Origin of the sequence: Caballeronia sp. INDeC2, from assembly GCF_023631325.1 — a bacterium.
Taxonomy (GTDB): Bacteria; Pseudomonadota; Gammaproteobacteria; order Burkholderiales; family Burkholderiaceae; genus Caballeronia.
In genome coordinates this window covers 1-57,310 of the sequence record NZ_JALQDG010000009.1, presented here as the reverse complement: position 1 = coordinate 57,310, position 57,310 = coordinate 1, and the positions used below count along the sequence as shown (strand labels likewise).

At 64.0% G+C, this 57,310-nt stretch carries 52 protein-coding genes (1 of these 52 cut by a window edge); 30 read left to right on the top strand and 22 right to left on the bottom strand.

What is annotated here, in order from left to right; all coding sequences use genetic code 11:
- Positions 1-915, bottom strand: partial view of a LysR family transcriptional regulator gene (locus NCS28_RS07590; RefSeq protein WP_250513249.1) — the 5' portion only. Its footprint begins 42 nt before the window's first position; 915 of the gene's 957 nt are visible here — the first part of the coding sequence; it begins with the start codon at positions 913-915; its stop codon lies beyond the left edge, outside the window.
- Positions 916-1,014: 99 nt separating this feature from the next.
- On the opposite strand from NCS28_RS07590, the gene NCS28_RS07585 reads away from it, so the two are divergent.
- From NCS28_RS07585 to NCS28_RS07535, 11 genes are all read left to right on the top strand, one after another.
- Entirely contained in the window at positions 1,015-2,031 is a 1,017-nt protein-coding gene (locus NCS28_RS07585) for a zinc-binding alcohol dehydrogenase family protein (RefSeq protein WP_250513248.1), read from the top strand.
- Positions 2,032-2,180: 149 nt separating this feature from the next.
- Complete coding sequence (locus NCS28_RS07580; protein ID WP_250513247.1) at positions 2,181-2,732, top strand: DUF6013 family protein; 552 nt, start codon at positions 2,181-2,183, stop codon at positions 2,730-2,732.
- A gap of 269 nt (positions 2,733-3,001) precedes the next feature.
- On the top strand, positions 3,002-3,922 hold the full coding sequence (gene ku, locus NCS28_RS07575; RefSeq protein WP_250513246.1) for a non-homologous end joining protein Ku: 921 nt from the start codon (positions 3,002-3,004) through the stop codon (positions 3,920-3,922).
- Positions 3,923-3,949: 27 nt separating this feature from the next.
- Positions 3,950-6,652, top strand: coding sequence for a DNA ligase D (gene ligD / locus NCS28_RS07570; protein ID WP_250513245.1), 2,703 nt, complete (start codon positions 3,950-3,952; stop codon positions 6,650-6,652).
- 34 nt (positions 6,653-6,686) lie between these two features.
- Entirely contained in the window at positions 6,687-6,986 is a 300-nt protein-coding gene (locus NCS28_RS07565; protein WP_502801163.1) for a hypothetical protein, read from the top strand.
- 202 nt (positions 6,987-7,188) lie between these two features.
- Complete coding sequence (locus NCS28_RS07560; RefSeq protein WP_250513244.1) at positions 7,189-7,815, top strand: biliverdin-producing heme oxygenase; 627 nt, start codon at positions 7,189-7,191, stop codon at positions 7,813-7,815.
- The gene (locus NCS28_RS07555) at positions 7,815-10,199 is read left to right on the top strand and encodes an ATP-binding protein (protein WP_250513243.1); all 2,385 of its coding nucleotides are present in this window, start codon (positions 7,815-7,817) and stop codon (positions 10,197-10,199) included. Before NCS28_RS07560 ends, NCS28_RS07555 begins: the two co-directional genes overlap by 1 nt.
- Positions 10,192-10,656: a response regulator gene (locus tag NCS28_RS07550; protein ID WP_250513242.1), complete on the top strand. Its 465-nt coding sequence runs from the start codon at positions 10,192-10,194 to the stop codon at positions 10,654-10,656. Before NCS28_RS07555 ends, NCS28_RS07550 begins: the two co-directional genes overlap by 8 nt.
- A gap of 74 nt (positions 10,657-10,730) precedes the next feature.
- The gene (locus tag NCS28_RS07545; protein ID WP_250513241.1) at positions 10,731-12,668 is read left to right on the top strand and encodes a hybrid sensor histidine kinase/response regulator; all 1,938 of its coding nucleotides are present in this window, start codon (positions 10,731-10,733) and stop codon (positions 12,666-12,668) included.
- Positions 12,669-12,811: 143 nt separating this feature from the next.
- A complete protein-coding gene (locus NCS28_RS07540; protein WP_250513240.1) occupies positions 12,812-13,282 on the top strand; it encodes a VOC family protein in 471 nt (156 codons plus the stop codon).
- 29 nt (positions 13,283-13,311) lie between these two features.
- Positions 13,312-13,788 carry a VOC family protein gene (locus tag NCS28_RS07535; protein ID WP_250513239.1) on the top strand — a complete coding sequence of 159 codons (477 nt, stop codon included), beginning with the start codon at positions 13,312-13,314 and terminating at the stop codon, positions 13,786-13,788.
- A 1-nt stretch (position 13,789) separates the two neighbouring features.
- Here the strand turns inward: NCS28_RS07535 and NCS28_RS07530 are convergent, their stop codons facing one another.
- Both NCS28_RS07530 and NCS28_RS07525 read right to left on the bottom strand, forming a co-directional pair.
- Positions 13,790-14,605, bottom strand: coding sequence for an ABC transporter permease (locus NCS28_RS07530; RefSeq protein WP_250513238.1), 816 nt, complete (start codon positions 14,603-14,605; stop codon positions 13,790-13,792).
- On the bottom strand, positions 14,602-15,291 hold the full coding sequence (locus tag NCS28_RS07525) for an ABC transporter ATP-binding protein (protein ID WP_250513237.1): 690 nt from the start codon (positions 15,289-15,291) through the stop codon (positions 14,602-14,604). The genes NCS28_RS07530 and NCS28_RS07525 overlap by 4 nt, the downstream gene beginning before the upstream one ends.
- A gap of 144 nt (positions 15,292-15,435) precedes the next feature.
- Between NCS28_RS07525 and NCS28_RS07520 the strand changes: the two genes are divergently transcribed.
- Entirely contained in the window at positions 15,436-17,808 is a 2,373-nt protein-coding gene (locus tag NCS28_RS07520) for an AsmA family protein (RefSeq protein WP_250513236.1), read from the top strand.
- An 11-nt stretch (positions 17,809-17,819) separates the two neighbouring features.
- Here the strand turns inward: NCS28_RS07520 and NCS28_RS07515 are convergent, their stop codons facing one another.
- The 7 genes from NCS28_RS07515 to NCS28_RS07485 all read right to left on the bottom strand — a co-directional run bounded on the left by NCS28_RS07515 (position 17,820) and on the right by NCS28_RS07485 (position 25,232).
- Positions 17,820-19,928 (bottom strand): TonB-dependent receptor family protein, encoded by a 2,109-nt coding sequence (locus NCS28_RS07515; RefSeq protein ID WP_250513235.1) that lies wholly within the window; start codon positions 19,926-19,928, stop codon positions 17,820-17,822.
- Positions 19,929-20,120: 192 nt separating this feature from the next.
- On the bottom strand, positions 20,121-20,510 hold the full coding sequence (locus NCS28_RS07510) for a DUF2946 domain-containing protein (RefSeq protein WP_284504791.1): 390 nt from the start codon (positions 20,508-20,510) through the stop codon (positions 20,121-20,123).
- 500 nt (positions 20,511-21,010) lie between these two features.
- Positions 21,011-21,253, bottom strand: coding sequence for a DUF2795 domain-containing protein (locus NCS28_RS07505; protein WP_250513233.1), 243 nt, complete (start codon positions 21,251-21,253; stop codon positions 21,011-21,013).
- Between the two features lie 40 nt (positions 21,254-21,293).
- Positions 21,294-21,560: a hypothetical protein gene (locus NCS28_RS07500; RefSeq protein WP_250513232.1), complete on the bottom strand. Its 267-nt coding sequence runs from the start codon at positions 21,558-21,560 to the stop codon at positions 21,294-21,296.
- A gap of 228 nt (positions 21,561-21,788) precedes the next feature.
- Positions 21,789-23,525, bottom strand: a complete 1,737-nt coding sequence (locus NCS28_RS07495) for a ClcB-like voltage-gated chloride channel protein (RefSeq protein WP_250513231.1) — start codon at positions 23,523-23,525, stop codon at positions 21,789-21,791.
- A 143-nt stretch (positions 23,526-23,668) separates the two neighbouring features.
- Positions 23,669-24,472 (bottom strand): aldo/keto reductase, encoded by an 804-nt coding sequence (locus tag NCS28_RS07490; protein WP_250513230.1) that lies wholly within the window; start codon positions 24,470-24,472, stop codon positions 23,669-23,671.
- Positions 24,473-24,497: 25 nt separating this feature from the next.
- A complete protein-coding gene (locus NCS28_RS07485; RefSeq protein WP_250513229.1) occupies positions 24,498-25,232 on the bottom strand; it encodes a glutathione S-transferase in 735 nt (244 codons plus the stop codon).
- A gap of 191 nt (positions 25,233-25,423) precedes the next feature.
- Here NCS28_RS07485 and NCS28_RS07480 point away from each other — a divergent pair, with 191 nt between their 5' ends.
- Positions 25,424-26,665 carry a cystathionine gamma-synthase family protein gene (locus NCS28_RS07480; RefSeq protein ID WP_250513228.1) on the top strand — a complete coding sequence of 414 codons (1,242 nt, stop codon included), beginning with the start codon at positions 25,424-25,426 and terminating at the stop codon, positions 26,663-26,665.
- Between the two features lie 13 nt (positions 26,666-26,678).
- Here NCS28_RS07480 and NCS28_RS07475 read toward each other — a convergent pair whose 3' ends face one another.
- The 4 genes from NCS28_RS07475 to NCS28_RS07460 form a co-directional block, all read right to left on the bottom strand.
- Entirely contained in the window at positions 26,679-27,617 is a 939-nt protein-coding gene (locus tag NCS28_RS07475; protein ID WP_250513227.1) for a dimethyl sulfoxide reductase anchor subunit family protein, read from the bottom strand.
- Between the two features lie 18 nt (positions 27,618-27,635).
- Entirely contained in the window at positions 27,636-28,355 is a 720-nt protein-coding gene (locus NCS28_RS07470; RefSeq protein WP_250513226.1) for a 4Fe-4S dicluster domain-containing protein, read from the bottom strand.
- An 11-nt stretch (positions 28,356-28,366) separates the two neighbouring features.
- A complete protein-coding gene (locus NCS28_RS07465; protein WP_250513225.1) occupies positions 28,367-31,297 on the bottom strand; it encodes a molybdopterin oxidoreductase family protein in 2,931 nt (976 codons plus the stop codon).
- Positions 31,298-31,374: 77 nt separating this feature from the next.
- Positions 31,375-32,448: a YeiH family protein gene (locus NCS28_RS07460; RefSeq protein ID WP_250513224.1), complete on the bottom strand. Its 1,074-nt coding sequence runs from the start codon at positions 32,446-32,448 to the stop codon at positions 31,375-31,377.
- 114 nt (positions 32,449-32,562) lie between these two features.
- Between NCS28_RS07460 and NCS28_RS07455 the strand changes: the two genes are divergently transcribed.
- The 8 genes from NCS28_RS07455 (at position 32,563) to NCS28_RS07420 (ending at position 40,841) form a co-directional block, all read left to right on the top strand.
- On the top strand, positions 32,563-33,453 hold the full coding sequence (locus NCS28_RS07455) for a LysR family transcriptional regulator (protein ID WP_250513223.1): 891 nt from the start codon (positions 32,563-32,565) through the stop codon (positions 33,451-33,453).
- A gap of 130 nt (positions 33,454-33,583) precedes the next feature.
- Positions 33,584-34,399 (top strand): sugar phosphate isomerase/epimerase family protein, encoded by an 816-nt coding sequence (locus tag NCS28_RS07450; RefSeq protein ID WP_502801164.1) that lies wholly within the window; start codon positions 33,584-33,586, stop codon positions 34,397-34,399.
- Positions 34,400-34,456: 57 nt separating this feature from the next.
- Complete coding sequence (locus tag NCS28_RS07445) at positions 34,457-35,458, top strand: sugar kinase (RefSeq protein ID WP_250513221.1); 1,002 nt, start codon at positions 34,457-34,459, stop codon at positions 35,456-35,458.
- 44 nt (positions 35,459-35,502) lie between these two features.
- Positions 35,503-36,783 carry an MFS transporter gene (locus tag NCS28_RS07440; RefSeq protein ID WP_250513220.1) on the top strand — a complete coding sequence of 427 codons (1,281 nt, stop codon included), beginning with the start codon at positions 35,503-35,505 and terminating at the stop codon, positions 36,781-36,783.
- Positions 36,784-37,490: 707 nt separating this feature from the next.
- Complete coding sequence (locus tag NCS28_RS07435) at positions 37,491-38,459, top strand: 2-hydroxyacid dehydrogenase (protein WP_250513219.1); 969 nt, start codon at positions 37,491-37,493, stop codon at positions 38,457-38,459.
- A gap of 104 nt (positions 38,460-38,563) precedes the next feature.
- Positions 38,564-39,643, top strand: coding sequence for a LacI family DNA-binding transcriptional regulator (locus tag NCS28_RS07430; RefSeq protein WP_250513218.1), 1,080 nt, complete (start codon positions 38,564-38,566; stop codon positions 39,641-39,643).
- Positions 39,644-40,435 carry a YhfC family intramembrane metalloprotease gene (locus NCS28_RS07425; protein WP_250513217.1) on the top strand — a complete coding sequence of 264 codons (792 nt, stop codon included), beginning with the start codon at positions 39,644-39,646 and terminating at the stop codon, positions 40,433-40,435.
- A 40-nt stretch (positions 40,436-40,475) separates the two neighbouring features.
- Positions 40,476-40,841 carry a DUF3022 domain-containing protein gene (locus NCS28_RS07420; protein ID WP_250513216.1) on the top strand — a complete coding sequence of 122 codons (366 nt, stop codon included), beginning with the start codon at positions 40,476-40,478 and terminating at the stop codon, positions 40,839-40,841.
- On the opposite strand, the gene NCS28_RS07415 is transcribed toward NCS28_RS07420, so the two are convergent.
- Positions 40,838-41,266 carry a PGDYG domain-containing protein gene (locus tag NCS28_RS07415; protein ID WP_250513215.1) on the bottom strand — a complete coding sequence of 143 codons (429 nt, stop codon included), beginning with the start codon at positions 41,264-41,266 and terminating at the stop codon, positions 40,838-40,840. The genes NCS28_RS07420 and NCS28_RS07415 overlap by 4 nt on opposite strands.
- A 113-nt stretch (positions 41,267-41,379) precedes the next feature.
- Positions 41,380-41,898, bottom strand: coding sequence for a Spy/CpxP family protein refolding chaperone (locus NCS28_RS07410; protein WP_250513214.1), 519 nt, complete (start codon positions 41,896-41,898; stop codon positions 41,380-41,382).
- A 162-nt stretch (positions 41,899-42,060) separates the two neighbouring features.
- Between NCS28_RS07410 and NCS28_RS07405 the strand changes: the two genes are divergently transcribed.
- The 3 genes from NCS28_RS07405 to NCS28_RS07395 all read left to right on the top strand — a co-directional run bounded on the left by NCS28_RS07405 (position 42,061) and on the right by NCS28_RS07395 (position 44,796).
- Entirely contained in the window at positions 42,061-42,951 is an 891-nt protein-coding gene (locus tag NCS28_RS07405; RefSeq protein WP_250513213.1) for a LysR family transcriptional regulator, read from the top strand.
- A gap of 121 nt (positions 42,952-43,072) precedes the next feature.
- Complete coding sequence (locus tag NCS28_RS07400) at positions 43,073-43,528, top strand: Lrp/AsnC family transcriptional regulator (RefSeq protein WP_053568293.1); 456 nt, start codon at positions 43,073-43,075, stop codon at positions 43,526-43,528.
- A 158-nt stretch (positions 43,529-43,686) separates the two neighbouring features.
- Positions 43,687-44,796 carry a saccharopine dehydrogenase family protein gene (locus NCS28_RS07395; RefSeq protein WP_250513212.1) on the top strand — a complete coding sequence of 370 codons (1,110 nt, stop codon included), beginning with the start codon at positions 43,687-43,689 and terminating at the stop codon, positions 44,794-44,796.
- A 6-nt stretch (positions 44,797-44,802) separates the two neighbouring features.
- On the opposite strand, the gene NCS28_RS07390 is transcribed toward NCS28_RS07395, so the two are convergent.
- Complete coding sequence (locus tag NCS28_RS07390) at positions 44,803-45,384, bottom strand: P-loop nucleotide/nucleoside kinase family protein (protein WP_250513211.1); 582 nt, start codon at positions 45,382-45,384, stop codon at positions 44,803-44,805.
- Positions 45,385-45,416: 32 nt separating this feature from the next.
- Positions 45,417-46,730 carry a cation:proton antiporter gene (locus NCS28_RS07385; RefSeq protein WP_250513210.1) on the bottom strand — a complete coding sequence of 438 codons (1,314 nt, stop codon included), beginning with the start codon at positions 46,728-46,730 and terminating at the stop codon, positions 45,417-45,419.
- 205 nt (positions 46,731-46,935) lie between these two features.
- Between NCS28_RS07385 and NCS28_RS07380 the strand changes: the two genes are divergently transcribed.
- Positions 46,936-48,318, top strand: a complete 1,383-nt coding sequence (locus NCS28_RS07380) for an FAD-containing oxidoreductase (RefSeq protein WP_250513209.1) — start codon at positions 46,936-46,938, stop codon at positions 48,316-48,318.
- Positions 48,319-48,360: 42 nt separating this feature from the next.
- Here the strand turns inward: NCS28_RS07380 and NCS28_RS07375 are convergent, their stop codons facing one another.
- The 3 genes from NCS28_RS07375 to NCS28_RS07365 all read right to left on the bottom strand — a co-directional run bounded on the left by NCS28_RS07375 (position 48,361) and on the right by NCS28_RS07365 (position 51,505).
- Entirely contained in the window at positions 48,361-49,602 is a 1,242-nt protein-coding gene (locus NCS28_RS07375) for an MFS transporter (RefSeq protein WP_250513208.1), read from the bottom strand.
- Between the two features lie 31 nt (positions 49,603-49,633).
- Positions 49,634-50,815: a hypothetical protein gene (locus NCS28_RS07370; RefSeq protein ID WP_250513207.1), complete on the bottom strand. Its 1,182-nt coding sequence runs from the start codon at positions 50,813-50,815 to the stop codon at positions 49,634-49,636.
- A gap of 123 nt (positions 50,816-50,938) precedes the next feature.
- Positions 50,939-51,505 carry an ankyrin repeat domain-containing protein gene (locus tag NCS28_RS07365; protein WP_250513206.1) on the bottom strand — a complete coding sequence of 189 codons (567 nt, stop codon included), beginning with the start codon at positions 51,503-51,505 and terminating at the stop codon, positions 50,939-50,941.
- A gap of 356 nt (positions 51,506-51,861) precedes the next feature.
- Between NCS28_RS07365 and NCS28_RS07360 the strand changes: the two genes are divergently transcribed.
- Entirely contained in the window at positions 51,862-52,509 is a 648-nt protein-coding gene (locus tag NCS28_RS07360) for a DUF938 domain-containing protein (protein WP_250513205.1), read from the top strand.
- A 12-nt stretch (positions 52,510-52,521) separates the two neighbouring features.
- On the opposite strand, the gene NCS28_RS07355 is transcribed toward NCS28_RS07360, so the two are convergent.
- Entirely contained in the window at positions 52,522-53,451 is a 930-nt protein-coding gene (locus NCS28_RS07355) for a DMT family transporter (RefSeq protein ID WP_250513204.1), read from the bottom strand.
- Positions 53,452-53,547: 96 nt separating this feature from the next.
- On the opposite strand from NCS28_RS07355, the gene NCS28_RS07350 reads away from it, so the two are divergent.
- From NCS28_RS07350 to NCS28_RS07335, 4 genes are all read left to right on the top strand, one after another.
- Positions 53,548-54,468, top strand: coding sequence for a LysR family transcriptional regulator (locus NCS28_RS07350; RefSeq protein WP_250513203.1), 921 nt, complete (start codon positions 53,548-53,550; stop codon positions 54,466-54,468).
- Positions 54,469-54,599: 131 nt separating this feature from the next.
- Complete coding sequence (locus NCS28_RS07345) at positions 54,600-55,757, top strand: Rieske 2Fe-2S domain-containing protein (RefSeq protein WP_250513202.1); 1,158 nt, start codon at positions 54,600-54,602, stop codon at positions 55,755-55,757.
- An 82-nt stretch (positions 55,758-55,839) separates the two neighbouring features.
- Positions 55,840-56,115, top strand: coding sequence for a hypothetical protein (locus NCS28_RS07340; protein ID WP_250513201.1), 276 nt, complete (start codon positions 55,840-55,842; stop codon positions 56,113-56,115).
- A 551-nt stretch (positions 56,116-56,666) separates the two neighbouring features.
- Positions 56,667-57,310: porin (locus NCS28_RS07335; RefSeq protein WP_250513200.1), on the top strand; the 644-nt coding region annotated here is incomplete at its 3' end.

Below are 57,310 nucleotides of genomic sequence, written 5' to 3'. Positions count from 1 at the left end.
CTCGCCGAACTGCGCCGCCAGGAAGTCGATGAACGCGAGTGTTTTCGGCGGCACGAACGCGCGGCTCGGATACACGGCCCAGATCGCGACGGTCTGCGCGAGCGGGTAGTCGTCGAGCACGGTGACGAGTTCGCCGCTCGCGAGCAGCGGCGCCACGCTCCACGTCGATTTCAGCCCGATGCCGATGCCCGCCGCGAGCGCATCGCGGATCACTTCGCCGTTGTCCGTCACGAGCCGCCCCGACACGCGCACGTCGATCACGCCGGTCGGCGTCACGAAACTCCAGTCGCGCTGATCGGCGAGGATCACGCATTCGTGCGCGGCAAGATCGGCCGGATGACGCGGCGTGCCGTGCGCGGCGAGATACGCGGGCGACGCGCACAGCACGCGCCGGTTGCTCGCGAGCTTCCTTGCGACGAGCGTCGAATCCTTCAGCGCGCCGATACGGATCGCGAGGTCGATGCCTTCATCGACGAGATCGACGATCTGATCGGTCATACGCAGATCGACCGTCACGCCGGGATACGCGCGCAGAAACGCGGGCATCAGCGGCGAGATGTGCTGGCGGCCGAGCGACGAGGGCATCGTCACGCGCAGGCGTCCGTGCGGATGCTCGCGTGCACGCCCGACCGACGCGCGCGCGGCCTCGGCGGCGTCGAGCAATTCGCGCGCGTGCGCCGCAAAGATCTCGCCTTCCTGCGTGACGGAGACGCGCCGCGTCGTTCGATGCAAGAGCCGCGCGCCGAGCATGCGCTCCAGCCCCGCGATGCGCGCGCTCGCCACCGCCGGCGACAGCCCGAACTCCCGCGCTGCCGACGATAGATTCGCCAGCGCCGCCGCACGCATGAACAGGCCGACGTCTAGCAGATCGAGTCGTTCTCGGGTTGCGCCGTCCGTCAGTGGATCGCTAACCATTTGATGGATTTCCCGAAAAATGTTTCAGCGATTATGACCGTTTTCGAGATGGCGATCGCGCACTATGATCGATGCAAATCCACTCGACGGAGCACAAGCATGAAAGCTATCGGCCTTACGCGTTACCTTCCGATTTCCGATCCCGAATCGCTCATCGACATCGAGCTCGACAAGCCCACGCCGACGGGCCGCGACCTGCTCGTGAGAATCGAAGCGATCGCCGTCAATCCCGTCGACACGAAAGTGCGCGCGCCGAAGGACAAGGTCGAGGACACACCGCGCGTGCTCGGCTGGGACGCGGCGGGCGTCGTGGAAGCGGTCGGTCCCGAGGTCACCCTGTTCAAGCCGGGCGACGCGGTCTACTACGCAGGCGACATCACGCGGCAGGGCGCGAACAGCGAGTTCCATCTGATCGACGAACGCATTGTCGGCGCGAAGCCGAAGTCGCTCGATTTCACCTGCGCCGCCGCGCTGCCGCTCACGACCATCACTGCGTGGGAAGCGCTCTTCGAACGGCTGGGCGTGTCGGCGGAAGGCAAGGACGCAGGCAAGTCGGTGCTGATCATCGGCGGGGCGGGCGGCGTCGGCTCGATCGGCATTCAGCTCGCCAAGCGCATCGCGAAGCTTCAGGTGATCGCAACGGCATCGCGGCCCGAATCGGCGCAATGGGCGGAGGATCTCGGCGCGGATCACATCGTCAATCACTTCGAAGACATCCCCAAGCAAATGAAGGACTTGGGGTTTGCGCAAGTCGATTACGTGCTGATCTTCAACGACACCGACAAACACTTTCCCGCGGCCGCCGAAGTCATCAAGCCGCAGGGCGCAACCGCGACGATCGTCGAGAACGCGAAGCCGCTGCCGGTCGAATTGCTGAAATCGAAGAGCGCGGCGTTTCACTGGGAGTTCATGTTCACGCGCGCGATGTTCAAGACGCCTGACATGATCGAGCAGCACAAGCTGCTTTCCGAAGTGGCGCGGCTGATCGACGCAGGCACGATCCGCACGACGCTTGGGAAGGATCTCGGCAAGATCGATGCGGCGAATCTGCGCGAGGCGCATCGGCTGCTGGAAGAAGGGCGCACGGTCGGCAAGCTCGTGCTGACCGGCTTCTGAGCGCGCCTTGACGAACGTCATCGACCGTGCCGCGCACGCGGGTTTTCCACTAGGATGAGCCCGCAGCCGGGGCGCTAGACTGAACCAGCCTACAGCACGCTGGCGCCTCGCGCCGGCTTTCCCCCAGCGCTCGATACGGAGGTGGCGGCATGAATCGTCGTTTGATCGTTCGTCGCATCGTTTCCGTCGCCGCGCTCGCACTGTTCGCGGCGACCGCCCACGCGACGCCAGGCATCAAGGTTCTGTCCGAAGCGCCCAACGACGGTCCCATCAAGTACACGGTGAAGATGGCGTCGAAGAGTTTCGGCAACGAGCAGGAAACGCGCACCATCCGTTCCGGCCAAACCGACGACTTTACTTGGCAGGGCACCGCGCCAGGCGGCGCGCAGGCCGTGCCGGACGGTTGCCCGCAAGCGGCGTCGGTGCCGAAGAGCGCGGACGGGCAGGCGGTGCGGCAGGTGCAGATCCGCTTCGCGCCGGTCGTCGCCGACAATGGTTCCGCGAATGTGCAGATCAGCTTTCGCGCCTACGCGCCGAAGGGCACGAGCAAGGTGACCGTGGGCGGCAAGAGCCTGCAATGTCCGGTCGACAATCGCTTCAGCCAGATCGTGCGTTTCTCGATGCCGACATCCACGGGCTCGAAGAAAACGGTTACGCTCGACGATGGCACGCAGTTGACCGTTACGGCGAGCCGCAAGTAAGCGTCGATGTCCGAAGCGCCGATTCGGGTCGGCGCTTTTGCGCCATATTGTCCGCAACTAACGGTCTTTATTTTCGTTCACCAGGAAGCGCCAGACGCACGGATATACGCGGTAAGGCTTACAGATCCGAAGGGCGAGTAAACGCAATGGACCCGACGCCGCGCGCGTCGGCGCTCGCGCGCCGGTTGGCACGCTTCGTGCGAATCCATTCGATACCGCGCCGATTGCCGGCGTATCCATCGACTCGATCCGACAGCGAAGGTGCCGCGATGCCGCACATGATCTGGAAAGGCGCGATCAGCTTCGGGCTGGTCCACGTCCCCGTGCAACTCTATCCGGCGACGCAGTCGGAGAAGGTCGGCTTCAATCTGCTCGACAAGCGCTCGATGGATCCGATCGGCTACAAGCAGATCAACAAGAACACGGGCAAGGAAGTCACGCGCGACAACATCGTGCGCGGCTTCGAATACGAGAAGGGCAAGTATGTCGTGATGACCGACGCCGAAATCCGCGCGGCCAATCCAGAATCGACGCAGACGGTCGATATCCTCGCCTTCGTCGATGCCCCGGAAATTTCCTTCCTTTCGCTCGATACGCCTTACTATCTCGCGCCCGATCGCAAGGGCGAAAAGGTCTATGCGCTCTTGCGCGACGCGTTGAAGGATACCGGCAAGGTCGGCATTGCGAGCGTCGTGCTGCATAACAAGCAGCATCTGGCGGCGCTGATTCCGGTCGGTCCCGCGCTCGCGCTCAACACGCTGCGCTGGGGCGAGGAGGTCCGCGACTTCAGCCAGTTCAAGTTCCCCGATGAAGACACGAAGAAGGCCGGCGTCACGCCGAAGGAACTGGAGATGGCGAAGCGTCTCATCGACGACATGAGCGACTCGTGGGATCCGACGAAGTATCACGACACCTTCAAGGACGACATCATGGCGCTCGTCGACAAGAAGGTGAGGGAAGGCAAGGTCGCCGAAGTGATGAAGATCGAGGAGGGCGGCGAGGAAAAAGCGTCCGCCGAGATTCTCGATTTGTCGGAATTGCTCAAGCGCAGTCTGAAGAAAGGCGGCGCGACGAAACGCGGCGCGAAGGCCGCGCCATCCGACGACGATACCGGCGACGAATCCGGCGAGGAGTCTGGCGAAGAAAAAGCGCGCCCGGCACGCAAGACGACGCGTCGCAAACGCGCGTGAGTCACGCAGAGACGACGATAGACGACGATGGCTGACAAACTCGAAACCTATCAGCGCAAGCGCAGCTTCGACAAGACGCCGGAGCCCTCCGGCGCCGCTAAAGGCAGTGCGCGCGCGAAGCAATCCGCGAAGCAGGCGCTGTCCTTCGTGATCCAGGAACACGACGCGCGCCGTCTGCATTACGACTTTCGGCTGGAACTCGATGGCACGCTCAAATCGTGGGCGGTGCCCAAAGGGCCGAGCCTCGATCCATCGGTGAAGCGGCTTGCGGTGCATGTCGAAGATCATCCGCTCGATTACGGCTCGTTCGAGGGCGACATTCCCGAGGGCAATTACGGCGCGGGCAGCGTCATCGTGTGGGATCGCGGGACGTGGGCGCCGCAGTCGGGCAGCATCGAGGAAGCCGCGCGCGAGTACGAGAAAGGCAAGCTAAAGTTCGTGCTCGACGGCGAAAAGCTGCACGGCGGCTGGACGCTCGTGAAGAGTCACATGCGCGGCAGCGGCGACAAGGAGCAGTGGCTGCTCATCAAGGAACGCGACGACGAAGCGCGTCCCGAAGCCGAATACGACATCCTGCTGAAAAAGCCGGGCAGCGTCATGTCGGCATCGCTCGGCGCGCGCGACAAGAACGGCGCCATACTCGAGCGTACCGAACGCAAGGCCGTCGCGAAGAAGACGCCGGCACGGAAAACGGTGGCCAAGGAAGCGAACGGACACGCGCATCCGGATATCGTCGCGAATCGCAGCGCCGAATCGTTGCGCACGTTGTCGCACGAACCGGCGATCGAAGGCGCGCTCAAGGCGAAGTTGCCCGCGACCTTCAAGCCGCAGCTCGCGACGCTCGTCGATGCCGCGCCGCCCGGAGATGATTGGGCATACGAAATAAAATTCGATGGCTACCGCATACTCGTGCGCATCGAAACGATCAAGGGCAAGCGCGAGATCCAGATCTTTACGCGCAACGGCAACGACTGGACCGCGAAGTTTTCGAAACAGGTGAAGGCGCTCGACAGGCTCGATATCGAAAGCGGCTGGCTCGACGGCGAAGCCGTGGTGCTCGACGATCGCGGCCTGCCCGATTTTCAGGCGCTGCAAAACGCGTTCGACGTGGGACGCCCGCAGGACATCGTCGTGTATTTCTTCGACGTGCCGTATCTGAACGGCTACGACCTGCGCAACGTGCCGATCGTGCAGCGCCGCGCGATCCTGAAGGCGCTCGTCGAGCCGATCGACGATCCCGTGCTGCATTTTTCGCAGGACTTCGCCTTTCACGCCGACGATCTGCTCAAGAGCGCCTGCGACATGGCGCTCGAAGGAATCATCGGCAAGCGCATCGACAGCACGTATGTGTCGGGGCGCAGCGCCTCGTGGATCAAGCTCAAGTGCCGCCGGCGTCAGGAGTTTGTGATCGGCGGCTATTCGGAGCCGTCGGGCAGCCGCGGGCAGTTCGGCGCGCTGCTGCTCGGCGTGTACGACGCGCACGGCAAGTTGCAGTACGCCGGACGCGTGGGCAGCGGCTTCGATCACGCGACGCTCGTCGCGGTGAAGAAGGAGCTCGACAAGCGCGAAGTCAAGCGCATGCCGTTTGCGAGCGAGCCGCAGGAACGCAGCCGTACGCCCGTGCATTGGGTGAAGCCCGAACTCGTGGCCGAATGCAATTTCGCGGAATGGACCAAGGAGCGTATCGTGCGACAAGCCTCGTTCGTCAGTCTGCGCGACGATAAACCCGCGCGTGAGATCGTGAAGGAAGAGCCGGCATCGGCGAAGAAAGTGGCGTCGAAGAAAACGCCTGCAGCAAAGAAAACGCCCACGAAGGCCAAAGCAAGTTCGGCCGAAATCGAAGGCGTGAAGATCAGCCATCCGGATCGCGTGATCGACAAATCGAGCGGCTTGCGCAAGATCGATGTCGTCGAGTATTACGCATCGGTCGCCGGCTGGATGCTGCCGCATCTGAAGGACCGGCCGGTGTCGCTCGTGCGCGCGCCGGAAGATATCGGCGGCGAGTTGTTCTTTCAGAAGCACAGCGCGCGGCTCGCGATTCCGCATATCACGCAGCATCCGGATATCGATCCGGGGCATCCGCCGCTGCTCACGATCGAATCGCCGCAGGCGCTCGTCGGCACGGCGCAAATGGGCACGATCGAACTGCATACGTGGAACGCGGTGGCATCGAACATCGAAAAGCCGGATCGCATGGTGTTCGATCTCGATCCGGGCGAAGGCGTCGGCTGGGAACGCATGGTCGAGGCCGCGAAGCTGACGCGGGAACTGCTCATCGAGCTCGGTCTCACGTCGTTCTGCAAGACGAGCGGCGGCAAGGGCTTCCATGTGGTCGTGCCGCTCGCGAAACAGGCGGGCTGGGACGAGATGAAGGACTTCTCGCAAGCCGTCGCGCAGCATATGGCGAGCACGCTGCCCAAGCTCTTTTCCGCGAAGATGGGCATGCAGAATCGCAAGGGCAAGATTTTCATCGACTATCTGCGCAACAACCGCGGGTCGAGCACCGTGGCGGCGTTTTCGCTGCGCGCGCGGCCGGGGCTCGGCGCATCGATGCCGCTTTCGTGGGATGAACTCGATGACGTCACGAGCGGCGATCAATGGAACATCGGCAACGTGCGCGAGCGGCTCGATGCATTAAACAGCGATCCGTGGGCGGGCTACGAAAAGGCGCGTCAACGACTGACGGCCGAGATGAAGAAGCGGCTGGGCATGAACGGTTCACGCAAGTGAGCACGCAAGTGAGCGTTCACACAGGGAGAAGATCATGAAGCAGACGAACACGCCTGCAAGCGCGTCCGAACGCGGACGCGAGATGGCGAGCAAGGACGGCGAGACTCAAGGGCACGACGATGCGTCGAACGCGCCACTGCCTCACGAGCGGGATCAGAACGTCGAATCGCAGCATGAGGACGATGCCCGCGAGGTCGGCGAGCAGGCGCATGAAGACATCGAACGCGGTCTTGTCGATACGGACCGTCGCGGCGGTGGCGACTATCAGCGCGAGACGCAACGCGACGAACACGTGAACGAAAACAGCGACGAAGCGCGCTCGCCCAAGCGGTGAACCGAACGGTGAAAAGCCGCCTCGAATGGCACCTCGCGGTCCGCTTGCGTAGAATGAATCGTTGATCATGAGCGGGTTTGGATGGCAACGTTTGCAGCGTTTTTTCTACCGATGCGCGCAATGCGTGAACGCACGAACCGGTAAGCCCTTCCGATGCCTGCTTTCTTTGCCCGCTTTTCGGACCGAAGCCATATAACGGAACATGCCACTCGACCTTCTGTCCCGTCTGAAGAACGAAACCGCCGCGTGTCATGCGCGGCTCGAGCATGCGCTCGACCTCATGCGCGACGATCTGCAGCGCGACGAATACATCGCGCTGCTCGAACGATTCTATGGCTATGTCGCGCCGTGGGAAGATGCGGCGGCCGCCTGCATGCCGGCATCGCTCGCAGATTTTTTCGATGCACGCCGCAAGACCGCGCTCCTCGCCGCCGACCTCGCCGCGCTGACTGGCGAGACGCAGCTCGGCGCTTGTCTGCCGCAAGCCGATTCGCGCGATGACTTGCCGCGCATGCAAAACATCGGCGATGTATTCGGCTCGATGTATGTAATGGAAGGCAGCACGCTCGGCGGGCGCTTCATCGCGCCACATGTCGCGGCGCGTCTGGATCTCGCGCCGGGACTCGGCAATGCCTATTTCGACGGCTACGGCCCGCGCACGGGCAGCATGTGGAACGCGTTTCGCGAGACTGCGGTGGCGAGCGTGCCCGAACATCGATACGACGATGCGGTGAAGGCCGCCATCGCGACGTTCGAAAGCCTGCGCGCGTGGCTATGTCCCGAAGCCGCCGATGCCGAATGTTTGCAGCCGGCGCCGGGAGCCGTCTGATGAGCGAGTCCGCAAGCGAGCCGCCCATCGGCGCGAGGGCGTCGCACGATACGTCGCATGAAGCATCGCAAGGACCGCCCGATGCCGAAGCGCGCCGGCGCACGCTCAGTTCGGGCATCGCGAGCAAGGATTGCGATGCCGAGCCGATCCACATCCCCGGCGGCATCCAGCCGCACGGTGTGCTGCTCGTGCTCGACGAGGACCTGCGCATCGTGCAGGCGAGCGAGAACCTTGCGTCGCTGACAGGCGCCAACGTCGACGCATCGCTCGGCGCGCCGCTCGATGCGGTGCTCGGCGCGGCGGCTGCGCAACGCGTCGCGCAGGCGGCTGCGACATCCGCGCTCGAAGACGCGCCGCTTTACATCGGTCCGATCGACGTGACGGCTTCATCTTCCGACAGCCCGATGCGTTTCGATGTCACGCTGCATCGTCATGAAGGCGCCCTCATCGTCGAGCTGGAAACCGCCGCGGCAACCGGCGACGCGTTTGCATCGATGTATCCGCTCGTGCGTACCTTCGCGCGCGGACTTCAGGGCGCGGCGACCGTGCAGGCGCTCGCCGAGCTCGCGGTGCGCGAAGTGCGCGGGATCACGGGCTTCGGCCGCGTGATGCTCTACAGCTTCGACGAGGAAGGCCGCAGCCACGTCCTCGCGGAAGACCGCGACGATGTTTATCCTTCTTTCCTGCACCAGTTTTTTCCGGCATCGGACATTCCTCGGCAGGCGCGCGCGTTGTATCTGAAGAACCGCATCCGCCTCGTCGCCGACGTGAACTACACGCCCGCGCGGCTCGTGCCGGGCATGAACCCGATCACGGGCCGTCCCACCGATCTCACGTACGCGACGCTGCGCAGTTTCTCGCCGGTGCATCTGGAGTACATGCGCAACATGGGTACGCATGCATCGATGTCGGTGTCGATCGTCGTACGCGGGCAGTTGTGGGGACTCATCTCCTGTCACGATCAGCATGCGCGTATCGTGCCGTTCAATACGCGCGTCGCGGTCGAGCATCTCGGGCACATGTTGTCGTTGCAGATCGAAGCGAAGGAAGAGCGCGCCGAAGGCGAGTATCTGGCCGCGCTGCGCCGCACGATGGGCCGCCTGATCTCCGCGATGGGCGAGCACGAGAACTTCGTCGCGGGGTTGCAGGCGGTGCCGGACGACGTCTTGAGCTTCGCGCGCTCGGCGGGCGCGGCGATCGTCTTCGACGATCAGATCACGCTGCTCGGCGCGACGCCCGGCGAGGACACCGTGCGCGCGCTCACGAACTGGCTCGCGGAGCACACGTCCGGCGTATGGGCGACGGACTCGCTCGCGCGCGAATGGCCGCCGGCCAAGGCGCACGAGGACAGCGCGTGCGGCGTGCTCGCGGTGCCTGTCTCGCAGATCTTTCGCAACTATCTGCTTTGGTTCAGGCCCGAAGTGATGCAGACCATCGAGTGGGCGGGCGAGCCGGTCAAGATAGAAGGCGCCGATGGCGCGAGTACGCCGCGCACGAACTTTTCGCCGTGGCTCGAAACGGTGCGCGGACATTCGGCGATGTGGCGTCAGGGCGAACTCGAACTCGCTGGCGAACTGCGCGGCGCGCTGCTGAACATCGTCCTGCGCCGCGCGGAAGAGCGCGCCGAGCTCGCCACCGAACTCGCGCGCGCGAACAAGGAGCTGGAAGCGTTTTCGTATTCGGTGTCACACGACTTGCGCGCGCCGCTGCGTCATATCGCGGGGTACGGCGATCTGCTGCGCGAGCAGGAAGGCGAGCGCATGTCGGACAAGAGCCGGCGCTTTCTGAACAACATGCTGGATTCGGCGCGTTTCGCGGGGACGCTCGTGGACGATCTGCTGACGTTCTCGCAGATGGGCCGCGCGGCGCTGAGGCCCGCGCCCGTCGATCTCGGGCAACTCGTGCGCGGCGTCGTCCAGGAGTTCGAGGCGGAAGGCGCGGGAAGGCGCATCGAATGGATCATCGGCGAGCTGCCGCGCGTCACCGGCGACGCCGCTTTCCTGCAGCTTGCCGTGCGCAACCTGATTTCGAACGCGGTGAAATATACGCGGACGCGGGAATCGGCGAAAATCGAGATATTCGCGACCCGAAACGGCGATGAATACGTGGTAGGCGTGCGCGATAACGGCGTCGGCTTCGACATGAAGTACGGCGCGAAACTGTTTGGCGTGTTCCAGCGGCTGCATCGCGCGGAAGAGTTCGAGGGCACGGGCATCGGACTCGCCAACGTGCGGCGTATCGTCGAGCGCCACGAAGGGCGCACATGGGCCGACGGGCGGCTGGAAGAGGGCGCGGTATTCTATTTCTCCCTGCCGGTCGTATTCCGCCATGCGAATGGAACGCAGGGCGCGCCAGGTACAAAGTCAAGAAAAGACCATGCTTAAACCGATTTTGCTCGTCGAAGACAACCCGAACGACCTCGAACTCACGCTCGTCGCGCTCGACAAGAGCCAGCTCGCGAACGAAGTGATCATTGCGCGCGACGGCCAGGAAGCCATCGACTATCTCACGTGCGAAGGCGAATGGAAGGAGCGCGCGCCCGGCAATCCGGCGGTGATCCTGCTCGACCTGAAGCTGCCGAAGATCGACGGCCTCGAAGTGCTCGACATGATCCGCTCGAATGCTTCGCTGAAGAGCGTCCCGGTGGTCATGCTGACGTCCTCGCGCGAGGAACGGGATCTCGTGCGCAGCTACGAACTCGGCGTGAACGCCTATGTGGTCAAACCGGTGGAATTCGCGGAGTTCGTCGAGGCGATCAGCGATCTCGGCGTATTCTGGGCGGTGCTCAACGAACCGCCGCCGGGCTCGACGCGCTTTCGCCGGCCGCCGCCCGCGCAATGACCGCAGTGCCCATGTTCACGAACTCGCCCAGTCCGGTGTCCGCCCAAGCGTCCTTTCAAGAGGACGTCTAGATCATGCAGCCCCTGCATCTGCTCCTGGTCGAAGACAACGCACTCGATGCGGAGTTGACGATCGCCCAGCTTGAGCGCGCGGATTACGCCGTCGATGCGTCGATCGTGTACGACTCCGCGGCGTTCATCGCCGAACTCGGGAAAAAGCGTTTCGACGTCATCCTCGCCGATTTCGTGATGCCGACGTTTTCCGGCATCGAGGCGCTCACGATCGCGAGCGAGCGCTCGCCCGATACGCCGTTCATCTTCGTGTCGGGTTTGCTCGGCGAAGAACATGCCGTCGACATGCTCAAGCGCGGCGCGACCGATTACGTGCTGAAGCAGCGCCTGCAACGCCTGCCCGCGGTCGTGCGCCGCGCGATGCGCGAAAGCGCCGAGCGCGCGCAACGCATCGCGGTCGAGCGCGCGCTGCGCGAGACGGAGACGCATTTCCGCCTGCTCATCGATGCATTGAAAGATTACGCCGTCATCACGCTCGATCCCGAGGGGCGCATCCGCACATGGAACGCGGCGTCGGAGCGCATTCTGGGCTTTCCCGCGCAGGACGTGCTCGGCCAGTCCGCGAGCATCTTCTATGCGCAGGAAGACCGCGAAGCGGGCGTCTTCGACGCGGAGCTGGAGACGGCGCGGCGCGAAGGAAGCGCGAGCGACGACCGCTGGCTCTGGCGCAAGGACGGCCATTCGTTCTTCGCCTCGGGCGTGACGACCGCAATCCGCAGCGAGCACGACGAGCTGATCGGCTTCTCGAAGATCGTGCGCGACGCGACCGACGCCCACATGGCCGCCGACGCGCTGCGCCTCGCGAAGGATCAGGCGGAATCCGCGAATCGCGCGAAGGACCATTTTCTGGCGGTGTTGTCGCATGAGTTGCGCACGCCGCTCACGCCGATTCTCGCGGCCGTGCGCCTGCTCGAAATGAAGCATTCGCTGCCGCGCGAGGCGCATCCGACGCTCGATCTCATCCGCCGCAATGTCGAGCTCGAGGCGCGTCTGATCGACGACCTGCTCGATCTGACGAGTATCGCGCGCGGCAAGCTGTCGCTCAATTTCGCGAACGTCGCGCTCGATACCTTGCTGACGAGCGCGCTCGACATGTCCGAAGCCGATCTGCGCACGAAGGGCCTGACGCTCGACACGCGCTTCGATGCGGGCCGCTTCGTCGTGCTCGGCGATGCGGCGCGTCTGCAGCAGATCGTCTGGAACCTGATGAAGAACGCGGTGAAGTTCACGCCGGCGGGCGGGCGCATCGACGTGCGCACCTGGAATCCCGATCCGGCGACGATCGCCGTGTCGGTGACGGACAGCGGCATCGGCATCAGCGCCGAGGCGCTGCCGCGCATCTTCTCCGCGTTCGAGCAGGCCGACGATTCGATCACTCGCTCGTTCGGTGGTCTCGGGCTGGGACTGGCGATCGCGAGCACGCTGGCCCAGAAGCATGGCGGCACGCTCTCCGCCCATAGCGAAGGGCGCGACACCGGCGCGCGCTTCACGCTCACGCTGCCGCTCGCGAGGGTTCAGCCCGCGCACGAGGACGAGCCGCGCGTCGAGGCCGCGAGTCAGGAGCAGGGGCGCGCGCTCAGGGTGCTGCTCGTGGAGGACAACGAGCAGACGTCGTCGGCGATGGCGGAAGTGCTCGAAATGCTCGGCCACGAAGTGACGGTCGCGGTTACGGTCGCGCAGGCGCTCGAACGCGCGAGGGGCGGGCCGTTCGATCTGCTCGTCAGCGATATCGGCCTTCCCGACGGCAGCGGGCTCGACATCGCGCGCGCCTGGCAGACCGTTCAGCCCGACAAGCCTTCCGTGGCGATCACGGGCTACGGCATGGACGAAGATATTCGCCGCTGCCGCGAAGCGGGTTTTCGCGATCATCTGACCAAGCCCGTCAATTTTTCGCGGCTTGAGGCACTGATTCAATCGCTCGCGGAACGGCCTTCGAAATAAGCTATCCCCGAGGCTATCCACACGCGGACCAACAAAATTTGACGGCGGCGTGCGTAGTCGTGTCGATTGACCGGCTGTCCGTTCGTTGTAGGGTGTGAGAGCCGCGCCAAACCGGCGCGCCTCATTCACAACACGGAGCCGATATGTCCACTTCCGCCGTCAAACCGATCCCCGAAGACATGCATTCGCTGACCCCGCATCTCGTCTGCGCGGGCGCGGCCGATGCGATCGAGTTCTACAAGCGCGCTTTCGACGCGGTCGAGCTGGGCCGCATCCCCGGACCGGACGGCAAGCTCATGCACGCGATGGTCAAAATCGGTGATTCGACGCTGATGCTCGTCGACGAATTTCCGCAATATGGCTCGGTCGGTCCGAAGGCCGGCAACCCTTCGCCAGTCACGATTCACCTGTATGTCGAAGACGCCGACGCCACCGTGAAACAGGCCGAAAGCGCCGGCGCGAAAGTGACGATGCCTGTCGCCGATATGTTCTGGGGCGACCGCTACGGGCGTCTGGAAGACCCGTTCGGTCATCAATGGTCGGTCGCGACGCACGTGCGCGACGTGAGCCCGGAAGAAATGAAGCAGGCGATCGGGCAGCAACCGTGCGCGTGACGCACGAATCCTCGAACGGAGACTCGCACATGGACAAGATTTCGCCCTGTTTATGGTTCGAAGGCGCCAACGCCGAAGAGGCCGCGAACTTTTATGTCGACACCTTCAGAAATGCGCGCATCACGGAGATCATGCGTCATACGGAGTCCAGTCCGGGACCGGTGGGCAGCGTGCTCGCAGTCCTGTTCGAACTGGAAGGCGAGGCGTTCCTCGCGCTGAACGGCGGCTCGGAATTCAGGTTCACGCCGGCCATGTCGATGTTCATCAAATGCGATACGCAGGAAGAGATCGACCACTACTGGGACAAGCTGTTGGACGGCGGCCAGTCGCTGGCCTGCGGCTGGCTCACGGATCGCTTCGGCGTGACGTGGCAGATCGCGCCGAGGCGCCTGCTCAAGATGCTGCAGGACCCGGACCCGGTGAAGGCCGATCGCACCATGAAGGCGATGCGCGAGATGATCAAGCTCGATCTCGCGACGCTCGAGCGGGCGTACAACGGCGAGTAAGCTATGCCGCGCGCCTACGGGCTTTTCGTTCGACGAGCTTCGACGCCATGAACCGGTGATCGCTCGAAAAGAGCCGCCGATACGTCAGCACGACAGCCCCGACCACGCCGAGCCCCGAGGCCGCCGCGATCAGAAACATGATGACGATCTGATACCGCACCGCCTGCAACGGCGACTGCCCGGCGAGCACCTGGCCCGTCATCATGCCCGGCAGACTGACGAGACCGACCACGGCCATCTGGTTCAGGGTCGGAATCATGCCCGCGCGCACGGCCTGGCGCGCGGGCCCTTGCGCCGCTTCCCAGCGCGAGGCGCCGAGCGCGAGCGACATCTCGACCGCCGCGCGTCCGGCGGTCAGTTCCTCCGTCATGCGCTCGATGCCGAGCGAGACGCCCGTCAGCGTGTTGCCGAGAATCATGCCGAGAATCGGGATGGCGTATTGCGGCTCGTACCACGGATGAATCCGGATCACGACAAAGAGCCCGAACGCGCCGATCAGCCACGAACTGCCCCAGATCGACGCGACGCTGTCCGCGCGCTGTCCCGCGTAAGTCCGCCGCCCGCGGCCGGAAGCGGCAAAGCCCGCGATGATCGTCATCAGCGCCATCAGCGGCAGCACCACATACCAGCGATCGAACGCGAACACCCAGCCGAGCACATAGCCGATCAGCAGCAATTGCACGACGGTACGGATCGCGGCGACGAGCAGCTTGCGTTCAAGCCCGAGATCGAGCGCGACCGAGAGCGCGCCGTTGACGACGATCAGCGCCGCCGCCAGGCCGATATCGAAGAGACTGAGGTTCTGATAGCCGCTCATCGCGTGTCGCCTCCGAGCACGCCCGCGTCCATCGTCAGGTGACGGGTGGCGACGCGCCGCGCCTGTTCCGCATCGTGCGATACCCAGATGCACGCGCGCTCCGGCCCAGCGTCGAACCACGCGCCGACGAGCGCTTCGATCGAACGCGCCGATGCCGGATCGAGCGATGCGGTCGGCTCGTCGAGCAGCAGCACATCGGGCGCGAGTTGCAGCACGCGCACGAGCGCCGCGATCTGCGCTTCGCCGCCTGACAGATCGCTCGCGAGCTTGTCGAGGAAATCCGCGCCGCGCCCGGCTGCTTGCGCCAGCCGCGTCGCCGCGTCGCGATCGAAATGCGTATCGCGATAGGTTTTCAGTGTGAACGGATAGCGCAGATTGTCCTCGACGGTGCCATCGAGCATCGTGGGACGCTGCGCGATATACGCGACGCGCCGCCGATAAGCCGGTATGCCCGCACGTGCGATGCGCTCGCCGCGCCACGCGACATAACCGGCGTCGCATGCATCGAGCAGCGCGAGCGCGCGCAGAAAGACGCTCTTGCCGGAGCCCGAGGGCCCGGTGATCGCCGCGCGCTGGCCCGCATAAAGCACGAACTCCGTGGGATGCAGAAGCACCGCGCCGCGAAGCGCATCGCGACGCACGACGCCGTGCGCGGCGACCAGCTCGATAGAAGGCGTAAAAGGCATCTATTTATGTGGGGTCGAGTGCTTCGAGCGGACATCTTACGGACATTCGGTGTTCAGCGGCCATCTATGCGACAACCGGCGCGGCTTGCGCGGGCACACTATGTGCTGCCGCACTCATAATCAGAAAAAACGGATGGAGCCGTCATGCCGCAGGCCAGAACGACCGGAAAAATCGGAAGGATCGTCGCATGGGTTTTTGCCGTTCTGGCGGTTCTGATCGCAATACTGGTGGTCATATTCCTGACCTTCGACTGGAACCGTCTGCGGCCTTGGGTGGACGACAAAGTGTCCGAAGCGATCGGCCGCCGCTTCGAGATCACGGGCGATCTGAAAGTGGGCTGGCATCGTCCGCCCAACGAAACGGGCTGGAAACGCTGGGTGCCGTGGCCGCGCTTCTCCGCTGAAAAAATCACCATCGCGAATCCGGACTGGGCGCGCCAGAAATTCTTCGCGACGCTCGACGAGATCGATTTTCAGGTGGCCGTGCTGCCGCTGCTAGCGCACGACATCGTGATCCCGACGATCAATCTCGTGAATCCGTCGATCGATATCGAGCGGCTCAAGGACAATCGCAACAACTGGACGTTCAAGTTCAAGCAATCGACGGAACCGTCGACGTGGAATCTGAGGCTCGGCGACATCTCGCTCGCGAAGGGCACCGTCGACGTGCACGATGAAGTCACCAAGGCCGAGATGCAGGTCGTCATCGATACGCTCGGGCAGCCCGTGCCGATCGGCGATGCGCTCAAGCAGCAGGAAGCGGCGTCCGCGAAGTCGTCGGCGGAAATGGTCGGCAAGAGCGGCGCGGCGAAGCTCAACAAACAGGCCGATGCGGCCGCGGCGTCCGAAGCGTCGGCGGCGTCCGCGGCGTCGGCGGCTGCCGCGGCGAATGCGTCCGCGCCCAATCCGGCGAGCACGTCGGCGAATACCAGCATCACGACCAAGGAAGGGCCGAAGCCGCCGATTCCGCCGTACGCGTTCGGCTGGAACGTGAAGGGCACGTACAACGGCGGCAAGGTGTCAGGCGACGGCAAGCTGGGCGGCGTGCTGGCCGTGCAGGACGCGACACGCCCGTTCCCGGTCCAGGCCGACGTGCGCCTGGGCGACACGCATATTGCGTTCGTCGGCACGGTGACCGATCCGGCGCATCTCGCCGCGCTCGATCTGCGGCTGTGGATCCAGGCCGTCAGCATGGCGCATCTCTATCCGTTCACCGGCGTGACGCTGCCCGAGACGCCGCCTTTCGCCACGGAAGGGCGGCTGACCGGCCAGTTCCGCGAAGACGGCAACGTGTTCCATTACGAGAACTTCACGGGGCGCGTGGGCGGCAGCGACATCAACGGATCGCTCGTGTATGCCGGCAAGAAGCCGCGGCCGCTCCTGCAGGGCGAGCTCGTGTCGCATCTGTTGCAGTTCAAGGATCTCGCGCCGATCATCGGCGCCGATTCGAACGCGAGCAAGGCCAAGCGCGGCGAGACGGAAAAGCAGCCGACCTCGAAGGCGCTGCCGACCGAGGAGTTCAAGACCGATCGCTGGAAGGCCATCGACGCCGACGTGAAGTTCACCGGCGAGCGCATCGTCAAGGATCCGGATCTGCCGATCACCAACCTGTACACGCACGTGCTGATGACGAACGGCGTGCTCTCGTTCGAGCCGCTCAAGTTCGGCGTGGCGGGTGGATCGCTCGCATCGAACATTCATCTCGACGGCAGCGCCGCGCCGCTGAAGGGACGCGTATCGGCGCAGGCGCGGCATCTGAAGCTGAAGCAGCTTTTCCCGACCGTAAAGACGATGCAATCCGCGCTCGGCGAGATCAACGGTGACGCCGCGCTCTCCGCCACCGGCAACTCGCCCGCGGCGCTCGCGGCGACGTCGAACGGCGAGGTGAAGGCGCTCATCACGCAGGGGACCGTCAGCCGTCTGTACATGGAGGCGGCGGGGCTGAACGTGGCGAACGTCGTGTACGAGAAGCTCTTCGGCAAGCGCGACGTGAACATCAACTGCGCGGCGGCGGATTTCGTCGTGACCGACGGCGTGCTCGATTCGCGCGTCTTCGCGCTCGATACCGACGACGCGGTCATCAACGTCGATGGCACCATCAATCTCAAGACGGAGGACATGGACCTGGGCATCCATCCGCACACGAAGGGCTTGCGCATTTTCTCGCTGCGTTCGCCGCTTTACGTGAAGGGCACGTTCAAGGATCCGCATGTCGGTGTGAGTCCGGTCCTTGCGCTGCGCGGCGCCGCCGCCGTAGGTCTGGGGCTGATCAATCCGTTCGCGGCGCTGATTCCGCTCATCGCGCCGAGCAACAGCAAGCCGCTGCCTTGCCAGCAGATGCTCGCCGACATCGGCCGCCCGCCGAGCGCGCCGCCCGCCGGTCAGAAGCAGCAGGCGAAGGCGGCGCCGGCGTATATGTCGTCGGATGCGGCGGCGAGCGGCGCGGCGAAGGACAAGGGCGCGAAGAAGCCCGCCGCGCCTGCGCCGGCGAGTGCGGCGCAGTATCGGGGGAGCTGAGCCTCGCGCGGTTAGAAGGCGTACCGCACGCCCGCAAAGATGCTGCGGCCTTCGCCCGGATAGAAGATCGCGGTCGACGACGCCGTCTGCGCATTCGCGATGGTGCTGATGTCGCTCACGTAGCGCTTGTTGGTCAGATTGCGCGCATCGAGAAACACCGACAGGCCGTTGCGAAAGTCCATTCCCGCCTGCACGCCGAGCAACGTATAGCCTGGCACGCGCAGCGTGTTGGCGTCGTCGGCCCAGGCGCCGGCCGGCACCCAATCGACCGATGCGGACACGTGAAATCCGTCGGGCCGCGAGTAGCCGAGCACCGCGCGAAGCACATTCACGGGCACGCCCGCAATGCGGTTATTGCCGTACTGCGGATCGTCCTTGAAGCGGAAATCGCTGAGATTCCACAAGCCCGATAGCGTGATCTTGTCGCCCGCGCCCGCGCGCGTCACATCGCGCCAAACATCCACCGATACGCCCGCCTCGATGCCCTGCAGCACCGTCTTGTTCGCATTGAAGGTCGATGCCGGGATGTCCGGGTTCGTCGTGTATTGCAGCAACTGGTCGCGCACGAGCGACCGATACGCAGTGAGATCCCAGCTCACGCGATCGCGTGTGCCGCGCGTGCCGAGTTCGAGCGTCCACGCATGTTGCGACGTGAGCGGCGTGAAGCGCGTGGTGTTCGCGAAGGTCTGCGTGAGATCGGTGAAATCCGGCACGTCTTGGCTGCGCGTGATGTCGATATAAGCCTGGATCTCGCGATTCGGCTGCCACATCAAGCCGAGTTTCGGATTCACGCCGCTGAACGTCTCGCTCGCCGACTTGTAGTTCGGGTCGGCCGCGAGCCCGCCGTGATCGACATACTTGCGCACGTCGCGCAAGGCCTTGAAGCCGGCCATCAGCGCGAACGTCGGCAGGAAGAACAGGCGGTCTTCGACATACGCCTCGTAGTTGTAGGCGCTTTGCGTCGAATCGAGTGTCTGCGCGCCTTCGTTGCCCGACACGTTGACGTATTGCCGCGCCTGCGTGGTGCCGCCGAAGAAGCGCGCGCCGGCGATCAGGTCGTTGCGCATCCCGCTGACGTTGAATGTCGCGGTATAGCGCGGCGCGAAGCCGTAGGTCCAGCCGTCCTGATCGATAACCTGGAAAATCGGGTGATAAAGACTCTTGTGGATCGCCCAGGTCACAAAGTCGAGCTGGCCGACATCGAGCTTGACGGTCGTCTTGTTGGCGATGCGCTCGGTGCGCGTATCGCGCGCTTGATCGCCGGACAGCGCGCTCGCGGCGGCCTTCGTCGGATTGTTAAGCGCGTCGCTCAGTGATAGCGTGCCGGGCAACTGCTGATCCACGACATACGCGCCCAGATAGAAGCGTGTCTCGACACTCGGCGAGAAGCGATAGCCGATATTCGCGTTGAACTGTTCGTACTGCCCGCGCTCGTGATCGCGATAGCCGTCCGCATGATTCACCGAGAACGTGCCGATGAAATCCAGCGGGCCCATCACGCGCGAGAACTGCGCGCTGCCTCTGACCGTGCCGTAGCTGCCGCCTTCGAGCCGCAGTATGTTGGCCGCTTCGGCGGTGTAGGCGCTGGGCGTCACGAAATCGATCGCGCCGCCCATCATCGACGATCCATACGCGAGGCCGTTGCCGCCTTTGTAGACATCGACGGATTGCAGCGCGAGCGGATCGATCTGATAGTAGTCGCCGCTGCCATCGGCGAGATTGGTCGGGATGCCGTCCTGAAGGATCTCCAAGCCGCGTGTATGGTACCCGCGCGCGAGGCCCGAACCGCGAATCGACACGCGCAGCTCCTGCCCGTAGCGGTTCTGCACGAATACGCCGGGCACGTTCTTGAGGACGTCGCGCAGCGTGAAGGCGTAGGTGTTCTGATAGTCCGCGCTGTCGACGAAGCCCACGGAGCCGACCGTATGATCGAGCGTGCGCTTTTGTTCGGCGACGTTTTGCGATGTCAGCGAATGTTGCGCCTGTCCCTGCACGATCACGGCGGGCAGCGTCGTGGGCTGGCTGGTTTGCGTGGGTTGCGCGGCTTGAGCGAAGGCGCGCGTGGCGAACAGCGCGGTGATGCCCGTCACGAGGGCGCTTTGTCGGGCGAGTCGCTTCACGGCTGCGTCCTCGCGATGTCGAAGGATCGGGCGCCTGTGCGCGTGCGCAGATAGACGGACGGCACGCGGCCGCCGCTCGCAGAGAGAGTGAGCATGGTTCTTCTTTGAATTCGTGTTGAAAACGCGTGGCGCGACGCTACCGGCGCGCGACGCCATCCGATGCCGCGATGGCATCGATCCGTTTGGACGAAGTCAGATGAGAACCGGTGGCGCGCGTGATTGCGCCGTGGTGAAGGCAGGAGCGGGACGCCCGACGCGAACGAGCGCGACGACGACGGTGCGGCGCGCCGGAACATCGAGCGACGCGGAGGCGCGTGGGTTCGAGATCGCCGGCGCATGCGCGAAGAAATGGCAATAGCCGCAGGCCTGATCGTCGAGATGGGCGAGCGCGTCCGGCGCGTGATGGCCGGCGGGCAGTTCGGCCGCGGACGTCGACGCATGCACCGAGCAGAGTTCGGCGCTTGGATCGCCGGCCTGAGCATTGGCCGCGAGCAGTTGCGAGACCATCGGCGCGAACGTGATCAGCAGCATTGCGAGCAATGCCAGTACTGAACCGGTTCGTCGATGGAAGCGACTGCGCATGAAGGTGAAGATTGTTGAGATCCCGAGTGCGGGGATTATGCCATCGGGTTACTTTGTATTACAAAGCAAGATGGACATAAATTCCGGGGATCAGACCGTGGGCATATCGTCGCAGCCGTCCTCACGGGTTGTCCCCACGAATTGGGGAGCACCCTGTTGAAAACGTCTCTAAAAGTCTGCTAAATGATTGACGCTCAACGGAAAGTCATGAGCGCTTCATGATGGGTCAACGCATCCCGGGCTTTGCATAACTTATCCCCAGCGCACGGGGAAAGGGCTGTGGAAAACCACTTGGCGACTCATCTAGTTTCTTGATTCCATGCCGGAATCCTCGCGCGGCGCGGATCGCGCCACTTTTCCGTTCATAAGATGCGTAGCTATCCGACACCCGACTTATCCACAATTTCTGTGGATAGCGGTGTTGAAAAGGCTGGCGTATCGGCGTTAAGCCTTTGATGAAGAACGCTTTGTACGACCTGACCGGGATCGCGCGAGCACGATCAGATCGAGATTCCCGGGCCGCCATTGCTGCCCAGCAATTGCTCGACGGCGTTCGCGTCCGGATAGTCCTGTTCGGGCAGCCCGTCGAACACGGTGATGACGTCGTTGGAGACGCCGGCTTCGCGCGCAGCGTCGACGATCCCGTCCTTGTTGGCGGGATACTTCACGAGGCGCAGCACCTGGGCGATCTCATCGTTGATCGGCTCGTCGTTCAAGGCGTTTTTTGCGTGCGTGTCGGTCATTCCAAGGGTCCGAGGTCGAATCAGTGGAGAGGAGGGCGCGTCAGGTCTGCACCTGAATCGGCTGGCTCGCCATGCCGTGGTTCGGTGCACGCGACTTCGGCAGCGGCACATGACGCCAGCGCGCATGATCGAGGTCCTGCGCCGAGATGTCGGGCGCAGGCGGCGCAACGGGCGCGGCGTTCACACGCAGCGCGGCGCGCGTCGCGGCAATGGTGGCGGTCGAATCGTCAGTCGAACTCGTGTGCAGCGGCGCGGCGTAGCACGAGACCGAAACCAGGGCCATCGACAACAACGTTGAGGTCTTCATCGGGCAACCCCTCCTCACGTGAGCAGCGTAAGGCACCAAGCAAAGCCTATGCCGATAAACCTATGCGCCGCTCGCCGTGCACATCGTCCGTTCGCACGATGCGCGCACGGGCGCGACGAGTGGGCGTCGCGCGAAGATACTTCGAGTGAAATGTGAAGTCGGTCCGACACGCGTCAAGCGTGCGCGCACGCTTGGTTGCGCGCCACGAAATTGCACGCCTGCGCAGTTTCAGCGCGACGTCGGATTCAAACGGAAGTATGCGTCCAGAAGCGACGTTTTGTACACGACGCCGAGCAAGAGCGGCTGCGTCTTTTTCTCGATCACCGGAAGCCGTTCGCCCTGAAACGCGAGGAAGTGCTGAAGCGCCTCGCCGAGCGACATGTCGGGCGTGAGCACGTCGAATTGCGGCTGAAGATAGTCCGCGGCGGTCTTGGTTTTGGTGTCGTGCTCGTCGAGCAGATCGGAGGTGATGTCCTTCAGCGCGACCACGCCGCGAAAGCGCTCGGCTTCATCGACCACATAGAGATACTTCACCGGATATTCGAGGAACACGCGCGTCATGTCCTTGATGTTGGCGGTGAGCGGCACGACGGTATCGGCGGGCTTGACGAGTTCGCGCATCTGCGTCGCGGCGAGGCGCAGGCGCTCTTTCTCCTCACGATTGCGGCGCAGCGTGACTTCGTACATGGACGTCTGTTCCGACGTGCGCGCGATGAAGTACGCGATCACGCACGAGAGCATCAGCGGCAGCATGACCTGATACGAGAGCGTCATCTCGAAGATCATCAGGATCGCCATGAGGGGCGCGTGCGTGGCGGCGGCGAGAAACGCGCCCATGCCGACCATCGCGTAGGCGAAGGGCGCGGAAGTCGAGTCCGGCCAGATCGTGTGCACGCCGATGCCGTACAGACAGCCGAGCACCGCGCCGACGAAAAGCGTCGGCGTGAAGATGCCGCCGACCGCGCCCGAGCCGGCGGTGGCCGCCGTCGCGACGATCTTGAAGACGAGCACGGTGAGCAGCGCTGTCCACGTCCACGGTTCGTGCAGCAGCGAGTTCACGACTTCGTAGCCGTTGCCCCAGACTTCGGGCCACCGGATCGAGATCACGCCGACGATCAGGCCGCCGAGCGCAAGACGCACCGGCAAGGGCAAGGGCAGCGTCGAAAAGCGCTTTCTGGATGCCGCGAGCAGCCGCAGGAAATACGGTGCGAGCACGCCCGACAAAAGCCCGAGCACGACGAAGAGCAGCACTTCGACGCCCGTCACGGTCGGAAACACCGGCATCTCGTACGGCGGGCGATAACCGGCGAACTCGCGCATCGTGATATTGGCGACCACCGACGAGACGACGACCGGTCCGAAGCTTTCCATCGCCATCGAGCCGAGCACGAGTTCGGTGACGAAAAACGCGCCGGCGATGGGCGCGTTGTACGCCGACGTGATACCGGCCGCCGCGCCGCACGCGACGAGCAGACGCAGGCGCGGCGGATCGAAGTGGACCCAGCGTCCGATCAGCGACGATGCGAGCGCGGCGAGTTGCACCATCGAACCTTCGCGGCCGATCGAACCGCCGCTCGAAATCGTGATGAGCGACGACAGGCTGCGCCAGAGACTTTGCCAGACGGGCACCACTCCATCGCCGATGGTGACGGCTTCCATGTAGTCCGTGCTCGCGTTCTTGCTGGCGTGCTTGCGCGCGATCAGCAGACAGACGCCCGCGATGAGGCCGCCCACGGCCGGCAGCAGCACACGCACGGGCCAAGGCAGCACATGCGCAAGCGCGACGAGCCCTTCCGAAGGATTGCCGAGAAGACGTTGCAGGACCTGAATGCCTTCACGAAAGACGGACGTCGCGAACGCGCCCGCCACGCCGACGACGACCGCCCATACGAGCATCGTATGCGAGTCCGACAGACGAAAGAGCTGTTGCGCGCGTGTTCGCAGCTTGAGCAGAAATGAGAGCACTTTTGCGAAATCGTGGAAAGCTTAGAAGCAAACGGAATAAGCGACTCGCAAGGATAGCATTGCAGGACGGCGCTGCGGGCATGCTTGCCACAGGCATAAAAAAACCCGGCCTCTCAGCCGGGCTGCATCTAATACACCGCGCGTCACCACTTCGGCGCGAACGGCGGATTCGCGTGGCGCTTGCCTTCGTCGAGCGCGTCGATCTTTGCGATGTCGTCGGCGTCGAGCTTGAGCCTTTGCGCGTCGAAGTTGGCCTGCTGATGCTCCGGATTCGTCGATGCCGACAGCACCACGATATCGCGCGACAAGAGCCACGCGAACGTCACCTGCGCGGGCGTCGCGTCGTGCTTCTGCGCGATCGCCTTGAGCGTCGCGTCGGTATGCGCGCGGCCTTCGCCGAGCGGCATGTACGCGGTCACCTTGACGCCGAGTTGCTGCGTCGCATCGACGAGCTTGCGGTTCGCGAGAAACGGGCTCACTTCGAACTGATTGGTGACGATCTCCTTGCCGCCCGGCGCTTTCAGCGCCTCTTCGAGCAGCGGCGCGGTGAAATTCGACACGCCGTAATGACGGATAAGGCCGAGCTTCTGCGCTTCCTGCATCGCCGCGAGCGTTTCGGCGATCGGCACCGCGCCGTCGGGCGACGGCCAGTGCACGAGCGCGAGATCGATCGTGCCGATATCGAGCTTCGCGTGACTGTCTTTCAGGCTCGCGATGAGCGCATCGCGCGAGAGCCGCTCCCACCAGACTTTCGTCGTGACCCAGATGTCGTCGCGCGGCACGCCCGAATCGCGCACGCCCTGACCGACAGCCGCCTCGTTGTTGTAAAACTGCGCCGTGTCGATATGACGGTAACCGATTTGCAGCGCGCTCTTCACCGCGTTCGTGGTTTTCGTGGCATCGACGCGGAACGTGCCGAGACCGAAGGAAGGAATCGTTTCTACCATGCTGGCTCCTGGTTTGCGTTGAGGTTCAAGCGTCCTGATCGAGTTCGGGATAGTGCCTGAAAATACCCGATTCGTTGAACGGGATACGCCGTTCCGAATCGACATAAGCCGCGATGTTCGGCCTTTGCAGCACTGCGTCGTGAATCGCCGCGACGCGCGGATACTGCGTGCCGAACTTCTTCATCGCGCGCGGAAAGGCGTAATGCAGGCCGTCGACGATCTGGAAGATCGAAAGATCCACGTAAGTCGCCGAATCGCCGACCATCTGCGTATCGCCGTGCGGATTCTGCTTCAGCACGCGCTCGAAGTACTTCATGAACTTCGGCACGCGCTTGTCGAAAAAATTCCGCGTGCGGATTTTCGCCGCATCCTTCTGTTCCTCGTAATAGAGATCGCTCGCGAGCGGATGATGCGTGTCGTGCACTTCGGTGACGAAGTCGGCGATCGTCAGTTGCAGGCCGTGCGCGACATGGCGCAGGCCTTCGTCCTTCGGCGCGAGGCCGAGCTTCGGTCCGAGATACAGCAGGATGTTCGCGACGTGCGGCACGATCAGCTCGCCGTCTTTCAGGAACGGCGGGGCGAAGGGAATATGCGGCTCGGTCTTGCTGTTCAGGACTTTCATCATTGCGTCCATGCCGTACCCGTGCCTTTTCGATTCGCGCGCGACATCGATATATTCGGCGCCCGCATCCTCCAGCGCGAGCCGCACGAATTCGCCGCGGCCCTGCAATCCGTCCCAGTAATGAAGTTCGTAAGCCATGTGAAAAGGCTCCTTGGTCGTTGCGTGCCGCGTTCGCGGCGACGATTGAGTGTGCGCGTTTTCAGCGTGCGACGAAGCGCGCGTACGAAGGCTCGGGCGAGCAACACGCGTTCCCGTTTCGCCGCGATGCCATCAATCCGCCCAGATCGTGCAAAATCGATGTTTTGCGTTTTCGACGTAGCGGAGAATTGATGGACAAGCAAGGCTTTACCACTGGCATCGTTCACGGCGACAGAAGCGTGGGCGCAGAGCATGGCGGCGTACGTCAGCCGATCCACACATCGGTCCAGTACGGATTCGAGCGCGTGGAAGATCTGATCGGCGTCTTTCAGGGCACGAAAAAAGGCGGCTTCAATTACGCGCGCCAAGGCACGCCGACCACCGCCGCGCTCGAGCGCAAGATCACGAGCCTCGAAGAAGGCGTCGGCTCGATCTGTTTCAGCACCGGCATGGCGGCGCTCACGGCCGTGTTCCTCACGTTGCTGCGCGCGGGCGATCATGTCGTGTCGAGCCGCTACGTGTTCGGCAACACGAACAGCCTCTTCGGCACCTTGAGAACGCTCGGCATCGACGTGACGATGGTCGATTCGACGTCCGCCGCGAACGTCGCGAACGCGATCCGGCCGAACACGCGCATGGTGTTCGTCGAGACCATCGCGAATCCGGGCACGCAGATTCCCGACCTGGCTGGCATCGGCGAGTTGTGCCGCGAGCGTGGTCTCGCGTACGTCGTCGACAATACGATCACGTCGCCCGCGCTGTTCAGGCCGAAGGCGGTCGGCGCGAGTCTCGTCGTCAATTCGTTGACGAAGACCATTGCCGGACATGGCGCGGCGCTCGGTGGCGCGGTGACGGACACGGGTCTCTTCGACTGGAACGCGTACCCGAACATCGCCGACGACTACCGCCGCTCGCCATCGAAGGAGCAGGGGCTTCTGCAGATCCGAAAGAAGGGTCTGCGCGATATGGGCGGATCGCTGTCGTCGGAGCAGGCGCATTCCATCGCGATGGGCGCGGAAACGCTCGCGCTGCGCGTCGCGAAATGCAGCGAGAATGCGCTCGCGCTCGCGCAGTTTCTCGAAGGGCATGAGGCCATCGGGCGTGTGTTCTATCCGGGCTTGAAGAGTCATCCGCAATACGAGATCGCGCAGGCGCTGTTCAAGGGCGCGTCGTGGCTGCTGTCGTTCGAACTGCGTAACGCGGATCGCATGATCGAAGTCGTCAACGCGTTGCGGTTGCCCGTCAAGGCGACGGGCCTCGGCGATACGCGCACGCTCATCATTCCGGTCGCGCCGACGATCTTCTTCGAAGCCGGCCCGGAAGTGCGCAAGTCGATGGGCATTTCGGACGGCATGCTGCGTCTGTCCGCGGGCATCGAAGATACCGACGATCTCATCGCCGATTTCGCTCAGGCGTTGAAGTTCGCGGTCTAAACGGAAACGCGATTCACGAAGCGCGCGCGTAGTAGATGTTCTGCGGATGCCGCGCTTCGGCGAAGAAGAACCATCGTTCGGCGACGAGGCCCAGATACTGCGTGACGAACGCCAGACCGAACAGCGCCGCCGACTGCGCGCCGATGCCGAGCAGCATCAGCACGAACGGCACGCCGAACGCGCCGACGAGAAACGTCCACTTGATGCGCGCGATCGCCTGCGTCGATCGTCCGTGAAAGAACTCGCGCAGATTGAACGCGCCTGCCGTGAAGCCGCGTGATTTCTGCACGACGTTCGGTCCTTCGATGCCCGTCGCGCTTTGCACGGTCGACTTCGGCCGCAAGCGGGCATTGCGCTTCAACGCGGCGACGCGCGTCGCGCAGCCCGCAAGCGTCAACGTACAGGCGCACGCCGCAAGACCCGCCGCGACCGATGGCGCGAGCCACGCGGCGCATGCGGTCGCGAGCGTGAAGCCGGACGCGCAGCCGAGCAGCACGAAGTTGACCATCGTGAGCGGCGTGGCCCATTCCTGCAGGAAACGCAGGCACGCGTAGATCATCGCGGTGCAGACGAAGAGCGCCGCCGACGCAATCGCGCCGATCATGCCGATGGCGAGCGACCACGGCGTGCCGAGCCAATGCGCGATGCCGTATAACGCAACGCACGCGAGAAACGCGGGCAAACACAGGCATTCGCGCGAGAGCCATGACGTGCGCCACATCGCGATCGCGCGCCAGGCGCGCTCCGGATGCCCGAGATGAAAGAACGAAGCGATTAGTCCGAGCGCGCCGAGCACGACGGACAACGCCGCGCCGATGACGAAAAACATCTGCGAAGGCAATCCGGTCAAACCGAGCTTCGCAAATAATTCGACGCCGACGAGCGCGATCAGCAAGCCTTGTGCGGCGCCGCTCAAAGTCGTGAGAAACACGACGGAAAACGCGGGTTTCATGTTCGAGCTCCGATGAAGTCAGACGCGCACGGCCATAGCCGCGAGATTGAGGTCGCCGTGCGCTTCGAGTGAGGCGTCGTCGCCGGAATGACAACCGCACGAGCCGCCGCTGCCGCAAGCGTTCACCGGGCGTCGCGGCAGGTAATGATTCGCGGGCTTCGTCTCCCATTCGGGCATCAGCTGATAGCCGCCGCGCTCCTCGATCGCCTTCGAGACCACCGACTCCGGATCGTGGATATCGCCGAAGAGCCGCGCCGACGTCGGACACGCCAGCACGCACGCGGGTTTGCGATCGCGCTCGGGCAGCGCCTCGTTGTAGATGCGATCGGCGCACAGCGTGCACTTCGTCATCTCCTTGCGTTCTTCATCGAGTTCGCGCGCGCCGTATGGACACGCCCACGCGCAATACTTGCAGCCGATGCACTTGTCGAAATCCACGAGCACGAGCCCGTCTTCCTTGCGCTTGTAGCTCGCGCCGGTCGGACAGACGGGCACGCACGGCGGGTCTTCGCAGTGCAGGCAGGACTTCGGAAAGTGGATCGTGTCGGCGAGCGGAAACTCACCCGCTTCATAGGTCTGCACGCGATTGAAGAAGGTGCCGGACGGATCGGCGTCATAGGGGCGCTGATCCGCGAGACTGCCCGCTTCGCCGGACGTGTTCCACTCCTTGCAACTCGTCACGCACGCATGGCATCCGACACACACGTTCAGATCGATCACGAGGGCCATTTGAGTCATGGTGGTCTCCTTCAGTTGCCCGCATTTCGCTTGATGACGTTGCGCAAACGCGCCGCGAACTCGCCGCGCCCGGCGAAGTATGTCTGCACGACGCGCTGGATCGGACCCGGCATGCCGGGCGATGGCCGCATCGGCGCGAATTGCGGCAGCGTGTGGCGCGCACCGGCCTCGGCAGGATAGACGCGCACGCGCACGTCGTACCACGCCGCTTGTCCCGTGATCGGATCCGAGTTGGAGAAGCGCGTGCCTTCGTCTCCTGAAGCGGGAAGCTCGTCGGTGATGAGGTGATTGAGGAGGAAGCCGCGTTGCGATTCGTTGGCATCCGGGCCGAGACTCCATGCGCCCGACGCCTTGCCGATCGCGTTCCATGTCCACACCGTCCCCGGCTCGACCGTCTCGCTATAACGCGCCATGCAGCGCACCTTGCCCCATTGCGATTCGATGTAGATCCATCCGCCGTCCTCGATGCCGTTCGCCTTCGCCATGCGCGGATTCATGTACAGCATGTTTTCGCCGTGGATCTGCCGCAGCCACGCGTTCTGCGAATCCCATGAGTGATACATCGCCATCGGGCGCTGCGTGACGGCCGCGAGCGGATAGCGGTCGAGATTCGTCGTATCGAGCTCGAGCGGCGCGTACCAGAACGGCAGCGGATCGAAATATTGCTCGATGCGCGCGCGCAGGTGCTCGGGCGGCTGCCTGCCTTTCGTGCGACCTTGCGCGGCGAGGCGGAACTTCTGCATCACGTCGGAGTAGAGCTGGATCAGGATCGGCTCGCCGAACTTGCGAAAGCCCTTATCGACGGCGAATTGCAGATAAGGCCCGTTGCAGTTGCGCATGTACTGCAGCGACTCGGGCAAGGTGTAGTGATAAACGCAATCGTGCTTCGCGTACTCGTCCCACTGGTTCGGATTCGGTTCGCCGACGAGCGCATCCTTGCCATCCTTGCCGCGCCAGCCGATCAGAAAGCCGACGCCCGATCCCGGCGCCGTCTGGTGATTGACGATGAAATCCGGATAGTCGCGATACTTGCGCTCGCCTTCGGGCGTCGTGAACGCGGGCAGCTTGAGGCGGCTGCCGAGTTCGACCAGCACTTCCTGAAACGGGCGGCATTCGCCCGTGCGCGCCACGACCGGCACGCGCACCGAATCGACGGGACCGTCGAACTCGGAGATCGGGCGATCGAGCATCGACATCGCGTCGTGGCGTTCGAGGTAGGTGGTGTCAGGGAGAATGAGATCGGCGAATGCGGTCATCTCCGACTGGAACGCATCGCACACGACGATGAACGGAATCTTGTACTCGCCGTCGGCGCTCTTGTCGGCGACCATCTTGCGCACTTCCATTGTGTTCATCGACGAATTCCACGCCATGTTGGCCATGAAGATCATCAACGTGTCGATGGGGTAAGGATCGCCGCGCCACGCGTTCGTGATGACGCTGTGCATCACGCCGTGCACCGCGAGCGGATAGTCCCATGAGAACGCCTTGTCGATGCGCACGGGCGTGCCGTCGTCGTGAATGAAGAGGTCTTCGGGCGCGGCGGGCCAGCCGAGCGGACCGCTCGCGAGCGGCGTGTTCGGCTTGACCTGATCGGGATGATTCGGCGGTTTGGCGGACGGCGGCACTGCGCGCGGAAACGGCGATTTGTGACGGAAGCCGCCCGGGCGATCTATTGTGCCGAGCAGCGACATCAGCACCGCGAGCGCGCGAATCGACTGGAAGCCGTTCGAGTGTGCGGCGAGGCCGCGCATCGCGTGAAAGGCGACGGGATTGCCTGTCACGGTAGCGTGCTTTTTGCCCCAACTGTCGGTCCATTCGATCGGCAGCGTGATCTTGTGATCGCGTCCAACCTGGATCATTTCGGCGGCGAGACGCTCGATCGTCGCGGCGGGAATGCCGGTGATGCCGGCGGCCCACTCGGGCGTGCACGACGCCACCTGCTCGCGCAGCAGCGCGAAGGAGGGCGTGACGGGCGTGCCGTCATCCAGCGTGAAGCGGCCCTCGAGCGCGGGCTCGGCGTCGTCGGCATGATGCGCGACCGCGCGATTCGTCTTCTTGTCCCACCACAGATGATTTTGCGGGAAGAGGGCGTTGCGCTCGGGCGTATCGCCGTCTTTCACGAAGAGCCCGAACGTATCGCTCGCTTCGTTCAAGTCGAGCAGTTCCGCCGCGTTCGTGTAGCGCGTGACGAACTCGTGATCCCAGGCATCGGCGGCGATCAGTTCGTGGATCAGCGCCATGAAGAGCGCGCCGTCGGTGCCGGGGCGGATCGGCACCCATTCGTCGGCGATGGCCGCGTAGCCCGTGCGGATCGGATTGATCGCGATGAAGCGGCCGCCCGCGCGCTTGAACTTCGAAATGGCGATCTTGAGCGGATTCGAATGATGATCTTCCGCCGTGCCGATCATGAAGAAGAGCTTCGCGCGATCGAGATCGGGGCCGCCGAATTCCCAGAACGAGCCGCCGATCGTGTAGATCATCCCGGCCGCCATGTTGGCCGAGCAGAAGCCGCCGTGCGCCGCGTAGTTGGGCGTGCCGAAGTTCTTCGCGAAGAGGCCGGTCAACGCCTGCATCTGATCGCGTCCCGTGAAGAGCGCGAACTTCTTCGGATCGGTCGCGCGCAGATGCGCGAGACGTTTTTCGAGCGTGTCGAGCGCGACGTCCCATGAGACCGGCTCGAATTGCGCTTCGCCGCGCAATGCGTCTGGTTTTCGCATCAGCGGCTGGGTGAGACGCGCGGGCGAGTACTGCTTCATGATGCCCGACGCGCCCTTCGCGCAGATCACGCCTTGATTGAGCGGATGGTTCGGATTGCCGTCGATGTAGCGGACTTCGCCGTCGCGCAGATGCACGCGGATGCCGCAGCGGCACGCGCACATGTAGCACGTCGTGGTCTTGACATCGAGCTTCTCGTTCTGGGTGCGAGCGCCGTGTTCCATGAGTGCTCCTTCAAAAAGCGATGTCGCGCGACGGGGACGGCCGCGCGCATCGGTATTTCAGTGTTTCAGTGCATCGTTCAGCCCAACAGCTTTTCGACGCCGAGCGTGATCGCCAGACCGCCGCCGATGAGCCATGCATACAGGATGGCGCCGGTGGCGAGGGCACGCGGGCCGGCTTCGCGGATCTGAGCGATGCGCGTCTCCATGCCGAGTGCGGTCATGGCCATCGTGAGGGCGAAGGTGTCGAGCGTGTTGATCGTGCTCGTTGCGGCATCGGGCAGCACGTGCAGCGAATTCACGACGACGAGCGCGAGAAAGCCGAGCGCGAACCAGGGCACCGCAATCTTGCCTTTGCCGTGCGCCGAACCATCCGCCGACGCGGCACGCGAACGGTTGATCCAGAAGCCGATCACGAGCAGCACGGGAACCAGCAGCATCACGCGCGTCATCTTCACGATAGTCGCAATATGCGTCGCTTCCGGGCTTACGTTGCTCGCCGCGCCGACGACCTGCGCCACTTCGTGGATCGTGCCGCCGAAGAACAGGCCCGCGCCGAGCGTGTCGAGATGCAGCCAGCCGGCGTTGAGCGCGAGCGGGTAGAGGAACATCGAGAGCGTGCCGAACAGCACGACGCTGCCGACGGCCATCGCGCTCTTGTGCGGCTTCGATTGCAAGGTCGATTCGAACGCGAGCACCGCCGCCGCGCCGCAGATCGCGCTGCCGGCTGCCGTGAGGAGCGCCGTGTCGCGATCGAGCTTCATCAGCTTCATGCCGGCCCACGTGCCGATCACGAGCGTGCTGACGACGATCAGCACCGACACCGTGAAGCCCGACACACCGACTTGCGCGATTTCCTGGAGACTCACGCGCAGTCCGAAGAACGCGACCGCGATCCGCAGCAGCTTGCGCGCGGAGAAGTTGACGCCTGCCGCCCAGCTGTCGGGCATGCCGTGACGCAGCGCGTTGCCGTACACCGCACCCGCGACGATGCCGACGATCAACGGACTGATCCCGAGGCCGGCGATGGCGGGAATGCTGGCGAGGCGTGTGACGGCCGCGGCGAACAACGCGACGAACAGGATGCCGTTGAGCTGCCCGCGTGTGGAGGACGCGGCGGGCGCGAGTTTGTGTGCGGACTGAACCGTGGACATGGATAAACCCGTTTGGAATTGATGACTCGATGGGCTAATCCTATTCCCGATATATCAATATGAAAAATCGTGATTTAGAATGCAAAGTATCGGACGTGCTTATTTTTACGGTAAATGACCCCGGAACAACTGATAACTTTTGCGACGGTCGCGGAGCACGGCAATATCAGCCGCGCGGCGGTGGCGCTTCATCTGTCGCAGCCTGCGGTGTCCGGCCAGTTGCGGCTTCTGCAGGAGGAATTCGGCGAGCCGCTGTATCAACGCGATGGTCGCGGCGTGCGTTTGACCGCCGCCGGCGAACAGTTGCTCGGCCACGCGGAGCGACTGCGCGAGACGTTCCGCGCGGCGCACGCGCTGCGGGACGCGTTGCGCGGGCTCGAGCGCGGCACACTGCGCATCGGCGCCAGCACGACGCCCGCGAGCTATCTGTTGCCCTATCTGATCGCGGCGTTTCACAAACGCTATCCGGAGGTCGTCGTGACGACCATCGACGGCAACACCGCCGATATCGTCGCCGCGCTCGGTTCGCTCGATATCGCGCTGGTCGAAGGCTCGCCGGGCAACGAGCTGCCGCTCGGCACGACGGTCACGTCGTGGCGCGAGGACGAGATCGTCGCGATTCTGCCGAACGGCCATCCGCTCGCCGACGGGCGCGACTCCGCCACGCTCGATGACCTCGGCCAACACCCGCTCGTGCTGCGCGAACCGGGCTCGGGCGTGCGGCAGGTCATCGAGCGCGCGTTCGCGGACTGCGATGCGCCAATGCGCGTCGCGCTCGAAATCGCCGGCGTCGAGGGCGTGAAGGAGGCGGTGCGCGCGGGTATGGGCATCGGCTTCGTGTCGGCGATGTCGATTCGCCACGAGGACAGCGCGCTGCGGCGCGTGCGCATCGCACCGAAGCCGCTCACACGGCGCTTTTCGATTCTGCTCCCGCATGCGGCGACGCCGTCGCGCGTTGCGGCGCGCTTTCTGGAGTTGTGCGACGAGCCAGGCTTGTTCGGCTAGGGAATTCCACTATGGCGCGTCGACGGCGGTCGACGCACCATTCGTTCTCAACGAGGCGCTGCGGCGTCTTTTTTGAGAAACGTTTATGGAACCGGTTCCAAACGGTTTTGCCGTTGAGACCGACAGCGAGATGCAAGTGGACGAGAATTCTCGAAGCAATAGAGAAGGCACTGAGGTCGTGATCGTCGCGAGCGCGTTTGGCGCGGACGCGATCCGGCGCGACGACCACGGCGTCTGGGCCGCCGCTGCGGCGCGCGCGAGCGCGGACGGCTTCGAAGTTCGCCGCGAATTGTTCGCGAGCGATGCCGACGCGCGGCCCGAAGCGCTCGCGCAACTCGGCGAACGCATCCGCGCGCTAGGTTTGTGGGCCGTCTATTCGACGCCTGCGACGCTTTTTCATGACGACGGCTCGCTCGACCGCGAAGCGCTAGGGCTCGCCATCGACGAAGCGTCGGCGCTGAACGCGCGAATCGTCAAGCTGCAACTGGGCGGCACGGCGCGCGGCGTCGCGACCGATCCGGTCACGCTCGAGTGCCTGATGACGGGCATCGCCGCATCTAAAGCGCGCGTCGTCGTCGAGAACGGGCAACTGAAGGCGGGCGGGACGATCGAAGCGTTCGAAGCGCTTTTCGCCGCGCTCCCGCAGCAAAGCGGCCTTGCGATGACCTTCGACACCGGCAATTGGCACTGGGCCGAACAAGATCCCCTCGACGCGGCCACGCGGCTCGCACCGCATGTCGCCTACGTGCATTGCAAGGCGGTCATCGGCGCGGGCGCGCGCCGTTTTGCCGCCGCGCCCGCAAACGGTGACGCGCGTTTCGCGACGCTGCTCGCGCATTTGCCGGGCGATGTGCCGCGTGGCATCGAATATCCGTTCATCCCCGGCGCGGATGTTTCGCTCGAAGCCGACGCCGCGCGCCAGGTCGCGCGCATCGCGGCATTCTGAATTACGCATTCTGCATTAAGCATCAAGCATTCAGCATTCATCTGCAAAGGACTCGACATGCAAACCAAGCCCGAAGCGCTCGACGTCGTCACCTACGGCGAAGCCATGACGATGTTCGTCGCGGCCGTCACCGGCGATCTCGCGAAGGCCGGTCAATTTACGAAGCGCGTCGCGGGCGCGGACCTGAACGTCGCGATCGGGCTGTCGCGCCTCGGGTTCAAGGTGGGCTGGATGAGCCGCGTCGGCAACGATTCGTTCGGGCGTTACGTGCTCGACGTGCTCGCGTCCGAAGGCATCGACGCGAGCCGCGTGACGATCGACGAGCGCCATCCGACCGGTTTTCAGCTCAAGGGCAAGTGCGACGACGGCAGCGATCCGGCTGTCGAATACTTTCGCAAAGGGTCGGCTGCGAGCCACTTGTCGCTCGACGATTACGTCGCCGACTACGTGCTCGGCGCGCGCCATCTGCATCTGACGGGCGTCGCCCCCGCGATTTCGGCGAGCTCGCGCGAACTCGCCTTCCACATGGCCCGCGAAATGCGTGCAGCAGGCAAGACGATCTCGTTCGATCCGAACCTGCGCCCGACGCTCTGGCCGTCGCGCGAGGCGATGGCCGAGTCGCTCAACGCGCTTGCCGCATTGGCCGACTGGGTGATGCCGGGCGTGTCCGAAGGCCTGACGCTGACGGGCCATGCGAAACCCGAAGACATCGCCGCGTTCTATCTCGATCGTGGCGCGAAGGGCGTCGTCGTGAAGCTGGGCGCGCATGGTGCGTACTTCCGCACGGCGGACGGCGAAGCGGGCATCGTGCCGGGCGTGCCGGTCGAGAATGTCGTCGATACGGTCGGCGCGGGCGATGGCTTCGCGGTCGGGGTCGTGAGCGCGCTGCTCGAAGGACGCGACGTGCGCCACGCGATCGCGCGCGGCAACCGCATCGGCGCGCTGGCGATTCAGGTGATCGGCGACAGCGAAGGGCTGCCGGCGCGCGCCGCGCTCGACCTGCTCGAAGCACAGGATTCCAACGACAAGACGGCCAAAGCCGCGTTCGATCTGGCCTGAAGCCAGCAACCGAGAACTCAACCGAATTGCGTTCGGAGACAACCATGCAATCCACGACTCCCAAGCTCGCCGTGCGCCGCTGGTGGGCGATCATGCCGATCGTCTTCATCACGTACAGCCTCGCGTATCTCGACCGCGCCAACTACGGCTTCGCCGCGGCCGCGGGCATCAACCAGGATCTCGGTATCAGCAAGGGATTGTCGTCGCTGATCGGCGCGCTGTTCTTCCTCGGCTACTTCTTCTTTCAGATTCCGGGCGCGATCTATGCCGAGCGCCGCAGCGTGAAGAAGCTCGTGTTCTGGAGCCTTGTTTTGTGGGGCGGCTGCGCGACGCTCACGGGCATGGTGAGCAACATTCCATCGTTGATGGCGATCCGTTTCGTGCTCGGCGTTGTCGAGGCAGCGGTGATGCCGGCGATGCTCGTCTTCATCGCGAACTGGTTCACGAAGTCGGAGCGCTCGCGCGCGAACACGTTCCTGATCCTCGGCAATCCGGTGACGGTGTTGTGGATGTCGGTCGTATCGGGCTATCTCGTGAATTCGTTCGGCTGGCGGCATATGTTCATCGCCGAAGGTGCGCCGGCGATCGTCTGGGCGGTGATCTGGTGGTTCATCGTGAAGGACAAGCCGGCGCAGGTGAACTGGCTCACGGACCAGGAAAAGAACGATCTCGACGCGACGCTGCGCGCCGAACAGGCCGCGATCAAGCCTGTGAAGAACTATCGCGAGGCGTTCAAGTCGCCGGCGGTGATCAAACTGTGCGCGCAATATTTTTGCTGGAGCATTGGCGTGTATGGTTTCGTGTTGTGGCTGCCTTCGATTTTGAAGAGCGGTTCGACGCTCGGCATGGTCGAGACGGGCTGGCTCTCCGCGGTCCCGTATCTCGCCGCGACCATCGCGATGTTGCTGGCTTCGTGGGCTTCCGACAAGCTTCAGGCGCGCAAGGCGTTCGTGTGGCCGTTCCTGCTGATCGGCGCGGTTGCGTTCGCGGGATCGTACTTGCTCGGTTCGACGAATTTCTGGGCTTCGTATGCGTTGCTCGTGATCGCTGGCGCGGCGATGTATGCGCCGTATGGGCCGTTCTTCGCGATCGTGCCGGAGTTGCTGCCGAAGAATGTCGCCGGTGGGGCGATGGCGCTCATCAATAGCATGGGGGCGCTTGGGTCCTTCGTTGGGTCGTATTTTGTTGGCTATTTGAATGGGGCGACCGGGTCGCCGGCGGCCTCATACGTGTTTATGAGTGCGGCATTGTTGCTTTCGGTTTGGCTGACTTTGGCTGTGAAGCCGCAGGGTGCGGTTCGTTCTGCGGTTGCTGTGCGGTCTTGATTTTCTTGGGTGGATCCCGTTTTGTTTTTGGTTTATGAGCACTGCCCCTGTGCGGGGCGGCGGTCACTTTCTTTGGCTGGCGCAAAGAAAGTGACCAAAGAAGGCAGATCGAGAAGCCCGCGGTCACACGCAGTTTAGCCATGCTTGCCGAGTGATCGTGGTCTGCCTAAGTGTCGCCCTCACAAAACTAACCGGGCTTGGATCGCGCACGGTCTGCCGCCCGAGAAATTCAAGCGCGCTGGTTCAGCACCGATTAGCTTCGGCACAGCGCTACGCGTTGCCGCCGGGTCACAAGGGAAACCATCGTTGTACGTATGCAGTGCATTGAGATGGCGGTCTTAGCAAGGAAGCACGCGCGGACCCGATTGGCCGGTCGGCCGCGAAGCGGGCTGGAACTATCTGGTGCTGAACCGGTGTCCTATGAGCACTAGCTAGTCAGACCGTGCGCGATCCAAGCCCGGTTCTGCTTGTGGGGGCACTCGCTACTCTGGGTGCCATTGGGTCAATTGCCTGTGCCGCGGCCGGTGTGAAGTGCTTAGGCTGGGTATAGCTGCTTTCTTTGGTTACTTTCTTTGCAGCAGCAAAGAAAGTGACCCCCGCCCCGGGGAGGGGCAGTGCAAATAGACCGACAAGAAATCAGGATTTCACAGAAGCCCCAACCGACCCCAAACCGACCCCAACCGACCCCAAACCGACCCCAACCGACCATGACGAAGAAAATCGTAGCCTACAAAGCTTTGCCTAAAGACATCGAAACGTACCTCCGCAGCCATGCAGACGTAGTCAATGTCGATCCAAAAGACCAAGCGGCGTTCATAGCCGCACTAAAAACCGCCGACGGCGCCATCGGCGCGAGCATAAAGATCTCCCCCGACATGCTGGAAGGCGCCAAAAACCTGAAAGCGCTATCAACAATCTCGGTAGGCTTCGATCAATTCGACGTCGATGACCTCACGCGCCGCGGCATCGTGCTCACGCACACACCCGACGTGCTCACCGAATCCACCGCCGACACCGTCTTCGCACTGATCCTCGCAAGCGCGCGCCGCGTCGTCGAACTCGCTGAATGGGTGAAGGACGGCCACTGGACGTCGAGCATCGGCGAGTCGTGCTTCGGCGTCGACGTACAGGGCAAAACGCTCGGCATCGTGGGCCTCGGACGCATCGGCGGGGCAGTCGCGCGCCGCGCCGCGCTCGGCTTTCGCATGAACGTGCTCTACACGAATCGCAGCGCCAACGAGCAGGCGGAAAAAGAATTCGGCGCAAAACGCGTCGAGCTCGACGAACTCCTCGCGCAATCCGACTTCGTATGCCTGCAAGTGCCGCTCACGCCGCAAACGCGCGGTCTCATCGGCGCGAACGAGTTGCAGAAGATGAAACCCAGCGCGATTCTGATCAACGCATCGCGCGGGCCGACCGTCGATGAAACCGCGCTCATCGAAGCGCTCAAGAACGGCACGATTCGCGGCGCGGGCCTCGACGTGTTCGAGCAGGAACCGCTGCCCGCCGATTCGCCGCTGCTCGCGATGAAGAACGTCGTCGCGCTGCCGCACATCGGCTCGGCCACGCACGAAACGCGTCACGCGATGGCGCGCAACGCCGCCGAGAATCTCATCGGGGCACTGGACGGCACGCTCACGCAGAACATCGTCAATCGCGACGCGCTCGTGCGCTGAAAGCGTAGGGTCGGGCGGGCATGCGCTAACATGCGCGATGCGAGGAGAACGATAACGACGGCGTCGCGTCCCGCTTGACGGCGAAGCGCGCGCCCACGACCACTATGTCCGACGATCCCACATTGACGAACCGCCCGGCCGCATTCGGCGCACGCCGCGCGACGATCACCGATGTCGCCCGCGAAGCCGGCACCGGCAAGACCAGCATTTCGCGCTATCTGAACGGCGAAACGGGCGTGCTGTCGCCCGACTTGCGCGAGCGTATCGAGGCCGCCATCGCGAAGCTCGACTATCGGCCGAACCAGATGGCGCGCGGCCTGAAGCGCGGGCGCAATCGCCTGATCGGCATGCTGCTCGCCGATCTCACCAATCCGTATTCCGTCGAAGTGCTGCAAGGCGTCGAGGCCGCGTGCCACGCGCTCGGCTACATGCCGCTCATCTGTCACGCGGCCAACGAAATCGACATGGAGCGGCGCTATCTGCAATTGCTGACGACATATCGCGTCGAAGGTGTGATCGTCAACGCGCTCGGCGTGAAGGAAGAACTGCTGCAAGGCTTCGCGCAAGGCGGCATTCCGGTCGTGCTCGTGGATCGCTCGGTCGATGGTTTCATCACCGACATGGTCGGGCTCGACAATCCCGCAGCCGTGCAGCTTGCTACGCGTCATCTTGTCGATGAAGGTTTCGACGAGCTGCTGTTCATCGTGCAGCCCGTCACCCACGTGAGCTCGCGGCGTCTGCGCGAAGCCGCATTTCGCGAGACCGTTAACGCGCTCGACGCTACCGGCTCGACGCTCGTGATCGATCTCGCCGATGCATCGCCCGCGCTCGCTGAACTCGATACGCGCGTCGCGGCGGCGAAAGCGGCGGGCCGGCGCGTCGCGCTCTTCGCCGCGAACGGGCCGGTCGCGTTGCGCGTCGCGGTGCATCTGAAGGAGCGTCATGGCGCGGACTGGCAGGCAAGCGTCGCGCTCATGTCGATCGACGATTCCGAATGGGCGCAACTCGCGGGCATGACGACCGTGCGCCAGCCGACGTACGATATCGGCCGGCGCGCGGTCGAATTTCTTCACGAACGGCTCGGCGGCGCCGCGATGCCCGCGCGCGAATGCCTGCTGCCGGGCGAACTCGTCGTGCGCGCATCCACGACGCGAGAAACGCAACAAGCATCACAAGGAATCTGAATGGTCAGTGTTTCGACGTTGCTGAGCCTCGCGCTCGCGACGCTCATCATCGCGGCGATGCCTGTCGTGCTGTACACGAAGCTGCGGCCGCGTTTCGGCATCGTTCCGCGCGAAGCGATTCTCGGCATCGCGGTGTTCGCGCTCTTCGCGATGGTCGTCGAACGTGCGTTGCACGGCTTCATGCTGAGCAATCCGGTCACCTCGGCGTGGCTCGTGAATCCCGCGATCTTCGTGATCTACGGCGCGATCGCGGCTGGCTTGTGCGAGGAAGTCGGACGCTTTCTCGCGATGAAATGGCTCATATCGCGCGAACCGGCTGCGCTCGATCGTCATGGGCCCGCGCTCGGCTACGGCATCGGGCACGGCGGGGCGGAAGCGTGGATCGTCGGCGTGCTCGTGCAGGTGCAATGGATCGTCTATGCGGTGCTCGCGAATCGGGGCACGCTCGACGCGCACTTCGAGAGCGCGCCGCTCGAAGCGCTCGCGCGCATTCATCTGGTTCTGATGAGCTTGTCGCCGGTGTCGGCGGGTATCTTCGTCATCGAACGCGCGAGCGCCTTCGTATTGCAACTCGGCTTTTCCGCGCTGATGTGGCAGATGCTGCGCGAGCGCTCGCGTCATGCGCTCGCGTTGCTCGTGGCCGCGCATGCGCTCGTCGGTTTGCCTGCCGCGCTTTTTCAGGCGCGTCTAGTGCCACTCATCGCCGCCGACGCCGTGTATCTCGTGCTCGGCGTGATCGTCGCGGCGGCGCTCGTGCGCTACTATCGGCGTGCCGCCGCTCAGATCGCGTGAACGCGACCGAGGCGGCGCTTCAATCGGATATCGATATCGAATGGACGACTATCAATACGACTGTCCGAGCGCGGACATCGACATGCTCGCGCACGTGATCTGCGATCTCTTTCCCGAGCAGACACAATTCGCCGAACGCAAGGACGACGAGGGCCGCACCTCGCTCGTGATTCACTACGTGGCGATGCGTTTCGGGTCGAATGCGCGGCGCATCACGATCGACGTGCGCTTCGATCCGGCCGCGCTCGCGCGTTATCGCGCACTGCCGCAGCGCATGCACGCGCGCAGCTACGCCGTGCTGCGCGCCTATGTGGAAGCAACGCTCGGGTCGCTCGAAGAGATGTACGCGGACGGCCGGACCGTGCCGCGCGAAGTGGACATCGAGATGGGCGAAGACTTCGCTTAAGCCTCGCGATAGACCTTCGCGAAGCGCGCCGCTTTCACGACGCCATAGTCGCCCGGCGCGTATTGCATGACCCAGTCGCCGGCCTCGCCGGTGAGGATGTCGCCGGCCGCGGATCGTGCGATCGAGAAGGGCTCGTGCATCTCCTTCGCAAGCACGACGCTCGGACGATTGCGATACGTGCCCGCCTCGCCATGCGCGATGCCGCCTTCGGGCACGTATTTGGCATCGAAGCGCTCGCGCGACACGACCCAGCGCTCGCCGCTGCCGCCGGTGACGATCGCGTCGTCCTTTGCATAACGGTTCGGGCCTTCGAGGCTCATGAGTTCGCCCGCGGCGGCCGCGAATTCGACGGCGACGGCTTCGTCCTTCACGACGCGGCGCGCGGCGGGATCGGTGGCGAGATCGAGTTGGGAAAGATGGAGCATGGTGCGGTCGGGAGTTGCGCAGCGGGATCGTAACGGCATTCGCGCCATTTTGCACCCGGCGGACGAAAAAAAACCCGCATCGCGCGATGCGGGTTCTTGGACGTAGCGATCGTTCAGGGCTTGGTCGTCGATGCCGCGTCGGCACCCGCCGCATGCGGACGACGATGCGCACGGCTGTGCTTCGCCTTGCCATGCTCGTCGCGGAAACTGGCATCGGCGAGTTTCTTCTGCTCGGGCGAAAGGCTCGCGTAAAGCGGCTCGAAAGCTTCGACCAGGCGCTTCGTGCCGTCCGCGTTCGCTTGCGTGATCTGCTCGTATTGCTTCATGTCGTCGAGCGCGGACATGGTGTCGCGTTGCGCGATGCGCTGGCGATACAGATCGGCCATCGTGCGGCCGTTGTCGCGCATCACATCGGCGAATTTCGACCACTGGTCTTCCTGCTGCGGTGTGATCTTGAGGCTCGAATGCAGATCAGCGATACGCTCTTCGACGCGCGCCTCGCGCTTGTTGGCGGCCGGAGCGGACGACGCGGCCTGCGCAGCCGGCGACGATGCCGCGGCGGGCGCCGACGTCTGCGCGAAAACCGGGCTCAATGCGCACAAAGCGGCCAATGCAACGAGTGTTCTTTTCATTCGGGTTACCTTCGTTCGATAGGGAAGCGGCGTGTTTCGTAAGCTGCGCTGAAAGGCAGCGCGATGACACGCCATCGGCGGATATTAGTATCACGATTGCATGCGGATTCGCGTGCTTTGCCACAACTGCTTACATTCGAAACGTCTCTGGAAATAAACGCATTGGATACCTTGTTGAGCATGCGCGTCTTCGTCGCCATCGTCGAGGCCGGAAGCCTGAGCGCCGCTGCCGAGCGCTTTTCGATATCCGCGCCGATGGCGGGCAAGCATCTGCAGGCGCTGGAAGCGCGGCTCGATGCGCGCCTTCTCGTGCGCACGACGCGGCGTCAGAGCCTGACGGAGATCGGCCGGGAATACTATGAGCGCTGCCGTCGCATCCTGACAGAGGTCGATGCCGCCGATTCGCTCGCCGAATCGATGAGCGCGACGCCACGCGGCGTGCTGCGCGTGACCGTGCCGCTCACCTACGGCGTGCGGTTCGTCACGCCCGCCGTGACCGAGTTTCTCGCGGCGTTCGGGCAGATCAGCGTCGAGCTCGATCTGACCAACCGCATCGTCGATATCGTCGAGGAAGGATTCGATGCGGCCGTGCGCATCGGCACGCTCGCCGATTCGAGCTTCGTCGCGCGCCCGCTCAAGCCGTATGCGATGACGGTGTGTGCATCGCCTGCCTATCTCGCGCGCGCGGGCACGCCCGCTACGCCCGCCGATCTCGCGAGTCACGAGTGCCTGGGTTTCGTGCATCTGGGCCGTGAGGCGGGCTGGCGGCTCGAAGGCGAGGACGAAGCCATGCACACGCATCGCACGCAGTCCGCACGCTTTCGCGCGAACAACGGGCAAGCGCTCAAAAAGGCGGCACTCGCGGGATTCGGTCTCGTGCTTCAGCCGCATGCGCTCATCGAAGACGAGTTGAAAAGCGGCGCGCTCGTCGCGGTGCTGCAGGATTGCCTGCCGAAACCGTCGCCCGTGCATCTCGTCTATCCACGCGATACACGCGCAACGCCCAAGCTCGCGAGCTTCGTCGACTTCATGGTGACGAAGCTGGGCGTCTGATCGTCCGATCGCAGGTTCGTTTCACGATGTCTCGGCGATAATGCGAAGCACAAAACGCCGTATGCCAGAAACGCATTCAAAACGCATAACGCAAAACACAAATGCCAAGGGAGACGCCCATATGAGACCGCCGCGCCTCGATCAGCTCGACGACATCGATCGCAATCTCGTCGCGCTCCTGCAGATGAACGCGCGCGAGAGCGTCGCGAATCTCGCGCGGCAACTGGGCGTCGCGCGCACGACGGTGATCGCCCGCATTGCGCGGCTCGAGAAGAACAATGTGATCGCGGGCTATGGCGTCAGGCTCGGCCAAGACGTGCTCGATGCGAGCATTCAGGCGTATGTCGGCATCAAGCTCACGCCGAAGTACGGCCGTGATTTGCAAAAGCGCTTCGCGCGCATGCCGGAGATTCAGTTGCTCTGCGCGGTGAGCGGCGAATTCGATTACGTCGCGTGGCTGCGCGCCGATTCCCCCGACCGGCTGAACGACCTGCTCGACGAGATTGGCGCGCTGGAAGGCGTCGAGCGGACCACGACCTCGATCATCCTCGCGCGCAAGATCGATCGCGCCGGTTGAGCGCGTGCGCTGCATATCGCAGCATTGAATCGTCGAAACGACGAAAACTATCGTCGAAGCGCATCATTTTGTGTCTAGGATCAATATTCGCACGCTCCTAAACTGTGTGAAGAAGGGCATCGCATCGCCCGCCATCCGCACACATCAAGGAGATGAATATGAAAGTGGCCCTCGTCGGCGCCGGATTGATCGGTCAAAGCATTGCCCATTTGCTGCGTGAGACGGGGGACTTCGAGGTCGTCGCTTTCGATCGCGACGAACACGCGCTCGCGCTTCTCGATGCCGAAGGCATTCCGACGCGCCGCGTCGATTCCGCCGATACGCCCGCGCTGCGTCAGGCGTTGATCGGCTTCGACGCACTCGTCAACGCGCTGCCGTATTACCTCGCGATCAACGTCGCGTCGGCGGCGAAAGCGGCGGGCGTGCATTATTTCGATCTGACCGAGGACGTGCGCGCGACCCATGCGATCCGCGCGATCGCCGACGATTCCGAGCTCGCCTTCATGCCGCAATGCGGTCTCGCGCCGGGTTTCATCGGCATCGTCGCGCACGATCTGGCGAAGCGTCTCGACGACGTGCGCGAAGTGAAAATGCGCGTCGGCGCGCTGCCCGAGTTTCCGACGAACGCGCTGAAGTACAACCTCACCTGGAGCATCGACGGCCTTATCAATGAATATTGCCAGCCGTGCGAGGCGATCCGCGAAGGACGCACGCAATGGGTGCAGCCGCTCGAAGGCGTCGAGCATTTCTCGCTCGACGGCATCGAGTACGAGGCGTTCAATACGTCGGGCGGACTCGGCACGTTGTGCGAAACGCTCGCGGGGAAAGTCGAGACGCTCGACTACAAGTCGGTGCGCTATCCGGGGCATCGCGACCTGATGAAATTCCTGCTCGACGATCTGCGCATGTCGACAGATCGCGACGGTCTCAAGGCGATGCTCAAGCGCGCGGTGCCGTCGACGGCGCAAGATGTCGTATTGATCTTCGTCACGGTAACGGGCATGCGCCGCGGGCAACTCGTGCAGGACGTCTTCACGCGCAAGATCTTCGCGAAGGACGTCTGCGGCGTGCCGATGAGCGCGATCCAGATCACGACCGCCGGCGCGATTTGCGCGGAACTCGATCTCTTCCGTGAAGGCGTGCTCCCGCAAAGCGGCTTCGTGCGTCAGGAGCAAGTGCCGCTCGACGCGTTCCTGAACAACCGCTTCGGCAAGCTGTACGAAGGCGCGAATGCGGTCGCGACGGCGCGGCAACTGGCGGCTGCCTGAGCGTCGTTACGTCGCGATCAGGCGTGCGAGTAATGCGTCGCACGCCTGATCGGACGGCGCGGTGTTATCGAACATGACGAGCGTCTCTGCGAGCGCCGCGTCCGGCACGAAAAGCCGCTGCCGATATTCATCCCAATGCCCGAGCTTGTACGCATCGTTCGGATCGCCACGCGCGACGATGCGCTCGCGCGCCACGTGCTCATCCACGTGCACCCACACGACGCGAATGGCGACATCGTCGTCGATGCCGAGCCACGCGCGGTCGAAGAGACGCGAGCTGCGCACTTCGCGCGTAAGCGGCGCGACGATCGCGACACTCACGCCGAGCGCGAGATTTTCAGCGGCGGTATCGACGAGACAGCGATACTCGGGATCGCGAAAATGCTCGATGAAAAGCGGGCTGTCGCGATCGTGCGGATCGCCGGTCAGCGCGCCGATGGCAGCGGCACTGTAGGCGCCGTAGAGCGTGTCCTTGTCGAGCAGGCAGAAGGGCTCGCCGGTCGCCCGCATGAGCGGCGCGAAAAGCTGTTTCGCGAGCGTCGTCTTGCCGGTGCCCGCATGGCCGCAGAAGAAAATCAGATGCTTCACGCCTGAACGCTCCTCGATTGAAGTTGCGAAGCTCATTCATCCGAGCGCGTGCGTTGATAACGCTTCATGAGCGGCGTGGCGGTGATGCCATGCACGATGACCGAAGCGGCGATGGTAGCGATGACGAGCGGCACGAGCGGCGCGGCCACATCGCGCGGCGCATGCTCGAGCGCATAGAGTAGATAATAAAACGAGCCGACGCCGCGTATGCCGAACCAGCTCATGAGCCGCCTTTGCGCGCCCGTCGCATTCGAGCCGATGAGCGATACCTCGACCGCCGCGGGCCGCAGCACGAAGAAGAGCGCGACGATCAGCGCTGCGGCCTTCCACGTGAACAGGTCGCGCCACATCGTCGCGAGCACGGCGCCGACCATCAGCATGACGGCTACTTCGGCGATGCGTTCCAGCTCGATCGTAAAGCCGTGCACGCGCTCGGCCATGAACGCGTGCGCGCGTTCCGGATCGGAGGCGGCGGCTCCGACATCTTCCGCGTCGATGTTGCCGACCGCCTGGCGCGCGGATTTGCCGCCGCTTTCTTTCTGTTCGACACGGCGCATAGAAAGGCCGGCGGCGAAGACCGCGAGAAACGCGTAGGTATGCAGCAACTCGGCGACGCCATACGACAGCGCGATCAACCCGAGCGCATAGAATCCCTCCGGCCCGAGCGCTTCGCCGTGGCGCGTGCGCAGATAGGCGACGAGCCGCACCGACAACGCGCCGAGCAGCCAGCCGCTTACGAGCGCGCCCGCGATGCCCCATATCGCCTGCAGCGCGAAGTGCCAGAGCGACGCCTCGTTCGAGTTCGCCCCGAAGTTGCACACCGCGATGCCGAGCAGCGCGAAGGGCAGCGCAATGCCGTCGTTGAGGCCGCCTTCGCCCGTCAGCGAAAAGCGCAGCAGATCGACATCGCCGGGGGCTTCCACCTGCACGTCATGGGCGAGCACGGGGTCGGTCGGCGCGAGCATCGCGGCGAGCAACAGCGCCGGGCCCCAGTCGAGCCCGAGCGCATACGCGGCGAAGAGCGCGAGAACCGCGACCGTGAGCACCATCGCGAAGAAGCCGAGCCGGACCGGCAGAATCCAGATTCGGTCGGTCGGCGGAAGACGCAGCCGCAGGCCGATCGCGAACAGCGACACGAGCATCGCGACTTCGGTGATGCGCCTCAGAACGGTTGCATCGTTCGCGAGGTCGAGCGACAGCAGATTGGCCGCGCCGGGGCCCATCGCGAAGCCGATCGCGAGATAGAACATCGCGGTGCTGATCGGCAGGCGCTTGAACGTCGAGCTGGCGAGGCCCATGAAAATGAGCACGCCACCGACGACGAGAAACCAGATCGTCTCGATCATGAATGCCTTCGGGCTGCGGTGCTGATGGTTGAGCGGAGCGCGCCGTGACAGGCGTCACGTTCTCGTCAAAGACAGCACGCGCCATGCCCGTGGCCGAAAAGAGCGCTTCGGGCAAGGACGCTGCCTGCCTCTCGACTTGCGCGTAAGATGCATGTCGATCACGGCATCGCGATTCTTCATCCGCTACATTTCACGGAGAACCAGCATGGCACAGCACTTCGATGCGGTCGTCATCGGCACGGGGCAGGGCGGCTCCCCGCTTGCCGTGCGGCTCGCGCAAAGCGGCAAGCGCACGGCCGTGATCGAGCGGCATCTTTTTGGCGGCACCTGCGTGAACGTCGGCTGCACGCCGACCAAGACCTATGTCGCGAGCGCGCGGGCCGCGCATGTCGCGCGCACGGCGGCGCAGTACGGCGTGATGATCGGCGGCGATATCACCATCGACATGGCGCGCGTGAAGGCGCGCAAGGACGAGGTGATCGGCGGCTCGCGCACGGGCATCGAAAAGTGGCTGCGCGGGACGAAGAACCTCACCGTGTTCAAGGGACATGCGCGCTTCACGCAGCCGCATACGCTCTCGATCGAGGCCGCCGACGGCTCGACGCAGGACGTCGACGCCGGTCTCGTCTTCATCAACACGGGCACGCGCGCGGCGGTGCCGAGGATCGACGGACTCGAACGCGTGCCGTATCTGACCAACTCGACGATTCTCGAACTGACCGAAGTGCCCGAGCATCTCGTGATCGTCGGGGCGAGCTATATCGCGCTTGAATTCGGGCAGATGTTCCGGCGCTTCGGCAGCCGCGTGACCTTGCTCGTGCGCGGCGAGCGCATTCTGACGCGCGAGGACGAGGACGTCGCGCGCGCGATGCAGGACGTGCTCGCGCGCGAGGGCGTGACGTTCCGGTTCGGCGCGCAGATGGAGCGCGTGGAGCCGTCGGCGGGTGGCGTGCGCATTTTCAGCGGCGATGAAACCATCGACGCATCGCATTTGCTCTTTGCGACGGGACGCATTCCAAACACCGACGATCTCGGTCTCGCGCATGCGGGCATCGAGGTGAACAGGCACGGCATGATCGACGTGGACGGGCAGTTGCGCACCAAAGTGGAAGGCATATACGCGCTCGGCGATGTGAACGGGCGCGGCGCGTTCACGCATACGTCGTGGAACGACTACGAGATCATCGCTTCGAATCTGCTCGATGGCGAGTCGCGCAGCGTAGATACGCGCATCATGGCTTATGCGGTGTTCGTCGATCCGCCGTTCGCGCGTGTGGGGATGAGCGAGGAAGAGGTGCGCAAGGACGGCCGCGAGGCGCTCATTGCGACTATGCCGATGTCCCGGGTGGGGCGCGCGCGGGAGCGCGGTGAAACCGATGGCTTCATGAAGGCGCTCGTCGATGTGCGCACGCAGCGGTTCTTAGGCGCGGCGATTTATGGCATCGAAGGGGATGAGGTTATTCATACTTTCATCGATGTTATGAATGCGGATGCGCCGTTCATTACGCTGCAGCGGGCTATGCATATTCATCCTACTGTGAGTGAGTTGGTTCCAACCTTGCTTGAAGGACTGAAGCCGTTGAGGTGATTGTTTTGGTTTCGCCAAGGCCTTAGGGCCAAAGCAGGGGCCCTAAACCCCCACCGAGGGCTTCGCCTCATCCTCGGCCACGACGTGCACAGTCCGCGTCTCCGGCATGGCCAGCCAGACCATCAACACCGCAAGGGCCCCCGCCCCGGCGAGTCCAAAGAAGCTCATCGCGGTACCGAAGCGATCGGCGGCAAACCCGGCAGCAGCCGTCGACAACGTCGCCCCAACCCCCGCCGCAAGGCCGAAAAACCCGATCGTCAAGTTGTAATGCCCGCGCCCGCCCGCGACATCGGCCGCAATGAGCGGCAGCATCACGCCGAACACCGCAGCACTGATGCCATCGAGCATCTGCACCGGCACGAGCAGGTAAGGGCTGCTGACGCCCGCGAACAGAATCGCCCGTATCGGCAACGCGCAGAACCCGAGAATCAGCACCGGCCGGCGGCCCCATATCTGCGCCTGTCGTCCGACCCAAGGCGACAAAGCCGCCACGATGAACTGCGGCACGATGATGCAAGCCGCGATTACGAGTTGAACGTTGTCGCCCATGTGCGCGGTCACTTCGCCGGCGGCGAGATTGAGCATCGCCGCGTTCGACAGATGGAACAGCACCACGCACGCCGCAAAAATCAGCAGGCGCCTGTCCTTCAGCAACTCGCGCAAGGATTCGCGCTCTTCGCCCTCGGGCGTGAGTTTCGGCTTGCCGGGCGGTGCGCGCGGCACGACGGGCGGCGCATCGTAATGAATCATGCGCAGTGCGAAGATCGCCGGCAACGCAAGCGCGGCGGTCAGAAAGAACACCGAGCGCAGCGACAGATACTCGCCGAACGCGCCCATCAACGCCGCGGTGAGCGCGCTGCCGATCGACGCCCAACGCGCATTGCGGCCGAGCCGGTCGCCGAGATCGGCGCGCGAGACGAGGGCGAGCGAGATCGCCGCCATCGCAGGGACGAGCATGCAACTCGCGAAGCCGTGCAGCACTTCGGCGGCGAAGACGGGGACGAACGTCGGGCTCGCGGCGAGCAGCAGCGCACTCACGATGATCGCGATGATCGCGGAGAGCGCGGCGAACTTCTTGTTGCGCATCGCATCGACGAGCGCGCCTGCCGGCAACTGGCTCGCCATCGCGCTGATCGTGCCGACGGAGAGCATCAGGCCGATCTCGCCCTGCGTCCATTTGTTGGCCGCGAGGTACGAAGCAATGAAAGGGCCGAAGCCGGTCTGCACGTTGGCGACGAAGAAGTTCAGCCAGTCGAGCGCGCGCAGACTGCGTGCAATTACCATATCGTGAATCGGTTCTCGATGTCGTTATCCGTTATCTGGCCGGGCGCGCGCCCGAAGCCTGCGTCTGCGCCGACGCCGCGTTGGAAGCCGTGGCGCCGCTCGCGCTGGCCGCGCCCGACGAAGCCGGCGCCGCGCTCGCGGCCGTCGCCGGCGCGGGCACGATGGGCGACACGATCTTGATCGGCTGCTCCGGCGCGTAGGTCGGCGCGGCCTTCAGTTGCGCGTCGGTGAAATCCATCTGCAGTTGCCATTGCTTGTTGCGCGAGAGCACATGCAAGTCGCCCCAGTTGGCCGCGACATGCCGCTTGTCGCCGGCGAGCGAGCTGGACAGATCGAGCACCAGCGCCTGAGGCTGCGCCTGAGCATCGACGAGCACATCCACCACGCGTCCGATGCGCGCGCCATTCTTCTGCGACACCGTCGAATCGACGAGTTGCATGAAATTCGCCGGCGCTTCCGCGACGGGCTGCGGCTTCGGCACCGGATCGGCCGGTTTGCCCTTCGCGGGCGGCGCAGGCGGCACGAAGGTGATCGGCGCGGTCTTCGAGTTCGGCATGAAGCGGAAAGCCGTCCACGGGAAATTGACCTTGCGGTCGCCGACACCGAGGAAGCCCGCGAGATTCACCATCAGGAGCTTCGGCTTCGCGGATCCGTCGACATACATGTCCACCGCACGGCCGACGACCTTGCCGTCCGGGCGCTGCACCTCGGCATCGAGCAGGCCGTGCAACTGATCGTGCTGCATGATGCGTGTCGAGATGATCTGCGGCGGAGGCGGCGGCTCGGGCGGTTCCGGCGGCGGCGCAACGGCCGGCTCGGGCGGCTTCGGCTTGACGACGCGGCGCTTGGGCTTCGGGGCCGGCGTGGACTTCACCGTGGACGCCGGCTCCGGCGCCTGCACGGCGGGCAAGGGCTCTTCGGGCTCCCCTGAACCGGCTTCTTCGGGAGCCGGGATATATGAGTGCTCGACGATCGGTGCGGGCACTTGCTTGGGCATCAGCCCGCATGCGGAAAGCGTGAGCGCGGCGGCGACCGGAAGACTCGCGGTGAGACGCAGCGCGCGCAACGTGCGCACAATGACGACGATGAGCGCCGCCACGCGCAGCATCCAGCGTGCGGCGCAATTGAAGGCGCTGTCCGCCCGACACGCTCGCGCAGGCGCGTGAAGGCCGATCGGCGACGCATCACCCCGATGCGAGATACCGCCTGTCATCGCAAAAGCTCCATGGTTCCGGGTCACCTGCTTGTCTGGTTTGTTGGATCGGTGGTGGTCAGATCGATTCGACGTGCGCGAGGCGTCGTTCGTTCAGCGGATTGAATAATGCATGCGATGTCCTCACGCTTCAGGCGGCCGCGTGCGCTGATCCGATGCCTTTGCAAGTCGTGCCGCGGTGTCGGGCGCGCCCATCTTCTCGGCGGCGTCTCGCGCGGAGAAGCCACCGGCGTCGCGCGCCCCCGGATCCGCGCCGCGCGCGATCAGCAATTCGACGATCTCCACGCGGTTGAACATCGCCGCGATCATCAGCGCCGTGCGTCCATCGGGCGATGCGCCTTGGACATCCGCGCCATGTTCGAGCAGCGTTTCGATCACGTCCGTGAAGCCCTTGAACGCAGCGCCCGCGATCGGCGTCTGGCCGTTGTCGTTGCGCAGGTTCGCGTCGGCACCGTGCTCGAGTAGCACGCGCACCGCGTTCGCGTGGCCGTGGTAGCTCGCAAGCATCGCGAGGCTGTCGCCCTTGTCGTTGCGCAGATTGGGCGGCAAGCCCTTGTTCAGCAGCGCGTCGAGCATCGCGGCATCGCCACGGCGGGCGACATCGAACACTTCGCTCGCGAACGCGATCATGTCGTCGTCGGGGCCGTCGTTCGATTGCTTCGCCGGGTTCCGGTTCTGATCGTGCTGCATGATTCACTCCATTTCGATCGCGCCGCGTGCGCGGTTCTGAATTCGTCGGGATGCGTTCGGCGCGCGTGTCGCGCCGCGCCTGCATTTTGAATGCACGTTGAATGCATTCAATCTGGCATTCGGAAGGCAACTCGCATGCATGCAAAATGCGAAAGCGGATGCGGGATCAACCGGGAGCATACACAGGTTTGCTTGCAGCCCGTGGTTTCCGGGCGGGCGAGTGGCACGAAGCGGCAGCACGAATCGCGCCATGTCGATGGGCTTTCGTGCGCCGAGAGCGCGCTGCTTGACGCTTCTTCACACGTCCCGTTAGGCTCGAAGTGACTTTCACTCTACGCGCGCATGCGCCATCGCATATGAATCAGGCTCCATCCGGCTCGGGCGACACCGCGCATTCCGTTACCACCGTGCGTCGCCGCGCGCCCGCCGCCGAACGCAATCGCGATGCGATTCTATCGGTCCTTGCGCGCGTGCTGCCAGGAAGCGGCGTCGTGCTGGAGATCGCGAGCGGCACCGGACAGCACGCCGTGCATTGCGCTGAGGCGCTGCCGGGCATCGTCTGGCAACCGAGCGATCCCGATGCCGATGCGCGCGATTCCATCGTCGCCTGGCGAGTTCACGCAGGCCTCGCGAACCTGAACGCGCCGCTCGCACTCGACGTGCTGAACGACGATTGGGGCATCGTGCAGGTGGCGGCCATCGTGTGCATCAACATGATCCACATCGCGCCGTGGGAGGCCGCCGAGTCGCTCTTTCGCGGCGCGGGCGCGCGATTGACAGCGGGGGGCGTCCTGTACCTGTACGGGCCGTATCGGCGTAACGGTGCGCATACCGCGCCGAGCAACGAAGCCTTCGATCGGCAATTGCGCGCACGAGATCCGCGTTGGGGCGTGCGCGACATGGAAGCGGTCGAGGCGCTGGGAGAGAAGGCCGGCTTGACGCTCGTCGAGACGGTCGCGATGCCGGCCAATAACTTCAGTGTCGTGTTCGAGAAGCGGGCTTGAGGCAGTCCGCGTTCACGCTTCGCCCGGGCGCGCCATGAACATGTCGCGCCACGGTACGGTCGCCATCAGCGACGCCGCGACGATCATCGCGCCGCCGATCCAGCCCGCCATCGACACATGTTCGCCGAGCCATGCGCACGCGAAGAGCGCGCCGAACGCGGGCTCGCTGCCCATCAGGAGGGAGACGCGCGTCGGACTGCTGCGGCCGATCGCATAGTTTTGAGCGAAGAACGCGAAGAGCGTGCAGGCGAACACGAGGTACAGCACCGAGCCCCAGAACATGCCGTGACCGGCGAGCGCGGGCAAGGGCTGCCACTGCGACGGCGCGAACACCAGCGCGATCAGCGCGCTCCCCGATGCGACGACGCCCGCCTGCACGGCCGTCACGGTGAGCGCGGGCAGCGGCGCCGCGCGCATCACGCGCTTGGTCACGCAAACCGCCAGCGCGCGCAGCACGGCGGCGGCGAGGATTAGCCCATCGCCGAAATTGAAGTCGAAGGACAGCGCTCCGTTGCCTGCGAGCAGCCACGCGCCCGCGAACGACACACCGACCGCGAGCCACTCGGCCGTGCCGGGACGGCGTCTCAACAGCGCCCATTCGATGAGCGGCGTCAGCACGACGCACAAGCTGATGAGAAATGCGGCGTTCGCGGCGCGCGTATGCAAAACACCAAAAGTTTCGGCCAGAAAAATCGAGAGCAGCAGCAGGCCGAGGACGAGCACGCCGCGCAACGTAGCCGCGCTCGCGTGCCGCAGATGACGAAGGTTCACGGCGAGCAGGCAGAACGTGACGCCGAAGCGCAACGCGAGCAGCGCGAGCACCGGATAAAACGCAAGCGCGGTCTTGACGATGCCGTAACTGCTTCCCCAAACCATCGCGACGACGAAGAGCAGCAGATCGGACAGCGGAAGCAGGCGTCGGGCGGGCGATTCGATAGTCATGCGGCGGCTCCGGTATCGAAAGCCGTCATTGTCGACTGATGCGCACGAAGCGATAATCCGGTTCAGGCGCACAGCTTTTTTGTCGTGAATGCACAAATGAATCCAGCCGAGCTTTTCGACCTGATGCCCGATATGGCCGTGTTCGCGCGCGTGGTCGACGCGGGCAATTTCTCGGTCGCGGCACGCCAACTGGGCAGCACGCCATCGACGGTGAGCCGCCAGATCAAGCGGCTCGAAGAGGCGCTCGCCACCCGCCTGCTCGAACGTTCGACGCGCAAGATCCGCGTGACCGAGTCGGGCTTCCAGGTGTATCGCCATTGCCGCGACATGGCGGCGGCCGCATCGGGTGCGGTCGATGCCGCCGGGCAGTCGTCGGGCAAGCCGCAAGGGCGCGTCGTGCTGTCCGCGCCGACGGCGTATGCAAAATCCGTAATTCATCCGCTCGTGCCGGCTTTTCTTGCGGCGTATCCGGATGTCGATCTGCAACTCGTCTTCGCCGATCACGACATCGATCCGCTCGACAGCGACGTCGATCTCGTCATCCGCGCGACGAGTCATCCGCCGCAAGGGCTCGCCGCGCGTCCGCTCGGACGTGTGCGCTGGCTGCTGTGCGCATCGGCGCAATATCTGCGGGAGCGCGGCGAGCCGCTTCATCCGCGCGAGCTTGCGCATCACGATTGCATTCATCTGGGCGAAACCGCCGACGATAACCGCTGGCGCTTCACCCGAAGCGGCGAAACGGTGACGGTCGCGGTGCGCGGGCGCTATATCGCCAATCATGCCGGCGCACGGCTGGAAGCGGCCGAAGACGGGCGCGGCATCGCGACGCTGCCGGATTTCGCCGCCCGCGATGCGCTCGCGTCGGGCACCGTGCAGGCCGTGCTCGCGGATTGGGAAATGCAGGCGCGCGCCTATCAGGGACCGGTGTGGCTGCTTTATCCGCCGAACCGTTTTCTGCCGCCGAAGGTGCGCGCGCTCATCGATCATCTGCACGCCCATCTCGGCGAGCAAGCGTGAAGTGCAGCACCGCGCCGGCCATTCGGGACGCGCCGAAACGATCGACGCCGTGTAGACTGCGAATGGTCGTTCAATGCGCCGCGTGTGAATGCGGCGCTCAATCCGATCTCCCTTCATCGGAGGCGTCGTACATGCACGCAGCGTTGCCGCAGGGCGAGCAGGAAGCCGGTTCCATCGATACACCGACGAGGCCGCCGCGCGATCTGCGCCGGGTCGACATTCATCCCGATCATTGGTATCCGCTCGCGTGGTCGCGCGAGGTGAAGACCGGTCATGCGCACGGCGTGCGCTTCGCCGGCGATCCGATCGTGCTCGTGCGCACCGAGTCGGGCAAGGTGTTCGCGCTCGAAGACCGCTGCGCGCATCGGCAGGTGCCGTTGTCGGCGGGTGTCGTCGACGGCGAATCGATCCGTTGCTGCTATCACGGCTGGACCTACGACTGCACCGGCCGCTGCACCGATATCCCCTATCTCGGACGCGAACGCCTGCCCAACGGCGTGCGCTCGTATCCGTGCCGCGAGGCGGGCGGCCTCATCTTCGTGTTCACCGGCGACCCGGCGCGCGCCGAGGCCGCGAAATTCCCCGAACTCGGCTCCGCCACGGATCGCGCCTACAAGACGCGCCGCTTCGGCCGCGAAGTGAAGTGCCACTATTCCTTCATGCACGAGAACCTGATGGACATGAACCATCAGTTCCTGCATCGGCGGCAGATGGGCAGCATGCGCGCACGTTCGCTCGGCAGACGGCGCGGCGAGGACTGGATCGAAGTCGATTACGTCTTCGCGCGCGAGGCGGGCAAGCAGCCGATCGGCGAGGCGCTCGTCTTCGGGCAAAAGCGCGGCGCGAAGCCCGACGACGGCGGCAAGGACGTGATGACGATCCGCACCGAATACCCGTATCAGACGCTCAAGATCCGCACCAAGGACGACACGATGGTGATGAATCTATGGATCGCCTACGTGCCGCTCGACGCCGAGCAGCGCACGAACCGCACTTTCGGTCTCTTGTCGATCCGCCGCCCGAAGATTCCCGGCCTGCTCGATGCCGCGTGGCCGCTGCTGGTCTGGTTTACCGAGCGCATCTTCAAGGAGGATCGGTGGATCGTCGAGCGCGAGCAGGAGGCGCATGACCGGCAGGGCGCGGACCATAACCACGAGGTGTTTCCGGTCATCATCGAACTGCGCGCGCTGCTGACGGAGCGCGGCGTGCCGCACGGCGCGGGCAGAAGCGCGGGCGACACGCGCCGCGTGCACTTCATCCAGCCGATCCAGGAACTGCCCGCATCCTGAGATGTGCGGCGATGCGCCGATTGCACGCTGAGCGCGGTGGCGCTATACAGAAGACACGGACCACACACGGAGGACCATCACCATGAACAGCGACCCGACCAGGCCGCGCGACGACGACGCATCGGGTATCGGCGAGGCGCATCCCGAAGTCGAGCATTTCGATGCGGCCATTTCCCACGTCGACGAATCGTACGCGGCGGGCAAGATGGCGGCCGGCGCGGCGAAGGGCATTCTGTACAGCATCATCGAGACGCTCGGCACGCTAGTCGGCGATCCGGATTTGCCTTCGCACGCGCGTTCGGGCTATGAAGGCTTGCTCGAAACGGCGCGCGAACTTCGCTCGAAGATCGAGCACTAGCCGTCCGATCGGGCGGCGCAAGCTTGCAGCGCGTTCGCCCGATGTTCATTTTCGTGTTTGCGCATCGTCGGGTAGCTTTCGAAATATTTGCGATGCGCGGCCGCGTCTTGTCGCTTGGAAAAAAGTAAATACGGCGAATTTCCGGGCAATCCGTTCCAGCTTCCCCCATCCCCTCCGCTGATCCAGCCGCGCACCGACCGCGCAGGCCTTGCGCAGTAGGGCCCACGCGTCTTTCCATAACGAACGAACGATCCATTGGAGCGGTCAGGCGCGCCATGGGCCGGCCTCGTTCAAGCTGCCCGCACGCCACGTTTCTGACAGCTTTTTGTCAGTTTCATGCCCCGATTGCCCAATATCTGCGTGCCCGAAAATACTGGTTAACCAGACAGTGAAAAAAAACGACACTACGTGTGTCTTTCTTTCCCATTCGGTCTGTAAGCCATACACTTGCCATCGATAAAAGTTACGAGTTGAAACATAACAAAGTTGCCAAGGCGGCACCGGTTCCACGACTCGCACGCAAGTACTTGCCCACCGCTTGAGGAGAAAAAATGAAGGGTTTCACGTTGACCAAGGCCGCGGTCGTCGCAGCCACGGCATTCGCAGCCGCGGCACCGGCGTTCGCGCAAAGCAGCGTCACGCTGTACGGTATCGTCGACGATTCGATCGTCTACCAAAGCAGCCAGACGAACCTGGCCAAGACGAACCCGGGCCGCTCGAACGTCAAGATGGCGTCGGGTATCTGGGCGGGCAGCCGCTTCGGTTTGAAGGGCGCGGAAGATCTGGGCGGCGGCAACAAGGCGATCTTCCAATTGGAATCGGGCTTCGACATCAACAGCGGGCAACAGCAGTTCACCAATGCGATGTTCGGCCGCCAGGCGTGGGTCGGTTTGACGAACCCGGGCTACGGTACCGTGACTTTGGGCCGTCAGTACACCTCGTACTACACGCTGCTTTCGCCATATAGCCCGACGAACTGGCTGACCGGCTACTTCGGCGCCCACCCGGGCGATCTTGACGGTTTGGACACGATCTACCGCGCGAACAACTCGGTCGTCTATACGTCGCCGAAGTTTTACGGCTTGACGGTGAGCGGTTCGTACTCGTTCGCGGGTGTGCCCGACAGCGTGTATCAAGGCTCGACCTGGTCGGCGGCGATCCAGTATCAGCAAGGTCCGATCGGTGGTGCGGTGGC

Bases quoted from the DNA above. Each gene is read 5' to 3' on its own strand.
- NCS28_RS07585 (WP_250513248.1), top strand. From the start codon at position 1,015: ATGAAAGCTATCGGCCTTACGCGTTACCTTCCGATTTCCGATCCCGAA.
- NCS28_RS07580 (WP_250513247.1), top strand. From the start codon at position 2,181: ATGAATCGTCGTTTGATCGTTCGTCGCATCGTTTCCGTCGCCGCGCTC.
- ku (WP_250513246.1), top strand. From the start codon at position 3,002: ATGCCGCACATGATCTGGAAAGGCGCGATCAGCTTCGGGCTGGTCCAC.
- ligD (WP_250513245.1), top strand. From the start codon at position 3,950: ATGGCTGACAAACTCGAAACCTATCAGCGCAAGCGCAGCTTCGACAAG.
- NCS28_RS07565 (WP_502801163.1), top strand. From the start codon at position 6,687: ATGAAGCAGACGAACACGCCTGCAAGCGCGTCCGAACGCGGACGCGAG.
- NCS28_RS07560 (WP_250513244.1), top strand. From the start codon at position 7,189: ATGCCACTCGACCTTCTGTCCCGTCTGAAGAACGAAACCGCCGCGTGT.
- NCS28_RS07555 (WP_250513243.1), top strand. From the start codon at position 7,815: ATGAGCGAGTCCGCAAGCGAGCCGCCCATCGGCGCGAGGGCGTCGCAC.
- NCS28_RS07550 (WP_250513242.1), top strand. From the start codon at position 10,192: ATGCTTAAACCGATTTTGCTCGTCGAAGACAACCCGAACGACCTCGAA.
- NCS28_RS07545 (WP_250513241.1), top strand. From the start codon at position 10,731: ATGCAGCCCCTGCATCTGCTCCTGGTCGAAGACAACGCACTCGATGCG.
- NCS28_RS07540 (WP_250513240.1), top strand. From the start codon at position 12,812: ATGTCCACTTCCGCCGTCAAACCGATCCCCGAAGACATGCATTCGCTG.
- NCS28_RS07535 (WP_250513239.1), top strand. From the start codon at position 13,312: ATGGACAAGATTTCGCCCTGTTTATGGTTCGAAGGCGCCAACGCCGAA.
- NCS28_RS07530 (WP_250513238.1), bottom strand. From the start codon at position 14,605: ATGAGCGGCTATCAGAACCTCAGTCTCTTCGATATCGGCCTGGCGGCG.
- NCS28_RS07525 (WP_250513237.1), bottom strand. From the start codon at position 15,291: ATGCCTTTTACGCCTTCTATCGAGCTGGTCGCCGCGCACGGCGTCGTG.
- NCS28_RS07520 (WP_250513236.1), top strand. From the start codon at position 15,436: ATGCCGCAGGCCAGAACGACCGGAAAAATCGGAAGGATCGTCGCATGG.
- NCS28_RS07510 (WP_284504791.1), bottom strand. From the start codon at position 20,510: ATGCGCAGTCGCTTCCATCGACGAACCGGTTCAGTACTGGCATTGCTC.
- NCS28_RS07505 (WP_250513233.1), bottom strand. From the start codon at position 21,253: ATGACCGACACGCACGCAAAAAACGCCTTGAACGACGAGCCGATCAAC.
- NCS28_RS07500 (WP_250513232.1), bottom strand. From the start codon at position 21,560: ATGAAGACCTCAACGTTGTTGTCGATGGCCCTGGTTTCGGTCTCGTGC.
- NCS28_RS07490 (WP_250513230.1), bottom strand. From the start codon at position 24,472: ATGGTAGAAACGATTCCTTCCTTCGGTCTCGGCACGTTCCGCGTCGAT.
- NCS28_RS07485 (WP_250513229.1), bottom strand. From the start codon at position 25,232: ATGGCTTACGAACTTCATTACTGGGACGGATTGCAGGGCCGCGGCGAA.
- NCS28_RS07480 (WP_250513228.1), top strand. From the start codon at position 25,424: ATGGACAAGCAAGGCTTTACCACTGGCATCGTTCACGGCGACAGAAGC.
- NCS28_RS07475 (WP_250513227.1), bottom strand. From the start codon at position 27,617: ATGAAACCCGCGTTTTCCGTCGTGTTTCTCACGACTTTGAGCGGCGCC.
- NCS28_RS07470 (WP_250513226.1), bottom strand. From the start codon at position 28,355: ATGACTCAAATGGCCCTCGTGATCGATCTGAACGTGTGTGTCGGATGC.
- NCS28_RS07465 (WP_250513225.1), bottom strand. From the start codon at position 31,297: ATGGAACACGGCGCTCGCACCCAGAACGAGAAGCTCGATGTCAAGACC.
- NCS28_RS07460 (WP_250513224.1), bottom strand. From the start codon at position 32,448: ATGTCCACGGTTCAGTCCGCACACAAACTCGCGCCCGCCGCGTCCTCC.
- NCS28_RS07455 (WP_250513223.1), top strand. From the start codon at position 32,563: ATGACCCCGGAACAACTGATAACTTTTGCGACGGTCGCGGAGCACGGC.
- NCS28_RS07450 (WP_502801164.1), top strand. From the start codon at position 33,584: ATGCAAGTGGACGAGAATTCTCGAAGCAATAGAGAAGGCACTGAGGTC.
- NCS28_RS07445 (WP_250513221.1), top strand. From the start codon at position 34,457: ATGCAAACCAAGCCCGAAGCGCTCGACGTCGTCACCTACGGCGAAGCC.
- NCS28_RS07440 (WP_250513220.1), top strand. From the start codon at position 35,503: ATGCAATCCACGACTCCCAAGCTCGCCGTGCGCCGCTGGTGGGCGATC.
- NCS28_RS07435 (WP_250513219.1), top strand. From the start codon at position 37,491: ATGACGAAGAAAATCGTAGCCTACAAAGCTTTGCCTAAAGACATCGAA.
- NCS28_RS07430 (WP_250513218.1), top strand. From the start codon at position 38,564: ATGTCCGACGATCCCACATTGACGAACCGCCCGGCCGCATTCGGCGCA.
- NCS28_RS07425 (WP_250513217.1), top strand. From the start codon at position 39,644: ATGGTCAGTGTTTCGACGTTGCTGAGCCTCGCGCTCGCGACGCTCATC.
- NCS28_RS07420 (WP_250513216.1), top strand. From the start codon at position 40,476: ATGGACGACTATCAATACGACTGTCCGAGCGCGGACATCGACATGCTC.
- NCS28_RS07415 (WP_250513215.1), bottom strand. From the start codon at position 41,266: ATGCTCCATCTTTCCCAACTCGATCTCGCCACCGATCCCGCCGCGCGC.
- NCS28_RS07410 (WP_250513214.1), bottom strand. From the start codon at position 41,898: ATGAAAAGAACACTCGTTGCATTGGCCGCTTTGTGCGCATTGAGCCCG.
- NCS28_RS07400 (WP_053568293.1), top strand. From the start codon at position 43,073: ATGAGACCGCCGCGCCTCGATCAGCTCGACGACATCGATCGCAATCTC.
- NCS28_RS07395 (WP_250513212.1), top strand. From the start codon at position 43,687: ATGAAAGTGGCCCTCGTCGGCGCCGGATTGATCGGTCAAAGCATTGCC.
- NCS28_RS07385 (WP_250513210.1), bottom strand. From the start codon at position 46,730: ATGATCGAGACGATCTGGTTTCTCGTCGTCGGTGGCGTGCTCATTTTC.
- NCS28_RS07380 (WP_250513209.1), top strand. From the start codon at position 46,936: ATGGCACAGCACTTCGATGCGGTCGTCATCGGCACGGGGCAGGGCGGC.
- NCS28_RS07375 (WP_250513208.1), bottom strand. From the start codon at position 49,602: ATGGTAATTGCACGCAGTCTGCGCGCGCTCGACTGGCTGAACTTCTTC.
- NCS28_RS07370 (WP_250513207.1), bottom strand. From the start codon at position 50,815: ATGACAGGCGGTATCTCGCATCGGGGTGATGCGTCGCCGATCGGCCTT.
- NCS28_RS07365 (WP_250513206.1), bottom strand. From the start codon at position 51,505: ATGCAGCACGATCAGAACCGGAACCCGGCGAAGCAATCGAACGACGGC.
- NCS28_RS07360 (WP_250513205.1), top strand. From the start codon at position 51,862: ATGAATCAGGCTCCATCCGGCTCGGGCGACACCGCGCATTCCGTTACC.
- NCS28_RS07355 (WP_250513204.1), bottom strand. From the start codon at position 53,451: ATGACTATCGAATCGCCCGCCCGACGCCTGCTTCCGCTGTCCGATCTG.
- NCS28_RS07350 (WP_250513203.1), top strand. From the start codon at position 53,548: ATGAATCCAGCCGAGCTTTTCGACCTGATGCCCGATATGGCCGTGTTC.
- NCS28_RS07345 (WP_250513202.1), top strand. From the start codon at position 54,600: ATGCACGCAGCGTTGCCGCAGGGCGAGCAGGAAGCCGGTTCCATCGAT.
- NCS28_RS07340 (WP_250513201.1), top strand. From the start codon at position 55,840: ATGAACAGCGACCCGACCAGGCCGCGCGACGACGACGCATCGGGTATC.